The organism is Gordonia tangerina (assembly GCF_021556435.1).
GTDB lineage: Bacteria > Actinomycetota > Actinomycetes > Mycobacteriales > Mycobacteriaceae > Gordonia > Gordonia tangerina.
Window position 1 is genome coordinate 57,672 of the sequence record NZ_JAKGCU010000012.1, and the last position, 56,979, is coordinate 114,650.

57 protein-coding genes and 1 riboswitch (2 of these 58 running past the window's edge) are annotated in these 56,979 nt (G+C 67.0%); of the genes, 30 read left to right on the forward strand and 27 right to left on the reverse strand.

Going from position 1 to position 56,979, the window contains the following annotated elements:
* The 7 genes from ureG to L1892_RS14000 form a co-directional block, all read right to left on the reverse strand.
* On the reverse strand, window positions 1-665 hold the 5' portion of the coding sequence (gene ureG, locus L1892_RS13970) for an urease accessory protein UreG (RefSeq protein WP_235724212.1). The gene continues 22 nt to the left of window position 1, outside the view; only the first 665 of its 687 coding nucleotides appear in the window; it begins with the start codon at window positions 663-665; its stop codon lies off the left edge, out of view.
* Between the two features lie 43 nt (window positions 666-708).
* Window positions 709-1,392 carry an urease accessory protein UreF gene (locus tag L1892_RS13975; protein ID WP_235724213.1) on the reverse strand — a complete coding sequence of 228 codons (684 nt, stop codon included), beginning with the start codon at window positions 1,390-1,392 and terminating at the stop codon, window positions 709-711.
* 5 nt (window positions 1,393-1,397) lie between these two features.
* A complete protein-coding gene (locus tag L1892_RS13980; protein ID WP_235724214.1) occupies window positions 1,398-3,119 on the reverse strand; it encodes an urease subunit alpha in 1,722 nt (573 codons plus the stop codon).
* Complete coding sequence (locus tag L1892_RS13985; RefSeq protein ID WP_235724215.1) at window positions 3,119-3,448, reverse strand: urease subunit beta; 330 nt, start codon at window positions 3,446-3,448, stop codon at window positions 3,119-3,121. The genes L1892_RS13980 and L1892_RS13985 overlap by 1 nt, the downstream gene beginning before the upstream one ends.
* Before the next feature lie 15 nt (window positions 3,449-3,463).
* Window positions 3,464-3,766, reverse strand: coding sequence for an urease subunit gamma (locus L1892_RS13990; RefSeq protein ID WP_235724284.1), 303 nt, complete (start codon window positions 3,764-3,766; stop codon window positions 3,464-3,466).
* Window positions 3,767-3,956: 190 nt separating this feature from the next.
* Window positions 3,957-5,201, reverse strand: coding sequence for a DUF6986 family protein (locus L1892_RS13995; protein WP_235724216.1), 1,245 nt, complete (start codon window positions 5,199-5,201; stop codon window positions 3,957-3,959).
* Complete coding sequence (locus L1892_RS14000) at window positions 5,198-5,653, reverse strand: PaaI family thioesterase (RefSeq protein ID WP_235724217.1); 456 nt, start codon at window positions 5,651-5,653, stop codon at window positions 5,198-5,200. Before L1892_RS14000 ends, L1892_RS13995 begins: the two co-directional genes overlap by 4 nt.
* Before the next feature lie 287 nt (window positions 5,654-5,940).
* Here L1892_RS14000 and L1892_RS14005 point away from each other — a divergent pair, with 287 nt between their 5' ends.
* From L1892_RS14005 to L1892_RS14045, 9 genes are all read left to right on the forward strand, one after another.
* A complete protein-coding gene (locus tag L1892_RS14005; protein WP_235724218.1) occupies window positions 5,941-6,339 on the forward strand; it encodes a BlaI/MecI/CopY family transcriptional regulator in 399 nt (132 codons plus the stop codon).
* A 49-nt stretch (window positions 6,340-6,388) separates the two neighbouring features.
* Window positions 6,389-7,339 carry a M56 family metallopeptidase gene (locus L1892_RS14010; protein ID WP_235724219.1) on the forward strand — a complete coding sequence of 317 codons (951 nt, stop codon included), beginning with the start codon at window positions 6,389-6,391 and terminating at the stop codon, window positions 7,337-7,339.
* A 69-nt stretch (window positions 7,340-7,408) separates the two neighbouring features.
* On the forward strand, window positions 7,409-8,878 hold the full coding sequence (gene gnd, locus L1892_RS14015) for an NADP-dependent phosphogluconate dehydrogenase (protein ID WP_235724220.1): 1,470 nt from the start codon (window positions 7,409-7,411) through the stop codon (window positions 8,876-8,878).
* Window positions 8,879-8,897: 19 nt separating this feature from the next.
* A complete protein-coding gene (gene guaB1 / locus L1892_RS14020) occupies window positions 8,898-10,331 on the forward strand; it encodes a GMP reductase (RefSeq protein WP_235724221.1) in 1,434 nt (477 codons plus the stop codon).
* A 3-nt stretch (window positions 10,332-10,334) separates the two neighbouring features.
* Window positions 10,335-11,735 carry a hemolysin family protein gene (locus tag L1892_RS14025; RefSeq protein WP_235724222.1) on the forward strand — a complete coding sequence of 467 codons (1,401 nt, stop codon included), beginning with the start codon at window positions 10,335-10,337 and terminating at the stop codon, window positions 11,733-11,735.
* Window positions 11,728-12,804 (forward strand): hemolysin family protein, encoded by a 1,077-nt coding sequence (locus tag L1892_RS14030; protein WP_235724223.1) that lies wholly within the window; start codon window positions 11,728-11,730, stop codon window positions 12,802-12,804. The genes L1892_RS14025 and L1892_RS14030 overlap by 8 nt, the downstream gene beginning before the upstream one ends.
* A complete protein-coding gene (locus L1892_RS14035) occupies window positions 12,801-13,721 on the forward strand; it encodes a 3-methyladenine DNA glycosylase (protein WP_235724224.1) in 921 nt (306 codons plus the stop codon). The genes L1892_RS14030 and L1892_RS14035 overlap by 4 nt, the downstream gene beginning before the upstream one ends.
* Before the next feature lie 37 nt (window positions 13,722-13,758).
* Window positions 13,759-15,930, forward strand: a complete 2,172-nt coding sequence (locus L1892_RS14040; RefSeq protein ID WP_235724225.1) for a malate synthase G — start codon at window positions 13,759-13,761, stop codon at window positions 15,928-15,930.
* A gap of 152 nt (window positions 15,931-16,082) precedes the next feature.
* Entirely contained in the window at window positions 16,083-17,288 is a 1,206-nt protein-coding gene (locus L1892_RS14045) for a substrate-binding domain-containing protein (RefSeq protein ID WP_235724226.1), read from the forward strand.
* A 320-nt stretch (window positions 17,289-17,608) separates the two neighbouring features.
* On the opposite strand, the gene gcvP is transcribed toward L1892_RS14045, so the two are convergent.
* The gene (gcvP, locus tag L1892_RS14050) at window positions 17,609-20,470 is read right to left on the reverse strand and encodes an aminomethyl-transferring glycine dehydrogenase (protein WP_235724227.1); all 2,862 of its coding nucleotides are present in this window, start codon (window positions 20,468-20,470) and stop codon (window positions 17,609-17,611) included.
* Window positions 20,471-20,623: 153 nt separating this feature from the next.
* Window positions 20,624-20,724, reverse strand: a riboswitch (glycine riboswitch).
* 151 nt (window positions 20,725-20,875) lie between these two features.
* Between gcvP and L1892_RS14055 the strand changes: the two genes are divergently transcribed.
* Window positions 20,876-21,241, forward strand: a complete 366-nt coding sequence (locus L1892_RS14055) for a VOC family protein (protein WP_235724228.1) — start codon at window positions 20,876-20,878, stop codon at window positions 21,239-21,241.
* Between the two features lie 81 nt (window positions 21,242-21,322).
* Here L1892_RS14055 and L1892_RS14060 read toward each other — a convergent pair whose 3' ends face one another.
* The 4 genes from L1892_RS14060 to garA form a co-directional block, all read right to left on the reverse strand.
* On the reverse strand, window positions 21,323-21,988 hold the full coding sequence (locus tag L1892_RS14060) for a MerR family transcriptional regulator (protein WP_235724229.1): 666 nt from the start codon (window positions 21,986-21,988) through the stop codon (window positions 21,323-21,325).
* A 293-nt stretch (window positions 21,989-22,281) separates the two neighbouring features.
* Window positions 22,282-22,788, reverse strand: a complete 507-nt coding sequence (locus tag L1892_RS14065) for a bifunctional nuclease family protein (protein ID WP_235724230.1) — start codon at window positions 22,786-22,788, stop codon at window positions 22,282-22,284.
* Between the two features lie 150 nt (window positions 22,789-22,938).
* Entirely contained in the window at window positions 22,939-23,661 is a 723-nt protein-coding gene (gene ftsR / locus L1892_RS14070) for a transcriptional regulator FtsR (RefSeq protein WP_435948554.1), read from the reverse strand.
* Window positions 23,662-23,665: 4 nt separating this feature from the next.
* Window positions 23,666-24,121: a glycogen accumulation regulator GarA gene (gene garA, locus L1892_RS14075; protein WP_160904252.1), complete on the reverse strand. Its 456-nt coding sequence runs from the start codon at window positions 24,119-24,121 to the stop codon at window positions 23,666-23,668.
* A gap of 19 nt (window positions 24,122-24,140) precedes the next feature.
* Here garA and L1892_RS14080 point away from each other — a divergent pair, with 19 nt between their 5' ends.
* A complete protein-coding gene (locus L1892_RS14080; RefSeq protein ID WP_235724233.1) occupies window positions 24,141-24,293 on the forward strand; it encodes a hypothetical protein in 153 nt (50 codons plus the stop codon).
* Window positions 24,294-24,435: 142 nt separating this feature from the next.
* Here L1892_RS14080 and gcvH read toward each other — a convergent pair whose 3' ends face one another.
* The 3 genes from gcvH to secA2 form a co-directional block, all read right to left on the reverse strand.
* Window positions 24,436-24,840 carry a glycine cleavage system protein GcvH gene (gene gcvH / locus L1892_RS14085; RefSeq protein ID WP_235724234.1) on the reverse strand — a complete coding sequence of 135 codons (405 nt, stop codon included), beginning with the start codon at window positions 24,838-24,840 and terminating at the stop codon, window positions 24,436-24,438.
* 56 nt (window positions 24,841-24,896) lie between these two features.
* A complete protein-coding gene (locus L1892_RS14090) occupies window positions 24,897-25,463 on the reverse strand; it encodes a CDP-alcohol phosphatidyltransferase family protein (protein WP_235724285.1) in 567 nt (188 codons plus the stop codon).
* Window positions 25,464-25,534: 71 nt separating this feature from the next.
* Window positions 25,535-28,006: an accessory Sec system translocase SecA2 gene (secA2, locus tag L1892_RS14095; protein WP_235724235.1), complete on the reverse strand. Its 2,472-nt coding sequence runs from the start codon at window positions 28,004-28,006 to the stop codon at window positions 25,535-25,537.
* Window positions 28,007-28,260: 254 nt separating this feature from the next.
* On the opposite strand from secA2, the gene L1892_RS14100 reads away from it, so the two are divergent.
* The 5 genes from L1892_RS14100 (at window position 28,261) to L1892_RS14120 (ending at window position 32,480) form a co-directional block, all read left to right on the forward strand.
* Complete coding sequence (locus L1892_RS14100; RefSeq protein WP_235724236.1) at window positions 28,261-28,842, forward strand: META domain-containing protein; 582 nt, start codon at window positions 28,261-28,263, stop codon at window positions 28,840-28,842.
* 122 nt (window positions 28,843-28,964) lie between these two features.
* Window positions 28,965-29,957: a malate dehydrogenase gene (locus L1892_RS14105; protein ID WP_235724237.1), complete on the forward strand. Its 993-nt coding sequence runs from the start codon at window positions 28,965-28,967 to the stop codon at window positions 29,955-29,957.
* 69 nt (window positions 29,958-30,026) lie between these two features.
* Window positions 30,027-30,869 (forward strand): polyphosphate kinase 2, encoded by an 843-nt coding sequence (ppk2, locus tag L1892_RS14110; protein WP_235724238.1) that lies wholly within the window; start codon window positions 30,027-30,029, stop codon window positions 30,867-30,869.
* Between the two features lie 43 nt (window positions 30,870-30,912).
* Complete coding sequence (locus L1892_RS14115) at window positions 30,913-32,160, forward strand: polysaccharide pyruvyl transferase family protein (RefSeq protein ID WP_235724239.1); 1,248 nt, start codon at window positions 30,913-30,915, stop codon at window positions 32,158-32,160.
* A 23-nt stretch (window positions 32,161-32,183) separates the two neighbouring features.
* Complete coding sequence (locus tag L1892_RS14120; RefSeq protein WP_235724240.1) at window positions 32,184-32,480, forward strand: DUF503 domain-containing protein; 297 nt, start codon at window positions 32,184-32,186, stop codon at window positions 32,478-32,480.
* 31 nt (window positions 32,481-32,511) lie between these two features.
* Here the strand turns inward: L1892_RS14120 and L1892_RS14125 are convergent, their stop codons facing one another.
* Window positions 32,512-33,078 (reverse strand): mismatch-specific DNA-glycosylase, encoded by a 567-nt coding sequence (locus tag L1892_RS14125; RefSeq protein ID WP_235724241.1) that lies wholly within the window; start codon window positions 33,076-33,078, stop codon window positions 32,512-32,514.
* 125 nt (window positions 33,079-33,203) lie between these two features.
* Here L1892_RS14125 and L1892_RS14130 point away from each other — a divergent pair, with 125 nt between their 5' ends.
* The 4 genes from L1892_RS14130 (at window position 33,204) to L1892_RS14145 (ending at window position 38,407) form a co-directional block, all read left to right on the forward strand.
* Window positions 33,204-34,103 (forward strand): AfsR/SARP family transcriptional regulator, encoded by a 900-nt coding sequence (locus tag L1892_RS14130; RefSeq protein WP_235724242.1) that lies wholly within the window; start codon window positions 33,204-33,206, stop codon window positions 34,101-34,103.
* Window positions 34,034-36,409 carry an ATP-binding protein gene (locus L1892_RS14135; protein ID WP_235724243.1) on the forward strand — a complete coding sequence of 792 codons (2,376 nt, stop codon included), beginning with the start codon at window positions 34,034-34,036 and terminating at the stop codon, window positions 36,407-36,409. The genes L1892_RS14130 and L1892_RS14135 overlap by 70 nt, the downstream gene beginning before the upstream one ends.
* Window positions 36,410-36,566: 157 nt before the next feature.
* Complete coding sequence (locus L1892_RS14140) at window positions 36,567-37,988, forward strand: FAD-binding oxidoreductase (RefSeq protein ID WP_235724244.1); 1,422 nt, start codon at window positions 36,567-36,569, stop codon at window positions 37,986-37,988.
* A gap of 26 nt (window positions 37,989-38,014) precedes the next feature.
* On the forward strand, window positions 38,015-38,407 hold the full coding sequence (locus tag L1892_RS14145) for a PIN domain-containing protein (protein ID WP_235724245.1): 393 nt from the start codon (window positions 38,015-38,017) through the stop codon (window positions 38,405-38,407).
* A gap of 75 nt (window positions 38,408-38,482) precedes the next feature.
* Here L1892_RS14145 and L1892_RS24670 read toward each other — a convergent pair whose 3' ends face one another.
* A complete protein-coding gene (locus L1892_RS24670; protein WP_266061466.1) occupies window positions 38,483-38,605 on the reverse strand; it encodes a hypothetical protein in 123 nt (40 codons plus the stop codon).
* Between the two features lie 106 nt (window positions 38,606-38,711).
* On the opposite strand from L1892_RS24670, the gene L1892_RS14150 reads away from it, so the two are divergent.
* Window positions 38,712-39,557, forward strand: a complete 846-nt coding sequence (locus tag L1892_RS14150; protein WP_372475077.1) for an arylamine N-acetyltransferase family protein — start codon at window positions 38,712-38,714, stop codon at window positions 39,555-39,557.
* A 13-nt stretch (window positions 39,558-39,570) separates the two neighbouring features.
* On the opposite strand, the gene L1892_RS14155 is transcribed toward L1892_RS14150, so the two are convergent.
* Window positions 39,571-40,389 (reverse strand): shikimate 5-dehydrogenase, encoded by an 819-nt coding sequence (locus tag L1892_RS14155; protein ID WP_235724247.1) that lies wholly within the window; start codon window positions 40,387-40,389, stop codon window positions 39,571-39,573.
* 49 nt (window positions 40,390-40,438) lie between these two features.
* Between L1892_RS14155 and L1892_RS14160 the strand changes: the two genes are divergently transcribed.
* Window positions 40,439-40,840, forward strand: a complete 402-nt coding sequence (locus tag L1892_RS14160) for an SRPBCC family protein (protein WP_235724248.1) — start codon at window positions 40,439-40,441, stop codon at window positions 40,838-40,840.
* Between the two features lie 187 nt (window positions 40,841-41,027).
* Window positions 41,028-42,371, forward strand: coding sequence for a glycoside hydrolase family 183 protein (locus L1892_RS14165; RefSeq protein ID WP_235724249.1), 1,344 nt, complete (start codon window positions 41,028-41,030; stop codon window positions 42,369-42,371).
* 17 nt (window positions 42,372-42,388) lie between these two features.
* On the opposite strand, the gene L1892_RS14170 is transcribed toward L1892_RS14165, so the two are convergent.
* Window positions 42,389-44,800: a Tex family protein gene (locus tag L1892_RS14170; RefSeq protein ID WP_235724250.1), complete on the reverse strand. Its 2,412-nt coding sequence runs from the start codon at window positions 44,798-44,800 to the stop codon at window positions 42,389-42,391.
* Window positions 44,801-44,971: 171 nt separating this feature from the next.
* Between L1892_RS14170 and L1892_RS14175 the strand changes: the two genes are divergently transcribed.
* Together L1892_RS14175 and L1892_RS14180 are read left to right on the forward strand one after the other, a co-directional pair.
* On the forward strand, window positions 44,972-45,898 hold the full coding sequence (locus tag L1892_RS14175; protein ID WP_235724251.1) for a universal stress protein: 927 nt from the start codon (window positions 44,972-44,974) through the stop codon (window positions 45,896-45,898).
* Between the two features lie 140 nt (window positions 45,899-46,038).
* The gene (locus L1892_RS14180; protein ID WP_235724252.1) at window positions 46,039-46,242 is read left to right on the forward strand and encodes a YgaP family membrane protein; all 204 of its coding nucleotides are present in this window, start codon (window positions 46,039-46,041) and stop codon (window positions 46,240-46,242) included.
* Window positions 46,243-46,276: 34 nt separating this feature from the next.
* On the opposite strand, the gene L1892_RS14185 is transcribed toward L1892_RS14180, so the two are convergent.
* Both L1892_RS14185 and L1892_RS14190 read right to left on the reverse strand, forming a co-directional pair.
* The gene (locus L1892_RS14185) at window positions 46,277-46,660 is read right to left on the reverse strand and encodes a rhodanese-like domain-containing protein (protein ID WP_235724286.1); all 384 of its coding nucleotides are present in this window, start codon (window positions 46,658-46,660) and stop codon (window positions 46,277-46,279) included.
* Window positions 46,661-46,737: 77 nt separating this feature from the next.
* Complete coding sequence (locus L1892_RS14190) at window positions 46,738-47,256, reverse strand: glucose-6-phosphate dehydrogenase (RefSeq protein ID WP_235724253.1); 519 nt, start codon at window positions 47,254-47,256, stop codon at window positions 46,738-46,740.
* A gap of 354 nt (window positions 47,257-47,610) precedes the next feature.
* Between L1892_RS14190 and L1892_RS14195 the strand changes: the two genes are divergently transcribed.
* Together L1892_RS14195 and L1892_RS14200 are read left to right on the forward strand one after the other, a co-directional pair.
* The gene (locus tag L1892_RS14195) at window positions 47,611-48,177 is read left to right on the forward strand and encodes a recombinase family protein (protein ID WP_235724287.1); all 567 of its coding nucleotides are present in this window, start codon (window positions 47,611-47,613) and stop codon (window positions 48,175-48,177) included.
* Window positions 48,177-48,479, forward strand: a complete 303-nt coding sequence (locus tag L1892_RS14200; RefSeq protein WP_235724254.1) for a hypothetical protein — start codon at window positions 48,177-48,179, stop codon at window positions 48,477-48,479. The genes L1892_RS14195 and L1892_RS14200 overlap by 1 nt, the downstream gene beginning before the upstream one ends.
* 67 nt (window positions 48,480-48,546) lie before the next feature.
* On the opposite strand, the gene L1892_RS14205 is transcribed toward L1892_RS14200, so the two are convergent.
* Window positions 48,547-49,677, reverse strand: coding sequence for an epoxide hydrolase family protein (locus L1892_RS14205; protein WP_235724255.1), 1,131 nt, complete (start codon window positions 49,675-49,677; stop codon window positions 48,547-48,549).
* A 68-nt stretch (window positions 49,678-49,745) separates the two neighbouring features.
* On the opposite strand from L1892_RS14205, the gene L1892_RS14210 reads away from it, so the two are divergent.
* The 3 genes from L1892_RS14210 (at window position 49,746) to ppsA (ending at window position 54,048) form a co-directional block, all read left to right on the forward strand.
* On the forward strand, window positions 49,746-50,711 hold the full coding sequence (locus L1892_RS14210) for a helix-turn-helix transcriptional regulator (RefSeq protein WP_235724256.1): 966 nt from the start codon (window positions 49,746-49,748) through the stop codon (window positions 50,709-50,711).
* Between the two features lie 104 nt (window positions 50,712-50,815).
* Window positions 50,816-51,655: a pyruvate, water dikinase regulatory protein gene (locus L1892_RS14215; protein ID WP_235724257.1), complete on the forward strand. Its 840-nt coding sequence runs from the start codon at window positions 50,816-50,818 to the stop codon at window positions 51,653-51,655.
* Window positions 51,656-51,666: 11 nt separating this feature from the next.
* Entirely contained in the window at window positions 51,667-54,048 is a 2,382-nt protein-coding gene (ppsA, locus tag L1892_RS14220) for a phosphoenolpyruvate synthase (protein WP_235724258.1), read from the forward strand.
* A gap of 73 nt (window positions 54,049-54,121) precedes the next feature.
* Here the strand turns inward: ppsA and L1892_RS14225 are convergent, their stop codons facing one another.
* The 5 genes from L1892_RS14225 to L1892_RS14245 all read right to left on the reverse strand — a co-directional run.
* Window positions 54,122-54,544 (reverse strand): nitroreductase family deazaflavin-dependent oxidoreductase, encoded by a 423-nt coding sequence (locus L1892_RS14225; protein ID WP_235724259.1) that lies wholly within the window; start codon window positions 54,542-54,544, stop codon window positions 54,122-54,124.
* A gap of 54 nt (window positions 54,545-54,598) precedes the next feature.
* On the reverse strand, window positions 54,599-54,934 hold the full coding sequence (locus tag L1892_RS14230; protein ID WP_235724260.1) for a YnfA family protein: 336 nt from the start codon (window positions 54,932-54,934) through the stop codon (window positions 54,599-54,601).
* A 66-nt stretch (window positions 54,935-55,000) separates the two neighbouring features.
* Window positions 55,001-55,588 carry an RES domain-containing protein gene (locus L1892_RS14235; protein ID WP_235724261.1) on the reverse strand — a complete coding sequence of 196 codons (588 nt, stop codon included), beginning with the start codon at window positions 55,586-55,588 and terminating at the stop codon, window positions 55,001-55,003.
* Window positions 55,589-55,695: 107 nt separating this feature from the next.
* Window positions 55,696-56,325, reverse strand: coding sequence for a helix-turn-helix domain-containing protein (locus L1892_RS14240; RefSeq protein ID WP_235724262.1), 630 nt, complete (start codon window positions 56,323-56,325; stop codon window positions 55,696-55,698).
* A gap of 65 nt (window positions 56,326-56,390) precedes the next feature.
* On the reverse strand, window positions 56,391-56,979 hold the 3' portion of the coding sequence (locus tag L1892_RS14245) for a class I SAM-dependent methyltransferase (RefSeq protein WP_235724263.1). It continues 41 nt past the right edge of the window; only the last 589 of its 630 coding nucleotides appear in the window; the start codon falls outside the window, past its right edge — the gene reads right to left on this strand; it ends in the stop codon at window positions 56,391-56,393.

A 56,979-nucleotide genomic window follows, 5' to 3' on the forward strand; every position in this document is an offset into this window, starting at 1 on the left:
GCCAACTGACGACGGACCCAGGCCAACACATCGGTGGCCGCGGGATCATCGGTCAGCGAGATCATCGCCGTCGGACGCCCCTCCCGCACGCGTTCGGCGTCGGTGCGCATCACCTCGAGATCGGCATGCACCTGCTGCGCCAGATCGGTCTTGTTGATAACCAGCAGATCCGAATACGTCACGCCGGGGCCACCTTTGCGCGGAACCTTGTCGCCCCCGGCCACGTCGATCACGAAGATCTGGGCATCGATCAGGCCCGTGGAGAAGGTGGCGGTGAGGTTGTCACCGCCGGACTCGACCAGGATCAGGTCCAGCGGCGGATTACTCGCGACGAGATCGTCGATCGCGTCGAGATTGGCGGTGATGTCGTCGCGGATGGCGGTGTGTGGGCATCCGCCGGTCTGCACTGCGGTGATGCGCTCGTCGGGCAGAACCGCGTTGCGGCGCAGAAAGTCGGCGTCCTCGGTGGTGTAGATGTCGTTGGTCAGCACAGCCACCGAGAGTTCGTCGCGGAGTTGACGGCACAAGGCGGCGACGAGCGCGGTCTTGCCCGAGCCGACCGGGCCACCGATCCCGATGCGCAACGCCTCACCCGGTTCGCGGTGACGGCGCGGTCGGGAGTGGTCGTGGCCGTGTGGCTGTCCATCGATGAGATGCGGGGGCATGTCGTCCTCTCGTGGGTCGGCTGCGGATCGGTGTGGTGTCCGGTCAGGACACGAACAAGGGCATGTCGCGGCGCTCGTGACGTTCGGCGAACACGTCGAGCATCGGGTCGGAGAGATCGGCTAGTTCGACGGCGGCCGCGGCGGCTACCCGCTCGCATTCCGACCCGAGATCGGCAATCACCACCGCGACATCTGCCGGGTCGAGCGCGAGCAGCCGTTGGCCGGCCGTCGCCGCTCCGCTCATCGTCGTGTAGACGAGGATCAACGCGGTGTGGAAGCCGGACAATTCACTGATGCGGCCGACCGCTCCCGAGATGACCGGCAGGTGCGTGCGCGGCGTGTGGTCACTCCAGTCATGCTGCGGCCACAGGCGGCCGGCGAGTCGACGCATACCCCTGCCCTGGGCCAGCGAGGCACGGCGGCCGGCCGCCGACGGTGTGCGCGCATCGGTCTCCCGTTGCGCGGTCGGGACATCGATTGTTCCGTCGGCCACGGCGGCGGCGATCGACGCGGCCACGAGCCCACTGGTGGCGACTCGACGCCGAAGGAACTCCGCCAGGGTTGTCGCGTCGACGACGACCCGATCGGCGATGGCCTGTTCGACACCGCCGGAGTGCACGTGTCCACCGATCGGCAGTCGCGAGTCGGCGAGTGTGAGCATCATCGACAGCTGCGAGCGGGTCTCGGGGTTCGGCATCGGGCTGTTCGGCATGAGATTGTTCGGCATCGGACTCAGAACAGGAAGTACCGCTGCGCCATCGGCAGTTCGGTCACCGGTTCGCTGTCCCAGACCTCGCCGTCCACCCGCACCGTGAAGGTGTCGGGTTCGATGGCGATCTCCGGGGTCTCCGCGTTGTTGATCATGTCGGCCTTGCCGATTCGGCGGGTGTCGCTCACCGCCACCAACCGACGGTCGAGCCCGAGGGCTTCCTCGATCCCGGCGTCGAGCCCGCCCTGCGCGACGAAACTCACCGACGTCGCCGCCGCTGCCCGCGGTGCTGCGCCGAACATCGGACGCGGCAACACCGGTTGCGGTGTGGGAATACTCGCGTTGGCGTCTCCCATCGCCGCCCAGGCGATGGCGCCGCCCTTGATCACCAGATCCGGCCGTACGCCGAAGAACGCCGGATCCCAGAGCACGAGGTCGGCGAGTTTCCCGGTTTCGACGGAACCGATCTCGCGGTCGAAGCCGTGTGCGACCGCCGGGCAGATCGTGTACTTGGCGATGTAGCGCCGTGCCCGGTTGTTGTCGGCCGCACCGTCACCGGACAATGCGCCGCGTTTGGTCTTCATGACGTGAGCGGTTTGCCAGGTCCGCAGCACCACCTCGCCGATCCGTCCCATGGCCTGCGAATCCGAGCCGATCATCGAGATGGCGCCGAGGTCGTGCAGGAGATCCTCCGCGGCGATGGTCGACGGTCGAATCCGGCTCTCCGCGAACGCTAGATCCTCGGGCACAGTCGGATTGAGGTGATGACAGACCATCAACATGTCGAGGTGTTCGTCGAGTGTGTTGACCGTGTGCGGACGCGTCGGGTTCGTCGAACTCGGCAGCACGTTGGGGTGCGATGCCACCGTCATGATGTCGGGCGCGTGCCCGCCGCCGGCACCCTCGGTGTGATACGCATGAATGGATCGACCGGCGATGGCGCCGATGGTCTGCTCAACGAAGCCGGCTTCGTTGAGTGTGTCGGAGTGCAGCGCCACCTGCACCCCGGTCTCGTCGGCGACACGCAGGCACGCGTCGATCGCCGCCGGCGTACTCCCCCAGTCCTCGTGAAGCTTGAAACCGGATGCACCCGCACGGATCTGCTCGTGCATGGATTCTGCGGACACCGTGTTGCCCTTACCCAGCAACGCGATGTTCATCGGCCAATGGTCGGTGGCACCCAGGATCGACGCCAGGTGCCACGCGCCCGGCGTGACGGTGGTGGCCTTGCTGCCCTCGGCGGGCCCGGTGCCGCCGCCGATCAGAGTGGTGATCCCGTTGCCCAGCGCCTCGTCCATGATCTGCGGACAGATGAAGTGAACGTGGCAGTCGATCCCGCCTGGGGTGAGGATCTTGCCGTTGCCCGCGATGATCTCGGTGGACGGCCCGATCACCAGGTCCGGGTGCACACCGTGCATGGTGTCCGGATTTCCGGCCTTGCCCAGCGCGGTGATTCGTCCGTCTCGGATTCCGACGTCCGCCTTGATGATTCCCCAATAGTCGAGGACCACCACGCCGGTGATCACCGTGTCCGGCGCGCCGTCGGCGCGGGTGGCGCGGCTCTGGCCCATCGACTCCCGGATGACCTTGCCACCCCCGAACACCGCTTCATCACCGGCCAGACCCGGTCCGCCGCACCGGTCTTCGGTGACCTCGAGCAGCAGGTCGGTGTCGGCGAGGCGAATCCGGTCACCGACGGTGGGGCCGAAGAGCTGCGCGTAACGATCTCGTCCGAGCGTCGCCATCAGTCAAGCCTTCCCGGTGCGTCGAGCGAGATGCCGTAGACCTCGCGGGTGCCGCCGAGGGCGACGAGTGTCACCGTCATCTCGATCCCCGGCTCGAATCGGACCGCGGTGCCCGCCGGGATGTCGAGGCGATGGCCATGCGCGGCCGACCGATCGAAATCCAACGCGGCGTTGGCCTGTGGGAAGTGGACATGACTGCCCACCTGGACCGGACGATCACCGGTGTTGATCACGCTCAGCGTGATGGCGTCGGCACCCTCGTTCAGCTCGATGGTGCCTTCGGCGGGCAGGATCTCGCCGGGAACCACCGACGACTGCGTTCGCGACATATCGGCCTCTCGCGGTCAATCGATCGGATTGTGCACGGTGACAAGCTTCGTGCCGTCCGGGAAGGTGGCCTCCACCTGCACGTCGTGCAGCATCTCGGGTACACCGGCCATGACGTCGGCGCGGGCCAGGACCTCGCGGCCCGATGACATCAGCTCGGCGACCGTCCGGCCGTCCCGGGCGCCCTCGAGGACATGATCGGTGATCACCGCGACTGCCTCGGGGTGGTTGAGCAGCAACCCACGCGCCTGTCGGCGCCGAGCCAGCTCCGCGGCATAGGAAATGAGCAAACGTTCCTGCTCATGCGGCGACAGACGCACCAGTTCCTCTCCTAGCGACACGGATCCGATCATTGCGACCACACCCATCCGGCGACGGCGCACGCCCAACACCCGGCGTTGCGTAGGGATCATCCTGCCATGACCAGAACCATCCCGGCGCGGTGAGCGCGCTCGACGCGGTCGATCCCGCCGGCGGGACGCGGGCGCGTATCGCCGACCGGACAGCCGGTCAGGCCGGCAGTCCCCCGCCACCGGCGCGCAGCGCGGCCAGCCGTTCGGTGGTGCACAGTGGCGCGATCTGCTCGACCTCATCGATGGTGAACGCCTTGGCCGCGAGCCCGCGCTGCAGGACCGATGCCAGCGACATCGCGGTGGCCGGTTCGTCGACGACGTCGGAGGCGGTGCGATCGAAATAGGCCTGTAGCCGACGGGCCGCGGTGGGCATCGCCGACCGGAAGAACCCGATCACCGCCGTCCAGCGAGTGACCAGGTGTCCCGGATGCATGTCCCATCCTTGATAGAAGCCGCGTTCCAACGACCGCAGCACCAGACCGTGATGGCGCCGGACCGCGGCCGCCACCGTGTCCGGTGTGCCCACCGGGACGACCTGGGTGGAACCATCGCTGATCCACACCCCGGTCTGCGCGGCGGCCGCCTGCATGACGGCCTTCGCATGGTCGGCGACGGGGTGGGCCAACGACTGCTGCGCCGAGACGATTCCTGCGGCCGCACTGTAATCGTAAGTGCCGTAGTGCAACGCGGACAGCCTCGGCATACCGCGGTGGATCGCTTCGGCAACGGTTGCGCGTCCGTCGGCACCCACCACGGCCTGCGGGATCTCCACCTGGAGCTCGTAACGCAATGAGTACTCCGCCAGTCCGTGCACACGTTCCAACGCCACGCAGAGCGCGTTCACCGCATCCACCTGGCGCGCGTCACGCAATTTGGGCACGGTGAACACGAAGCCGTCCGGAACACCGCCGGCGCCGTCGAGAACGAGTTCGAGGGTGCGCAGCCCCCGTGCCCGCTCGTGCGCGCCGAGACCCTTGGCCCGCACTCCGGCACTGCGGGGCGCTCCCGGACCGGAACGCGTCCAATCGGCGAGTATCTCGCCGGCCCGACGTGCATCCGCGTCCTCGGCCGCGTCCGCGCGCCAGCCGTACCCGTCCTCGAGATCGATCCGTAGGTCCTCGACCGGCTCGCTGCGCAGTCGCTGCCGGGCGAGGTCGACCACAGTGGCATCACCGGCGAGCTCCACCAGCAGTTCACCGACCTCGTCGGCCACCATCGTCGCGCGCTCACCCCATGCCCGCGGGGTGTCGATGTCGACATCGGCGGCGCTGACATACACGGTGTGCGCGGGCTGCGGTTGCGGCCGGTCGCCCGGATACCCGGCGGCCAGATCGGCGTCCACCGCGGCCAGGAGGTCGTCGATGTGTGCCCGCGCCTCATCGGGCAAGCCACGCCCGGTCATGCGCCGGTGGTGACGCCCGGAACGGTCACTCCCTCGGGCAGCTCGATGTTCTGCAGCCGGACCTGCGAGGTGGCCACCAAACGGCCGTCACCGTCGGTCATGGTGACCCGCCACAGTTGCTGCCGCCGGCCCCGGTGAACCGGCGTGGCCTCCACGGATACCGCGCCCGTGCTGATGGATCTGAGGAAGTCGGTGTTGTTGTTGACCCCCACCGCAGTGCCTCCGATGCCGCTGGACTGCAGCCAGGTGAACCCGCCGATGGAGGCCGTGCCCTCGGCGAGCGCGCAGTAGACACCGCCGTGCACGATGCCGAAGGGCTGATGGTGCTGCTCCGACATCTCCACCGTGCCGGCCACCAGATCCGCGGTCACGTCTGTCAGGCGCAATCCCAATGCGGCATCGAACCCGCGCCCGAAGGTGTCTTTGATCGACTGCTCGTTGTCCACACTCATTCCATGAGACTGGCACGAGCCGCTGCGATGGGTGCGGCGAGGCCACCGACTTCGTCGTTCGCCATATGGGTCCGGGAACCGGTAGGCCCCACGATGCGTTGCATCGTGGGGCCTACCGCGGCGTGGACCGGGGGTCTCTGCAGCCCTCAGGACTCTCGCTCGGTCCGACGTGACTCAAACGTAGGGTAGCCTTACCAATGTTGTCAAGGGTGCAGCGCAAACTGATGGGTGACGTGTTCGCGACCGGCCGATGACCGGTCTGCACGAGCAAGAGAAGCGGAAGTAAAATGCGAAGAATGAACGGGCTGGGCGACCTCGAACGAGCAGTCATGGACACCCTGTGGGAGAGCTCGGCGCCCCAGACGGTCCGACAGGTGCACGAGACGCTGTCGCGAGATCGCTCGCTGGCGTACACGACGGTGATGACCGTGCTGCAGCGACTCGCGAAGAAGAACCTGGTCACACAGATCCGGGACGATCGCGCACACAAGTATGTCCCCACCCATCCGCGGGAGGACCTTGTCGCCAGCCTGATGGTCGACGCCCTCAGCGAGGCGGATGCGCCCGGTTCGCGACACGCCGCACTGGTGTCCTTCGTCGGTCGGGTCGGCGCCGACGAGGCAGCAGCCCTACGGTTGGCGCTCGATGAACTCGAATCCGCCCGCGGTACGGGCGAAACGAGTTAGATTCGCCGCAGTACAGCCCACCGCCCATAGCCCACGCGAGGACGTATCGATGACCGCGCTCTTCTTCGGCATCCTGACCTTGGTGTTGGTCGGCCCCGCTGCCGAAGCCATGTCGCGGGCCTCCTGGCCGGTCAAGGCCCCCCGCGCGGCGATGACCCTGTGGCAGGCGATCGCGCTGGCCGGAGTGCTCTCGGCATTCAGCTGCGGGCTGGCCATCGCGGCGAATCTGTTGGCGCCGGGCCCAGACGGTGCGCCGACCACCAACCCGCTGCATGAGATCGAACGACTCGGCCTCCCCCTGTGGCTCACCCTCGTCGGCGTGTTCGCCCTGACCCTGATGATCGGTGCCCGCCTGATGTACACGGTGATCCGTGTCGGAGTCCGCACCCGGGCGCGACGCCACACCCACCGTCAGCTCATCGACATCCTGGACCGCTGCGACCGCAGCGACACCTCACATCCGCTGTTCGGGCGCGACGTGCGCATGATCGACGTCGAACAACCCCTCGCCTACTGCCTGCCCGGCCTGCGTCAGCGGGTCGTCGTCAGTGAGGGCGTCGTCGCCCGACTGTCGCGTGAAGAGCTGATCGCCGTCCTGGCACACGAACGTGCGCACCTGCGCGCGCGCCACGACCTGGTCCTTGAGGCCTTCATCGCGTTGCACGAAGCCTTCCCCCGAGTGGTGCGCAGCAAGTCGGCGCTCGGCGCCGTCGAGTTGCTCGTGGAATCCCTGGCCGATGACCAGGCGGTACGCGCGACGGCTCCGACGACGCTCGGACGTGCCCTGGTCGCGTGCGCGGATGCGGTCGCACCACGGGGCGCAATGGCCGTAGGCGGCCCGACGACGCTGGCACGCATCCACCGTCTGCGCGACGAGCGTCCCACACGACTGCTCGCGACGGCCGCCTACGCCGCGGCCGCGGCAATTCTGGTCGTGCCGACTTTGGCCGTGGCGATCCCCTGGCTGACCGAGCTCAGTCGGTTGATCTCGGCAGCGTGAACCACCTCACAGCCACGGGCATGACCCTCCCACTCGTGACCGACCGGTCCACGCAATAGGCTTGCAGCCATGACGACTTCTGCCGCCACCGGTTCCGACTCCCCTGACTCGACAAAGGCCCAGATCGGCGTCACCGGTCTCGCCGTCATGGGCTCGAACATCGCCCGCAACTTCGCACGCAACGGCTACACGGTCGCGCTGCACAACCGCAGCATCGCCAAGACCGACGCGCTGTTGTCCGAACACGGGTCGGACGGTTCGTTCATCCGCACCGGGACCATGGAAGAGTTCGTCGCGGCCCTGGAGCGTCCGCGTCGGGTGCTCATCATGGTCAAGGCCGGCGATCCCACCGACGCGGTGATCGAGGAGCTCGCCGGCCTCATGGAGGAGGGCGACATCATCATCGATGGTGGCAACTCGCTCTACACCGACACCATCCGTCGAGAGTCGGCGATGTCGGCCCGCGGACTCAACTTCGTCGGCGCGGGGATCTCCGGCGGCGAGGAGGGCGCACTCAACGGTCCGTCGATCATGCCCGGCGGACCGAAGGAGTCATACGAGTCCCTCGGGCCACTGCTCGAACAGATCTCGGCACACGTCGACGGTGAGCCGTGCTGCACACACATCGGTCCGGACGGTTCCGGGCACTTCGTGAAAATGGTGCACAACGGTATCGAGTACGCCGACATGCAGCTCATCGGCGAGGCCTACGACCTCATGCGCAAGGCCCTCGACATGCCGGTCGCCGACATCGCCGACGTCTTCCGGGAGTGGAACTCCGGCGACCTCGACAGCTACCTGGTGGAGATCACCGCCGAGGTGCTCTCCCAGGTCGACGCGGAGACCGGCAAACCACTCGTTGATGTGATCACCGACGCCGCGGGCCAGAAGGGCACGGGCCGGTGGACGGTGAAGTCGGCACTGGATCTGGGCATCCCGACCACCGGTATCGCCGAGGCCGTCTTCGCGCGGGCGCTGTCGAGTGCAACCGATCAGCGCAAGCAGGCCCAGGAACTCGAATCGGGCACCCTGTCGGCCGCACCCGCCGACGCGAAGACCTTCGTCGACGACATCAACAAGGCTCTCTATGCCTCCAAGGTCGTCGCCTACGCCCAGGGATTCGATCAGATCGCCGCCGGCAGCGCCGAATACGGCTGGGACGTGACACCCGGAGACCTCGCCACCATCTGGCGCGGCGGGTGCATCATCCGGGCGAAGTTCCTCAACCGCATCCGCGATGCGTATGCCGAGAATCCGGAACTGCCCAGCCTGCTGCTCGCGCCGTACTTCCGCAGCGCCGTCGAAGACGCGGTGGACAGCTGGCGTCGGGTGGTGGCCACCGCCACCACCATGGGCATCCCGGTGCCGGCGTTCGCGTCGTCGCTCTCTTACTACGACGCCCTGCGCAGCGAACGGTTGCCGGCCGCCCTCACCCAGGGGCTGCGTGACTTCTTCGGTGCGCACACCTACCAGCGCATCGACAAGCCGGGTACGTTCCACACGTTGTGGAGCGGAGACCGGACCGAAGTCACGGCCTGAGAGGAGCTCCGGGGACATCGTGCGATTCCTGGAAGGTCACGCACCGACCCACGATCTGACCTACGACGACCTGTTCATCGTTCCGAACAGATCGGACGTCACATCGCGGTTCGATGTGGACATCTCGACGTCGGACGGCAGCGGCACCACCATCCCGATCGTCGCCGCGAACATGACCGCGGTCGCCGGTAAACGCATGGCCGAGACACTCGCGCGCCGTGGCGGACTGGTGGTGTTGCCGCAGGATCTGCCGATCGCTGCGGTCTCGGCGTCGATCGATCACGTGAAGTCACGTCATCTCGTCGCCGACACGCCGGTCACCCTGACCGCCGAGAGCTCGGTCTCCGACGCCCTGGCGCTGATCCCGAAGCGTGCGCACGGTGCGGCCGTCGTGGTGGACGACGGTCGGCCGATCGGCGTGGTCACCGAGAAACGATGCCGAGACGTCGACCGGTTCTCGCGGGTGCGCGAAGTGCTCGATCCCGACATCATCACGCTGCCGGTGGATACCGCGCCCCGCGATGTCTTCGACGCGCTCGGCGATCGTCACCTCGGGCTCGCCGTGCTCGTCGACGACGACGGGCGTCTGGCCGGGGTCCTCACCCGACTGGGTGCGCTACGACACGCGATCTACCGACCCAACGTCGACGGCGCGGGACGGCTGCGTATCGCGGCTGCCGTCGGCATCAACGGCGACGTGGTGGGCAAGGCCAAGGCGCTCGCCGCGGCGGGCGCGGACCTGCTGGTGATCGACACCGCGCACGGCCATCAGGAGAAGATGCTCAGCGCGTTGGAGGCCGTCGCCTCCGCCGACCCCGGCGTCCCCATCGCCGCAGGCAACGTGGTGTCGGCACAGGGAACCACCGACCTGCTGGATGCCGGCGCGACCATCGTGAAGGTCGGTGTGGGTCCCGGAGCCATGTGCACCACCCGCATGATGACCGGCGTCGGGCGCCCACAGTTCTCTGCGGTCGCCGAATGCGCCGAGGTGGCGCGAGCGCGGGGTGCGCACGTGTGGGCCGACGGCGGAGTGCGCCACCCGCGGGATGTGGCCCTCGCGATCGCGGCCGGCGCGTCGAACGTCATGATCGGCTCGTGGTTCGCCGGCACCTATGAGTCGCCCGGCGATCTGCAGACCGACGCCGGGGGCATGTACAAGGTCAGCTTCGGCATGGCGTCCAAACGTGCCGTCGCGGCCCGGTCGGCCAGTGATGGCGCCTACGACCGCGCGCGCAAGTCGTTGTTCGAGGAAGGCATCTCGAGTTCACGAATCCGGCTCGACCCCGACCGACCGTCGGTCGAGGACCTGATCGATCACATCTGCTCGGGTGTGCGCAGCACCGCCACCTACGCCGGGGCCCGCACGCTGGCCGAGTTGCACGACAAGGTCGTCCTGGGGGTGCAGTCGGCCGCCGGATTCGCCGAAGGGCGCCCGCTGCCGGGCGGGTGGTGACGGTTGGAGATCCTCCTCCTCGTCGCCAGTCTCGTCGGTTTCCTCGCGCTCACCCTGGGGACCGCGCTCTTCGTTGCCGCGGAGTTCTCGCTGACCGCACTGGAGCGGTCGACCATCTCTGACGACGTCGACACTCGCGGCGACCGCCGTTCCCGGCTGGTCCAGCGCGCGCACTCCACGCTCTCGTTCCAGCTCTCCGGCGCCCAACTCGGAATCACGATCACCACACTGATCACCGGCTACATCGCCGAACCGGTCCTGGCCCGGATCCTCTCCCCCGCCCTGACCGGGCTGGGGCTCGGCGAATCCATGGTCGACGGGGTGTCCCTCGTCCTGGCACTCGTCATCGCGACGTCGTTGTCGATGGTCCTCGGCGAGTTGATCCCCAAGAACCTGGCGATCGCGAAGCCGCTGGCGGTCGCCCGTGCCACCGCGGGCCCGATGACGATCTTCTCGGCCGCGTTCCGGTGGGCGATCAACGGCCTCAACGGGTCCGCGAACTGGGTGGTGCGCCGGCTGGGCATCGAACCCGCCGAGGAGCTCGCGTCGGCTCGGTCGCCTCAGGAGCTGGTGTCGTTGGTGCGCAACTCCGCCCGCGAGGGTTCCATCGACGCCGGCACCGCCGCCCTGGTCGACCGCTCCCTGCGATTCGGTGAACTGACCGCCGAGGACCTGATGACACCGCGCGTCACCATCGAATGCCTCGACCGTGACGACAACATTCGCGATCTGGTGTTGGCGTCGTCGCGAACCGGGCATTCTCGCTTCCCCGTGGTGATCGACGGGGACCTCGACGACCTGGTGGGCGTCGTCCACATCAAGCAGGCGTTCACCGTGAGTCCCGAGCGCGCCGCGCACACCACCGTCGCCTCGATCGCGCGGACGGTGCCGCGGGTGCCGGTGAGCCTCGACGGGGACGCACTGATGGAGCGGATCCGCGCCGACGGTATGGAGGTCTGCGTGGTGATCGACGAGTACGGCGGCACCGCAGGCATCGTCACCACCGAGGATCTGATCGAGGAGATCCTCGGCGACGTCACCGATGAGCACGACCGCGAACGCGCCGACGTCGCCGAGGACGGCGCGGGCTACCTGTGCTCGGGGCTGCTCCGGATCGACGAGGTCGCCGATGCCACCGGCTACCGTGCTCCGGAGGGGTCCTACGACACGCTCGGCGGTCTGGTCATGTTCTGCTTGGGCCGCATACCGATGGTCGGCGACACGGTCGAACTGCCCGACCGTACCCCCGCCATCGACGCCGACGACGACGAACACGAACCGGCCGAGAGCGACGACGTCTCCTGGCGGGCGACGGTGACCCAGATGGACGGCCGACGAATCGACGTCGTCTCGCTACAGCCGGTCGGCGACGCGACCCGCGCAGGGGCGCCGACCCATGGGTGATCTCTGGGCGGTGCTGCTCACCGTGGTGCTCCTCGGCGGCAACGCATTCTTCGTCGGTGCCGAGTTCTCGCTGATCTCGGCACGTCGCGATCGACTCGAGGCCCTCGAAGAGGCCGGGAAGAAGCGTGCGCGGACCGTGATCGGCGCCGGCGAGCGACTGTCGCTGATGCTGGCCGGCGCGCAGCTGGGCATCACCATCTGCTCCATCCTGCTCGGCCGGGTGGGCGAGCCGGCGGTCGCCCATCTCATCGAGCGACCCCTTCATCTCGTACACGTACCCGATGCCCTGCTGCATCCGATCTCGTTCACCGTCGCGCTGTCGCTGGTGGTGGTGCTGCACATCCTCATCGGCGAGATGGTGCCCAAGAACATCGCGCTCGCCGGCCCGGAGACCTCGGCGATGTTGCTGGTACCGGCCCACCTCATGTTCATCCGGATCGCGCGTCCGCTCATCACGTTCTACAACTGGCTCGCCAACATCTCGCTGCGCTTGATGCGGGTGGAACCCAAGGACGAACTGGCCTCCAGCGTCTCCCCGGGGGAACTGGCCCAGATGATCGTCGAGTCCAAGCGGGAAGGACTGATCGACGCCGAAGAACATGAACGGCTGACCCGTGCGCTGCAGTCGGTCAGCCGGACCGTCGGTGAAGTGATGATTCCACTGGACACGCTGCGCAGCGTGTCGATGGAGGTGGACGAGAAAACCGGCGGCACCGGGCCCACACTCGGGTCGGTGGAGCGCGCGGTCAGTGACACCGGGTTCTCCCGGTTCCCGGTCCGCGGGCCCGACGGCACACTCACCGGCTACCTGCACCTCAAGGACGTCCTCGACGAGATTCTCGACGAGCGGATCGGACCGGACACGATCATCGGCATCTCCAAGATCCGCGCGCTACCGGTCATCGCGTCATCCACCCTGCTCGAGGAGGCCACCTCCGCACTGCGCCGCACCAGCTCGCACCTGGGCGCGGTGGTCGACGAGAGCGGCCGCACCATCGGAGTCGTCGCGCTCGCCGACCTGGTCGAGGAATTCGTCGGCAACGTCCGCGACGAGACCCATCGGGTATGACGACGGGGTCGGCCGCCGAGACCCGTGTCGACGGGGTGCTTACTCGTCGTCAGTGGATCGGGCTGCGTGAGAGTCATCGCGATCGAGTCGAGGCGTTGATCGGTGACTATCTGCGCGAGCGCCGGAGCGGGTCGAAGCACCCGGTGATCGACTTCCTGTTCACGTACTACTCGTCACGGCCGGCGCATGTGCAGCGCTGGCATCCCGGCTACGGCGTCGTGCTCGGTGACGCCGACGAATACCTGCCCCTGCGTGGCTATCGGCGCGTGGCCGGCGGGGTGTCGGTGGACCCCGATCACCTGCGCGCGCGGACGGGCACTCTGGCCGCCACCGAAGCGCTGCTACGTGCCACGGCCTCGCGTCCTGCGCGGCTGGGTTGCTTCGGCCTGCACGAATGGGCGATGGTCTACCGCACCGACGATCTCCGCCACGACCTTCCGCTACGCCTCGGGGCCGCCGGAACCGATGCGGTGGTCGACGAGATGCCACTGCGCTGCACTCATTTCGACGCGTTCCGGTTCTTCACACCGCTCGCGCGGCCATACAACGAAGCCAAACTGACCCGCGACCATCAGCTCGCCGATGAGCAGCCGGGCTGTCTGCACGCGACGATGGACCTGTACCGGGCGTGCTTCACGCTGGCACCGTTGATCGACTCCGACCTGACCCTGGACTGCTTCGCTCTCGCGCTGCGCGCCCGCGAACTCGACATGCGGGCGAGTCCCTACGATCTGAGCGAGCTGGGCTATGACCCGGTGCCGATAGAGACCCCCGCCGGTCGAGCGCAGTATGTGCGCGAACAATCCGAGATCGCGACCGCCGGCGAGATCCTTCGGGCCGCGGTGGCCGAACGGTGTCGTCACCTGCTCGGACAGACCGGACGGGATCCCCGCGAAGCGCCGATTACCGGCGAGTAGCATGGTGGGGTCGATTCACCGTAGGAGAAAGGCTGTCATGTCTGACCGGACCAACGTCAATGGACTGCAGGTCGCCACTGTCCTGTATGACTTCATCAACAACGAGGCGTTGCCCGGTACCGGTGTAGACCAGAACAGCTTCTGGGCGGGCGCCGCATCGGTCATCGGCGACCTTGCCCCGCGCAACCGGGAACTGCTCGCCGTACGCGACGATCTGCAGGCCAAGATCGACCAATGGCACAAGGACAACGACGGTGCCGGGGACTTCGCCACCTACAAGAAGTTTCTCACCGACATCGGGTACCTGGTCGAGCCGCCGGCCGATTTCCAGATCGCCACCGAGAACGTCGACCGCGAGATCGCCGAGACGGCAGGACCGCAGCTCGTGGTGCCGGTGCTCAACGCCCGGTTCGCCCTCAACGCATCCAACGCACGGTGGGGGTCGCTCTACGACGCGCTCTACGGCACCGACGTGATCCCCGAGACCGACGGCGCCGAAAAGGGTTCGTCCTACAACCAGGTGCGCGGTGACAAGGTGATCGCCTACGCGAAAGCCTTCCTCGACCAGGCGGTGCCGCTCGAGCAGTGCAGCTACACCGACGTGGCGGCGTTCGCGGTCGTCGACGGAGCACTGCAGGTCACGTTGGCCGATCAGAAGACCGCCACCCTCGCCGACCCCTCGGCGTTCGCCGGTTATCGCGGCGAACCGTCGTCACCGTCGTCGATCCTGTTGCGCCACAACGGCCTCTACCTCGACATCGAGATCGATCCGGAATCGCCCATCGGAAAGACCGACCCGGCAGGCATCAAGGATGTGGTGATGGAGTCGGCGATCACCACGATCATGGACTTCGAGGACTCGGTGGCCGCCGTCGACGCCGACGACAAGGTGCTCGGCTACCGCAACTGGCTGGGACTGAACAAGGGTGATCTCGCCGAAGAGGTGAGCAAGGGCGGCAAGAGCTTCACCCGCACGCTGCACGCCAACCGTGAGTACACCGCACCCGATGGTTCCGGCTTCGATCTGCACGGCCGTTCACTGCTGTTCGTGCGCAACGTCGGTCACCTGATGACCAACCCGGCAGTGCTCGACGCCGACGGCAACGAAGTCCCCGAGGGCATCCTCGATGCACTGGTGACCTCGCTGGCCGGTATCCACGGGCTGTCCACCGAGGCCGGTGTGCAGAACTCACGAACCGGTTCGATCTACATCGTCAAGCCGAAGATGCACGGACCCGACGAAGTGGCGTTCACCGTCGAGCTGTTCGGTCGCGTCGAGCAGGTGCTCGGACTGCCGGAGAACACCCTCAAGGTCGGCATCATGGACGAGGAACGTCGCACGACCGTCAACCTGAAGGCCTGCATCAAGGCCGCCGAGAATCGCGTGGTCTTCATCAACACCGGCTTCCTCGATCGGACCGGCGACGAGATCCACACCTCCATGGAGGCCGGCGCGATGATCCGCAAGGGTGAGATGAAGCAGCAGAAGTGGATCGCGGCCTACGAGGACTTCAACGTCGACACCGGCCTGGCCGCCGGACTGCAGCACAAGGCGCAGATCGGCAAGGGCATGTGGGCCATGACCGACCTGATGGCCGACATGGTCGAGCAGAAGATCGGCCAGCCGAAGGCCGGTGCCACGACCGCCTGGGTCCCGTCACCGACAGCTGCGACGCTGCACGCGATGCACTATCACCTCGTGGACGTCTTCGAACGTCAGGACGAGATCGCCAAGCGCGACCCCGCTGACGTCGACGACATCCTGACCATTCCGCTCGCACCGAAGACCGACTGGTCGGCCGAGGAGAAGCAGCAGGAACTCGACAACAACTGCCAGTCGATCCTGGGTTATGTGGTGCGCTGGATCGACCACGGTGTGGGTTGCTCCAAGGTGCCCGACATCCACGACGTCGCACTGATGGAAGACCGCGCCACCCTGCGCATCTCCAGCCAGTTGCTGGCGAACTGGATTCATCACGGCATCGTGACCGCCGACGACGTGGTCGCTTCGCTGGAGCGGATGGCCCCGGTGGTCGACCGACAGAACGCCGACGACCCCGCTTACCGTCCGATGGCTGCGGATTTCGACTCCAACATCGCGTTCCAGGCCGCGAAGGCACTGATCCTGGAGGGGACCACCCAGCCCAGCGGATACACCGAGCCGATCCTGCACGCCAAGCGCCGCGAGTACAAAGCAGCCAACGGCTGACCGATGCCCGGACAGCCGTCCGCGGACGGATGGTCGGCAGGCCACCATGCTGTCAGCCGGGACGATGTCCGCTATCGTCGTCATCTGTCACCCCGATCACAGTCGGATCGGGGTGACAGACGGCGAATGCCCGAAGAGCGGAAGGCGGGGGGTTGGCTCACCATCGCAGCACCGACCGTGGCGCATCGATGCGTGGTCGGGGGGTCAGTCGAGGTCTGGTCGGCGCACTGCTGACCGTCGTCCTCGTAGCGGCCGTGGTCGTGGTGTGGTTCCAACTCGGCGACCGTATCGACCGGCAAGGTGAGCAAGCCGCCGGCAACTGTGTCGAAGGTCGTACCACCGTTCCGATCATCGCCGACCCCGATGTCGCCGATGCGTTGAGCACCATCGCTGCCGAGTACTCGAAAACCGGGCCGGTGGTGCGTGATCACTGCGTGGTCGTAGAGGTCCGGCCCGGCGACGCGAAGGTCACCCTGGACGGTCTGGCCGGCGCCTGGGATCCCGCCGCGCTCGGCGCCCGGCCTGCGGCGTGGGTGCCGCAGTCATCGATCTGGGCGGCGGATTTGGTCAGCGCGCGCCCCGACATCGTCGACGGCACTCCGTCCTCACTGGTCAGTTCGCCGGTGGTGTTGGCCACCGCCCCGGAGTTGGCCGAGGCGTTCGACGGCGAACTCGACTGGCAACAGTTGCCGACGCTGCAACAGCGCGATGCCTCGTTGGGCGCCTTCGGGTTGGGCAGCTGGGGTTCGATTCGCCTGGCGATGCCGATTGGTGCGCAGTCCGACGCGACGGCGCTGGCTGCGCAGGCGGTGGCGATGCAGGTCACCCGGACCATGGGTCCGCTCACCGAACAGGACGCGGACTCGCCGCGGGTGGCCTCGAGTATCGAAGCGATGTCGTCGGGTGCACCGCAGTCGCCCGACGGGACGCCGGTCGGCGCAGCTCGGCTGATGGCCGATGCGTCCGACCCGGCCGACGCCACCATTCATGCCGTGGCCATCACGGAACAGTCGCTGTATCAATTGACCCGCGACGACACCACCCCACGTCTCGCCGAGGTGATCCCTGGAGGTCCGACCCCGATCGCCGACTATCCGATCGTCCGACTCACCGGTGACGGCGTCGCAGCCGAACAGACCGATGCGGTGGCCGAGTTCTTTGCCTTCGCCAGCCAGCCCGAACATCTCGCGACGCTGACGGCACTGGGGTTCCGCGGTGACGCGCCGATGCCCGAGAAGACCGCCACCGTCACATTCCCGCTCACCGAGAACCCGATGCCGATTCCCGAGACGGCGGCAACGGTCGCCATCAATCGGCTCGTCTACGGGCCCGACAGCGGGCCGGTGACGGCGGGGTGAGGACTTCGGACTGAGGTGCCGTGGTCTCGATACACCCCTCGCCTAGCGGCTCGGGGCTACTCGACCACCGACATTCGACCCGGCCACCTTCACCACCGACAAACGACCCGGCGTACCCCGTCGATGAGTAGCCGCGAACGTAGTGAGTGGCCCCACCCGCTGATCGAGTAGCCGCGAACGTAGTGAGTGGCCCCACCCACTGATCGAGTAGCCGCGAACGTAGTGAGTGGCCCCACCCACTGATCGAGTAGCCGCGAACGTAGTGAGTGGCCCCACCCGCTGATCGAGTAGCCGCGAACGAAGTGAGTGGCGTATCGAGATCAGCTGCTGAAGGCCTCGATGGGCGGGCAGCTGCACACGAGGTTGCGGTCGCCGAAGGCCTGATCGATCCGTCGGACCGCGGGCCAGATCTTGGCGCGAGCACCCGCCGACGGGAGGCCGAGCGGATACACCGCCACCTCTCGGGAGTAGGGGTGATCCCAGTCGCCGACCAACGCCTCGGCGGTGTGCGGTGCCCCGCGCAGCGGGTTGTCGTCGGCTGGCCACTCCCCAGCTGCGACGCGGTCGATCTCGGCGCGGATGGCGATCATTGCGTCACAGAACGCGTCGAGTTCGTCGAGATTCTCACTCTCGGTCGGCTCCACCATCAGTGTTCCCGCCACCGGAAAGCTCATGGTGGGAGCGTGGAAACCGTAGTCGGCCAGTCGTTTGGCCACATCGTCGACGGTGACGCCGGTCTCCTTCGTCAACGGCCGAAGGTCGAGGATGCACTCGTGGGCGACCAGACCATTCTCGCCGGCATACAGCACCGGGTAATGATCCCCGAGACGCCGCGCGATGTAGTTGGCCGAGGCGATCGCGGTGAGGGTGGCTCGACGCAGCCCGTCGGCGCCCATCATCGCAATGTAGGCGTAGGTGATCGGCAGGATCGAGGCCGATCCGTACGGCGCCGCCGAGATCGTCGAGTCCCCGGGGAGGTCGTCGGCGAGGGGATGACCGGGCAGATACGGCGCGAGGTGAGACCGCACCGCGACCGGCCCCACACCCGGGCCGCCACCCCCGTGCGGGATGCAGAAGGTCTTGTGCAGGTTCAGGTGACTCACGTCGCCGCCGAATCGTCCTGGACGGGCCACACCCACCAGGGCGTTCAGATTCGCACCGTCCACATACACCTGGCCGCCCGCATCGTGCACGGCCGCACAGATCTCCTCGATGTCGTGCTCGAAGACGCCATGGGTCGATGGGTAGGTGATCATGATGGCGGCCAGCGCATCTCGGTGTTTGTCGATTTTGGCGCGCAGATCGTCGACGTCGACGTCGCCGTTCTCTCGGCAACCGACCACCACCACGCGCAGCCCGGCCATAACCGCCGATGCGGCGTTGGTGCCGTGCGCGCTCGATGGGATCAGGCACACGTCGCGGCCGGTATCACCGCGCCCGAGATGGTATCGGCGGATCGCCAGCAACCCGGCGAACTCGCCCTGCGAGCCCGCGTTGGGCTGCACGCTCACCCGGTCATAGCCGGTGACGGCGACCAGCCAGTCCTCCAGGGTGGAGATCACCTCGCGGATGCCGACCGTGTCGGCCGCCGGGGCAAACGGGTGCAGGCGCGCGAAGCCGGGCCAGGTGATCGGTTCCATCTCCGCGGTGGCATTGAGCTTCATGGTGCACGAACCCAGTGGGATCATGCTGCGATCGAGCGCGATGTCCTTGTCGGAGAGCGCACGCAGATAGCGCAGCATCGCCGTTTCGGTGCGGTACCTGTTGAACGCCGGATGCGTCAGGAATTCGGTGTCACGGGTCTCGATCGGTTGTGAAAATGCATGTCGGCGAACACCTTCGGCACTGAACGCACGCAGCACCACAGCGAGATCGGCTGCGGTGGTGGTCTCGTCGCACGCGATACCCACGGTGTCGCCGTCGATCCGCCGCAGGTTCACGTTCTCGCGCTTGGCATGTGCGATCACGCTGTCGGCCTGCCCGGGTGCACGAACCACGATCGTGTCGAAGAACGACGAGTGGGCGATGGAAAACCCCGCAACGGTGAGACTGTCGGCCAGGAACACCGCATGTTCGTGGACGCGACGAGCGATCGCCCGCAATCCGTCGCCCCCGTGATAGGACGCGTACATCGCGGCCACCACCGCCAGGAGCACCTGCGCGGTGCAGATGTTGCTGGTCGCCTTCTCACGCCGGATGTGTTGTTCCCGGGTCTGCAGCGACAGGCGGTAAGCGAGATTGCCGTCGGCATCCTTCGAAACACCCACCAGACGGCCGGGCAGTTGACGCGCATGCGTCGAACGCACACACAGGTAGCCGGCGTGCGGTCCACCGAATCCCATCGGCACGCCGAAGCGCTGGGTGGTGCCGAAGCAGACATCCGCGCCCAACTCACCCGGTGGCGTGATCAGGGTCGCTGCCAGCAGGTCGGCCCCCACTGCGACCAGAGCCCCGCGCGCATGCGCGGCGTCGATGACAGGGCCGACATCCAGGATGCGGCCCGACGCCCCGGGTGCCTGCATGATCACACCGAAGAAGTCTCCCTCGGGCAGACCGCAGTCCGGCATCGCGGGATGCAGCGAGGCCTCGACGACCTCGATCCCGAGCGGTTGAGCGCGGGTGTCGATCACGGCGCGCGTCTGTGGGAAGAGGTCGGCATCGACCACCAACCGTGGTGATCGGGACTTGCCTGCGCGTCTCAGCAACGTCATCGCCTCGGCCGCAGCGGTCGCCTCGTCGAGCATCGATGCGTTGGCGACCTCCATCCCGGTCAGATCCGCGACCATGGTCTGAAAGTTGAGCAACGCTTCGAGCCGACCCTGGCTGATCTCGGGCTGATAGGGCGTATAGGCGGTGTACCACGCAGGGTTCTCCAGCACGTTGCGCAGGATCACCGGCGGGGTATGGGTGTCGTGGTAGCCCAGCCCGATCATGGAGCGGGCGACGGTGTTGCGGCCCGCGAGGTGGGCGAGTTGTTCGTGCACGTCGTGCTCGCTGACCGCGGGCGGCAACGACTGCAGACCGTTGGAGTCCGGCTCATCGGCGATGACCGCCGGGACCACCCGGGCGGCGAGTTCATCGAGAGACGAGATGCCGATCGCGGCGAGGATACGTTCGGTCTCGGTGGCATTCGGGCCGACGTGGCGATCGACGAAGGCGGCAGAGACGGGCGTGGCGGGCATGACAGGTCAACCTCTCGGCGGTCTGCGGCCCTCCCCCTCTGTCATGCCTGTCGATCCGCGAACGGACAGCTGGGCGCCTGAGAGATTCGGCCGGTAGTCGACCTTTCACCGTGGGCGGAACCGGGTTGCCCCGACTCACTTTCCAGAGACGCCGTCAACATCACGGTCCTGGGTGCCTGAGAGTTTGACGAGGAGGTGTTGCTCCTTCGGCGGCCTCCGCCCATGTGGCGGTGACTCTCTCCCGAGACGCAGCGGCGCGACCTCAGTATACGTGGGCATGACCACGGCGCAGGTCGCCCGTCTCCGGCGACGACGCGATCCGGCCCGACAAAACCTGACAGTCGATGTCGTGATTCGCTGATCTACTGGCGTGGCGTCATCACCCACGACCCGAGGAGCGCCCTGATGCCCGCACCGAACCTGTTTCTGATCTACGTCCGCGACGCTGAGGCCGCAACCACGTTCTACTGCGAATTGTTCGATGTACAGCCGAAATTCGTGAGTCCTCGCTATGTCGCCTTCGAGGTCGCACCCGGGGTTCTGTTCGCCCTGTGGACCGGTCGTAGTGACCACGCGGTTCCTGCCACCCCGCGCACGTGCGAGGTCGGGCTGATGATTCCCGGCGCGGCGTCCGCGATCGACGCGATCCATGCGCGGTGGGCGGCGGCAGGTGTCCGAGTGGTGCAGGAGCCTTATGACGACGTCTTCGGCCGAACATTCGTGGCCGCCGATCCGGACGGCAACCTCATCCGGGTTTCGCCGATGGATTGACGCTGCGCCACACTGCGCCGATCGGTCCGGCAGGAGTGCATGGGCCGCTGATGCCTCGGCACCCTGACCGGCCCGAGGGCTCTAGCCGGTCCGACGGGTCCGATTCTTGCGCCGCGCGGCCAGTTCGTCTTCTGGCGCGGTCTCGGTGACACCGCCATCGGCCCGCTCGCCGGGGAAGTCGGCGATGGTTCCGGTCAGTTCACGCATGGCACCGCTGACAGCGATCCCGAAGACGCCCTGGCCACCTTGCAGTAAGTCGACGACCTCTTCCGCCGAGGTGCACTCATAGACCGTGGTGCCGTCGGAGAACAGGGTGATGCGGGCCAGATCCTCCACCCCACGCTGACGTAGGTGGTCGACCGCGACCCGGATGTTCTGGAGCGAGATCCCGGTGTCGAGCAATCGCTTCACGATCTTGAGGACCAAGATGTCCTTGAACGAGTACAGACGCTGGCTGCCCGACCCTGCCGCGCCGCGAATGGACGGCACCACCAGCGACGTGCGGGCCCAGTAGTCGAGCTGCCGATAGGTGATTCCGGCGATCTGGCACGCACTGGGCACGCGATAGCCCACCAGCTCGTCCGGCACGGTGTCGTTGGGAAAGATGCCGGGCGCGATGTCATCGAGACTGCCCTGCGTGGCGGCACCCGAGTTCGACGCCCCGGTGCGGTCGCTGTCGACCTCGCCGTCGGCCGCGGTCACCTCGGTCGGTGACGGCATTTCGTCGTCGAACGGCTGATCGCCCACTGCAGACTCCCTCGCAACGCCAGGATCGACTCGACAGACACGTCAGCTCGAGGTTTCCCTCGAGACTGCTACAACAGTACGCGCCTGACAGACGATCATCCTTCGTCCCCGCTCAATTCGGGCGACGTGTCGACGGTATGCGGCCCGCGAGGGCGGAATCAACGCGACTCGCCCTGTAACCTCAACCTCTACTTGAGATCGAGCAAACAGTGACCCGGCGGTGTCCGTTCCGTGATCTGGGTCGTTCGCCCCTGTTCTCGGCAACCGATCCAGCGTTGGGCGCCATCAACGCGCTACGCCCCGCCGCTCGCCTTGAAGTCGTCCGGCGAGACGTTGTCGAGGAATTCCTTGAACTTCTCGACCTCGTCCTCTTTGGCCTCCGCGGGAGCGTCCTCGTCGCCGTTCTCGTCGGGGATGAGCAGTCCCGCCTCGGTCAGTACGTCTTCGTCGGCGACGATCGGCACTCCCGCCCTCATGGCGACCGCGATCGAATCCGACGGGCGCGCGGAGACCCGCAATTCGTCGGCAAAGACCATCTCCGCGTAGAAGGTGCCCTCTTGCATGTCGACGATGCGGACCTCGCGCAGCGTCTTGCCGAAGTCGTTGATCAAGTTGACGATCAGATCATGGGTGAGCGGACGTGGCGGCTCGATACCCTTCTGCTGCAAGGCGATCGATGCGGCCTCGCTCTGTCCGATCCAGATCGGCAGATACCGTTCACCATCCACCTCACGCAGGAGCAGCACCGGCTGGCTCTGCGGCGGCTCGACCCGAATGCCCACGACTCGCATTTCGCCCATCTCGCACCCGCTTCCTCATGATCGCCGGATGATCGGTCGGTGGCTCCTCGAAGGCAGTCCCTCGCGCCTGCCGATCACTGAACACGACGCTACACCGCATGACCCGACCGTGGCGGCCACCCGAGCCCAGATCGGTCCGGGATCGACAGATCAGTCCAGGACGTCGCGGACCGCGGCCTTGACCAGCTGGGTGTGCAACGTCACCGACAGAGCAGCGATCTCACGGACCAACTCCTCGGCGCGATCCCGCGCCCCGGTTCCCTTGCCCTTGGCGATCGGGTTCGCGATCTGCGCCACCAAGCCGGCCTCGCGGTCCGCGGAGACCTTGAACGCCCGCAGATGCCGCGTCTCCAGACCGTAATTGGCCAGCGCCGCCGCAGCCTCGACCAGTCGCACGGCGTCTTCGTCGAAGAATCCGGCCGGACCGGCCGACAGCAGGCCGTTGCGTTGTAGCTCGGTCACGAATGCCGCATCCACACCAGTGCGCTCGATGAGGGCCTCGCGTGACACCCGATCGCCCCGGGAACCGAAGTCGGTGGCCGGCGCCACCGCTCCGCGAGCCGAGGAGATCAGCCGGGTGGCGCCACCCGGACCGCCGTCGCCGCTGTCGATCGCGTCGAGTTGCTCCTTGATGACCTTCAGCGGCAGGTACCGATCCCGTTGTGCGGTCAGCACGAATCGCAATCGCTCGACATCTGCCGAACTGAACCGGCGATAACCCGACGGCGCCCGCTCGGGAGTGATCAGACCCTCGGATTCCAGGAAGCGGATCTTGGAGATCGTCACGTCCGGGAAATCCTCACGCAACAAGGCGAGGACCGAGCCGATCGACATCGATCCTTCGCCGCGCTGACCTGCCGACGACGCCGTCACGGCGTCAGGCGCCGGCGTGGCCGTCGCGCGGACCGCTCAGGAACACGAGACGGAACTTGCCGATCTGCACCTCGTCGCCATTGCTCAGCTGCGCGGTGTCCACCGGCTCACGGTTGACATAGGTGCCGTTGAGGCTGCCCACGTCGACTACCTGGAACTCGTTGTCACCGAGGCGGAATTCGGCGTGGCGACGGCTCACCGTCACATCGTCGAGAAAGATGTCGCTGTCAGGATGCCGACCCGCCGACGTCGTCGGCTGATCGAGCAGAAATCGCGAGCCGGCGTTGGGGCCGCGCTTGACGACAAGCAGCGCCGTGCCGGGAGAGAGCCTCTCGACCCCGGTATCGGCAGGTTCACTCGAGGTGGTCGCCCCGGCGTCGAGTTCGGAGATGAACTCCTCCCGGAAAACCGATGTGGTCTCCACCGGCGCCTCGAGGTCCTTGTCGTTTTCGCTCACCACTTCTCCTTCGTCTGTTTCGGTGCCCGCGGATCTCGGCGTCACCGGCATGTCACGGCTCGCGGCGACACGCGAGTCGCATGTCCCGCACGCCGACGATGCCGGTCCGTCATCGTCCACCTCGGGCTCCGGTCCGGCCGACGACGTTCGGGTCGGCGGGCCGGATCTGCTGTGAGTAACCGTACCGTGTCGCGGCCTCCACACGGGCGATCGAGTCGATCACGACACCGACGATCATAGTCGTATGCGTCGAGCCGACCGACCGCCGACACCGGCCGCGTCACCGGCTTGTGATTCACCACCACATGTGCGGCGAATCAGCCCTCGATGACCGCGCGATAGCCGTCGGCGTCGAGAGTGTCGGCCAGCGCCGCGTCCAGAGCGGACTCGTCGGCGACGCTGATGACGACCAGCCATCCCGAACCATACGGGTCCGAGTTGACCAATTCGGGAGCCGTCTCGAGCTCGCCGTTGACCTCGGACACCGTACCCTCCAGAGGCCCGTAGATGTCCGAGACACTCTTGGTCGACTCGACCTCGGCGAAGGACTCGCCGGACTCCACGGCGTCGTCGACGGCCGGCAGCTGCACGAACACCACGTCACCGAGCGCGTCCTGTGCGAAATCGGTGATGCCCACCCGAACACTGGTCGGCCCGGTCCTCTCCACCCATTCGTGTTCGGCCGTATAACGCAGGCCGGCGGGCACATTGGTTTCGGTCACGGTGCACCTTTCTGGTCTGTCGCACCAACGCGGCGGCGACTCTTCGGAAATTCAGGTTACGTTGCGGCGGCGTTCTGCGGAGGCATCCGTCGGAGCACGAGCACTGTCTGATACCCGTACAGCACAAACGACCACAGATACAGCCCGACGCCCCAGATCATGAACGCCCACCCGATGGGATAGCAGATGGTGCCGATGATCGAATCCAATTGTCCGGCAAGCAGCCACGGAAACGCGCTCATCAAGGCGAAAGTGGCCGCCTTGCCGATGTAGAGCACCGGCAATGCCACCAGGCCACGTGAACGCAACAGCGGTGCCGTGGCGAACAATGCGAGATCGCGCGCGATGATCACCGCGATCAGCCACCACGGCACGAACTCTCGGATTCCGAACGCGATGGGGATGATGACGATGTAGAGACGGTCGGCGGCGGGATCGAGCAATGCGCCGATCCGTGAGGACTGGTCGAGCCAACGCGCGATCTTGCCATCCGCCCAGTCGGAGAAACCGGAGAACAACAGGATCGCGAACGCCCAGCCATCGGCTTCTTCGACCAGCAACAGCCAGATGAACACCGGTATCAGCGCGAGCCGTAAGACGCTCAGTGCGTTCGGAACGGTCAACCATCGATCGTCGGCGACGGTGGTGGCCTCGGCCTGCGCTCGGGGATCACCGCGGCCGTCCGTGTCTCCGGTCACCGGAAGATGCCGATGATGCCCTGCAGGGTCTTCGCGCCGCCCGACGCGAAGAGGTTGTCGTGCACCATGTACGTCCACGTGGTGGTGGAGCGATGCAGATCGGCGGTCCCCAGATCGACACCGTCGTTGGTGATCGTCGCGGAGGTGAAGGTGACGCACGCCTTGTCCACGGCCTCGGTGGGCAGACCGGCGAACTCGTCGAGGATCAGTTTGTGGAACTCGTCGAGCGGGCTCTCCTTGCCGAGCGAACGCAGGTGAATACTCGCCCGGACGTCGGACACGAACGCCAGATGATCGGCCCATGCCCGGTCGAGGTGATACAGCATGATCTCGCGTGCCGCCTGCACGAGGACCTCGCGGTCCACCGGCTCGACCGGCGGCATCGGGGCCGCCTCGGCTGTCGTCCCCTCCGCGGTCGCCGAGCAATCGGGGTTCGACCCTTCAGCGCTCGACCCCTCAGCGCTCGACTCTTGAGGGCTCGACTCTTGAGGGCTCGACCCCTCGGAACTCGACTCTTGAGCGCTCCGCTCGGCGGTCTTTGCACCCGTCAGTTGCGCATACCTGTCCGGTTCACGTGCGCTGAGTTCGTCCAGCGCGGTGTCGGTGGTCAGGATCTCCATCCGCCGCGCAACAACGATGTCGCGCTGCTGATTGACGAGTTTGTTGTAGCGCCAGGTGTTGGCGTGCAACTCGAGCATCACACCTTCAGCGACCCGTTGCGCCTGTTCGATGAGGTCTATTCCCTTGGCTCCCATCGAGCCGTCCTCGGACTGGGAGACGGGGTCTCGTTTGAAAGCCAGATTCCTTGTCACGACCGGATCCTCGAGACTGGAGAAGAACACCGAGCGGCCCGGATCACCCTGACGGCCGGCGCGTCCCCGCAGTTGGTTGTCCAGACGCTGAGTGTCATGCCGTCCGGTCCCGATGACACAGAGCCCACCCAACTCCACCACTTCCTCTCGCGCGGCAGCGTCGTCTGCGGAACCGCCGAGCCGGATGTCGGTGCCACGGCCGGCCATCTGAGTGGAGACGGTCACCGCGTTCCGCGCGCCCGCCTCGGCGATGATCTTCGCCTCCTCGGCGTCGTTCTTCGCGTTGAGCACCACCGTCGACACACCTGCCTTGTCGAGGAAGTACGCCAGCTCTTCGGACTCGGCGACGTCGTGCGTGCCGATCAGGATCGGCTGTCCGGTCTCGTGCACCTCTTTGACGTAGCCGACGATCGCCTCGACCTTGTTCGCCTTGGTGTCGTACACGCGGTCGGGTTCATCGACCCGGATGTTCGAGGTGTTCGGCGGGATCTGCGACACGAGCAGGTCGTAGAACTGCCGGAACTGCTCGCCCGCGGCCAATGCGGTGCCGGTCATGCCGCACACCGAGGGGTACCGTCCGATCAGGGCCTGCACCGTGATCGTGTCGATGACCTCGCCGGAATCGGTCTGGCTGAGCCCCTCTTTGATCTCCACCGCGGCCTGAACGCCGTCGGGCCAGCGTTGCAGCTGCGCGACACGGCCACGCGAGGCGTTGATCAGGTGTACGCCACCGTCGCGGACGATGTAATGAACGTCCCGCTCGAGCAGATAGTGGGCGTGCATGGCGATGTTGATGTGCACCAGGGTGGTGCCGACGTGGTCCTCGTCGTAGAGGTTGATACCACCGAGCTCTTCCTCGACGAAGGACGCGCCCTCCTCGGTGAGGGTCACGTTTCGCCCCTCGGTGTCGACCTCGTAGTGCTTGTTCTTCATGCGTGCGACCACATCGTGGATGGCCTGATCGGGTACCTCGGTTTCGGTGGACCCGGCCAGCACCAGCGGGATGAGCGCCTCGTCGACCAGCACCGAGTCCGCCTCGTCGATGATCGCCACGTCGGGTTTCGGCGACACCAGGTCATCCGGCGACAGTGCGAGTTGGTCGCGGAGCACGTCGAATCCGATCTCGTTGACCGAACCGTAGGTGATGTCGGCGGCGTAGGCGGCCTTGCGTTCCTCGTGATCGGAGTTCTCCGAGACCGCCCGGGCCACCAGACCGAACGCCGCGAACAAGGGCGCCATCCACTCCGCGTCACGGGTCGCGAGGTAGTCGTTGACCGAGATCACATGCACTCGATGGCCCTGCAGGACATGCCCGATGGCAGCGATCGCACCGGCCAGTGTCTTGCCTTCACCGGTGGCCATCTCGACCACGTCGCCCTCGAGCAACCGCAGCGCGCCCTGTAACTGAACGTCGAACGGTCGCATGTCCAGCGAGCGATCTGCGGCCTCCCGGACGAGCGCGAGAAACCTCGCACGGTCGGCGGGCTTCGAGCCGATGTCGAGCTGTTGGGCCTGCGCCGCGAACTCATCGTCGGCGAGATCGGCGGCCCAGGAGGTGTGGGTGTCCGCGTCCTTGATCAGTGCGACGGACTTCGACTGATTTCGCGATGACTGGGAGCCCAGAAGGCGCCACATGCTGTTGGTCAGCTTTCCCACCGAACACTTCTCCTGACTCGTGCCTGTCGGGCATGGGTAGCGGTCGGAGCGCCGGGTCTCGATGGCGGCACGCCCGCGGACGCGCGAATCCACCGCGGGGCGGCCCCGAGGTCGCCGTCCACGGTACGCGCCGCGTTCGCCGCTTCGGTGCTCGACACCGGGGCCTTGCAGTGCCCGACACCCACCGGTCGTCTCGCCGACATCACCGGCCGTCACCACCCGCGAACGGCGTCGCGGTTGGGTACCGTGGAACCATGCCACTCATCGGGGTGAAGGCACCATCGGCGACGCGCGGCCCCATCGGTTCGGACGCGGTCGAGTGCACCGAACCGCACCGCGAGCCCCGGGGTCGGCATCGGCGCCGATCTGCGCCGATGCTCCTCCTGTGTAGCGCGATCCTGGCGCAGCCACTCGTCGCCGGGCCGGTCGCAGCGGCACCCGCGCCGGTGCCTCCTGCGCCCATCCGACCGGCGCCGGTGCCGCCGTTGCCGCTCGACGACCCGTATGCCCTGCTCGCCGGCCGCACATATACATCTGTCACCGTGATCGGCGGCACCATCCCGGGTGGTGGCCCCGTGGTCATCGGTTTCGACAACGCGCACCGTGTCGGTATGGACGCCGGATGCAACTCGCACGCCGGCAGCGTGGCCGTCACCGGTGACCGACTCCGGATCGGCCGGCTCGCATCCACGATGATGGCCTGTCCCCCACCCCGTGCCGACGCCGACGAGTGGCTGGCCCGTTTCACGTCGGTCCCACTGGTCTGGCGCGTAATCGGCCCGATCCTCACGCTGTCGAGCCCGGTGCACACGGTGATCCTGCTCGAGGATCGGTAAGTAGCGTCGGGCCACCCGCCGTTGCGTCGGCCATCGACGAATGGCACCCCGCTTGTCCCTCATCAGCCACTGCCCTGATTTTGAGCAACCTTCCTTTGTGAGAACTCTGACGATAGGACACGATGTCATCGACCACCCCCGCCGTAGTAACCGTGACCGGTGCCGCAGGGCAGATCGGATACGCCGCCCTGTTCCGGATCGCCGCCGGCGCGATGTTGGGCCATGATCGTCCGGTTCGACTGCGGTTGCTGGAGTTGCCGCATGCGGTCTCGGCCGCGGAGGGCACCGCGATGGAACTCGACGACGGCGCTTTCGAGCAACTCGTCTCGGTGGACATCTATGACGACCCGCGGGCCGCCTTCGATGGCGCCGAGTTCGCGCTCCTGATCGGTGCCAAGCCCCGGACCAAGGGGATGGAGCGGGCCGACCTGCTGCAGGCCAACGCCGCCATCTTCGCCGAACAGGGCCGGGTGCTCAACGACGTTGCCGCGCCAGATCTCCGCGTCATCGTGGTCGGCAACCCGGCCAACACCAACGCCGCCATCGCCGCGGCGCACGCCCCCGACATCCCACCGGAGCGGTTCACCGCACTCACCCGCCTCGACCACAATCGCGCGATCGCGCAGTTGGCGCGCCGTGCCGGCTGCGCGGCGCGCGACATCAGCCGGGTCTCGGTGTGGGGCAATCACTCCCCCACCCAGTATCCGGACATCTTCCATGCCCGGGTCGCCGGGCGCAGCGGAGCTGATTTCGCGGCCGACCGCGCGTGGCTTATCGACGATTTCATCCCCACCGTGGCCACCCGTGGCACGGCCATCATCGAGGCGCGCGGGGCATCGTCGGCGGCGTCGGCAGCCAGTGCGACCATCGACCACATCCACGACTGGGTGCTGGGCATCGAGGGCGACGACTGGACCTCGGCTGCACTCCCCTCCCCAGGGGTGTATGGAGTTCCGGAAGGTGTGGTGTGCTCATTCCCGGTTCGCCCGGTCGGCGGGCGATGGGAAATCGTCTCGGGGCTCGAGATCAACGAATTCTCACGAGCCCGCATCGACGCATCGGTGGCCGAACTCACCGCCGAGATCTCAGCGGTGGGAGATCTGTTGCCGGCCTGACCGACACCGCACCTGCGGCGCTGGCGCGGTGTCATCGCCCGCGACCGGTGTCCGTGGCATCCTCTGTGAATGGCGAAGAAGGCGAAGGACGACAAGGCCGCGAAAAGGCCGAAGCTCTCCACCAAGGCGTACGAGGCCGAACTGTTCCGGCTGCAGACCGAATTGGTGAAACTGCAGGAGTGGGTACGGGCAACCGGTAGCCGCGTCGTGGTGATCTTCGAGGGACGCGACGCCGCCGGCAAGGGCGGCACCATCAAACGCATCAGCGAATACCTGAGCCCCCGTGTCACGCGAGTTGCCGCTCTGCCCGCGCCGACGGATCGCGAACGCGGTCAGTGGTATTACCAGCGCTACGTTGCCCATCTGCCCGCGCCCGGCGAGATCGTGTTGTTCGACCGATCCTGGTACAACCGGGCCGGTGTGGAGAAAGTGATGGGCTTCTGCACACCGGAGGAGCACACGCGCTTCCTCCGTCAGACACCGATCTTCGAACAGATGCTCATCGACGACGGAATCCTGTTGCGCAAGTACTGGTTCTCGGTGTCCGACGATGAGCAGCTCAAGCGGTTCAAGTCCCGACTCGACGATCCGGTCCGGCAATGGAAGCTCAGCCCGATGGACCTCGAGGCGGTCTACCGATGGGAGGACTACTCCCGGGCCAAGGACGAGATGATGGTCCACACCGACACCGCGACGAGCCCGTGGTTCGTCGTCGAATCCGATGTGAAGAAGCATGCCCGCCTCAACATGATCTCCCATCTGCTCTCGACCATCGACTACGAGGACGTGCCCCGGCCGAAGGTGGAGCTGCCCAAGAAGCCGGTCGACACCGGCAACTACCGGCGTCCGCCACGATCGCTGTCGAAGTACGTCCCCGACCATGTGGCCGACATGCTCGGCAGCGATGGCTGACGACCTGCCCCGGTGATCGGAGCGGGTGGGTAACATCCCGTGGGTGCCTGTGCCCGGTGTGCCTGCTGCCATCCGCGATCGCCTCGGTGTCCGCCGCGGACACGACGAGATCATCTATCTCGTCTCTCCGGCCGGCTGGCCGAACTACGGCGACGAACTGATCGCCCGAGGCTGGCTGCGCCACTTGGCCCGCACCCGCCCTCGGGCGAGGGTGGTACTGGATTGTCACAGCCCCGGTCAGGCCGGACTGTTGCTGCGCGACATCCATCCTCGGGCCGTCTTCGTCGACACCCTATGGCAGCTCACGCAGTATGCGTCGAATCGCACGCGCACCGATGGGCCGGATCCCGACACGCCATGGGTCTGGGTAGCCGACGCGGCGACCCGGTTCGGACCGGCGCCCCGCCTCGCCGAGGGCGTCGACGTTTTCCGCCGGGCCTCATCGGTCCACCTCCTCGGCGGTGGATACGTCAATGCCGTATGGCCCCATCATGTCTCGCTGGTGGCAGCGATCGCCGAGTTGGCGCGGACCGCTGGCGTCGCGGCCTACGCCAGCGGGCAGGGACTGCTGCCGCGGGCGCCCGAACCGGCGTGGTCTGTGCTCGAGAAGGCGGTGGCTGAGTTCGACGTCTTCGATGTCCGGGATGTCGCGTCTGCCGACGCACTCGCACCGACGCCCGCGCTGCGACAGACCGGCGACGATGCCTGGCTCACGATCGATGATGCCGACACGCTGCAGAAACCGGAGTCCATGACGCCCGACGGCGGTGTGACGCTGTGCATCCAGGGTGATCTGACCGACGACTTCGCCTGGCACGGTCACCGTGGTGCGCCTGCGCTCGCGGGGTTCGTGCACGCCACGCTCGACGCCTGGGACGTCCCCGGCGACGCGGTCACCGTGGTCGAAGGAATTCCGGGCCGCGACCGGGACATCGTGGTGCGCCTCGGCGATCGCCTGCACGGCGCCCGCACCGTCCCCTTCCTGGATGTTTGGCATCGGGGTATGCCGGCCGGCCTGGGCAACACGTGGATCAGCACTCGCTTCCACCCCCACCTGGTCGCGGCCGCGGCCGGTGACTCCGGGGTCGCCGTGATACCTCGGCCCGACTATTACGCCGCCAAGCACGGGTCGCTCACCGCGGCCGGCTCACGGTGGACCGTCGTCGCCGATCCGGAGGTCATCCCGGATCGTCCGATCGCCGGCGGGTTCGCCCAGGATGCACGTGCTCGACGCGTGTCCGAGAAACACGCCCTTGCCGAACGCCTGTACCCGCGGCGGCGTGTCTTCTGACCCGGAACTACACTGGCCGCACCATGTGGATCGGTTTCGCCGAGTTCGACTATCTCCTGGGAGATGTGCACTCGCTCAAACACAAGCGGTCGTTGGTCCGCCCCGTAGTCGCAGAGCTTCGTCGCCGGTTCAGTGTCTCCGCCGCCGAGGTCGGCCATCTCGACGCCCACCGTCGGACGCTGATCGGCGTGGGCATGGTCGCCGCCGACCGCGCTCATGTCATCGAGGTGCTCGACAACGTCGAGCGGTTCGCGGGTGGCCGTCCCGAGATGGAACTGCTCTCGGTCCGTCAACGGCTCATCTCCGCATCGGACATCTGAGCTCCGGTCGGCCGAGTCGGCGTCTGGGGTTTCAGTCGACCAGCCCCGCAGCGCGCGCAGGCGCGGCGTAGGCTGCCGCCAGCGAATCGACGGTCTCGTGCGCGTTGAGTCCACTCGGGTTGGGCACCACCCACAGTTGTGCCCCATCCCAGCGCTCCTCTTGCCGGCCCACCACCGCCCGTGGCACGCCGAAAGCCGAACGGTATGCGGTGATACCCGCCACTGCGACGACGACCGGCTGGATCTTTGCGACCCGCTCCCGCAGCCGACGCCCACCGGATGTCAGTTCGTCGGCCGACAATTCGGCCGCCGTCGCCGTGGCGCGAGCCACCACATTCGTGATCCCGACACCGCGGCGGCACAGGAGATCACGATCGTCGGTGGACATGCCGGCCGACGCGTCGATCAACCGGTCGACGATCCCGGCGCGGTACAGCGCGGGATAGAACCGGTTGCCCGGACGCGCGAAATGTGCGCCCACGGCCGCTGTCCACAATCCCGGGTTGATCCCGACGAACAGGAGGCGACAGTCCGGCCCCACCAGGTCGGCGACCTCCTTGTCGCGACAGCGCATCAGCTCTTCGGTGGTGAAACCCATCAGGGCCTCGTCTCGCCGACCGAACAGCGCACGAACTGAGAAGCGGAAACGGACACGGCGCCAGCGTAGTCGGGCAGTTCACCGATACAAGGCGTGGCCACACATTCCCGTCTACACTCGCGCTGATGGCTCGGCTCGCGTACACGGTCCTGGGCGGCCTCGGCGCGCAGATCGATTCCGAGCCCGCCGAACTCGGCACGCGCAAACAACGCGCCATCCTCGCCCAGCTACTGCTTGCCGAGGGCAATGCGGTGAGCGTCGATCGACTGATCGACGGGATCTGGGGTGCGACGCCACCGGATCGGGCCGAGGTGTCCGTCCAGGCTTATGTCTCTGGTCTGCGCAAGGCCCTCGAACCCGGCCGACGGCCGCGCTCACCGTCGACGGTGCTCGTCACCCGTGGCACGGGTTACGTCCTCATCGCCGGCGACGCGGACGTCGACGTCCGCGCGCTCAACGCTGCGATCGCGGCAGCACACGAGCAGCAGCGCCGAGGCGACCTCGAGAGCGCGGCAAGCGATCTGAGGGCTGCCCTGGCCGGGTATCGCCCGCTGCTCCCGGAGTTCGAAGGTCTGACCTTCCGCGATGAGGCCGCGGCGCACCTCGAGCGCACCGTCGGTGAGGCCCGTGAGTTCTCCTATGAGTTGCGGTTGACGCTCGGCGAGCACCGGGCAATTGTGCCCGAACTGGAGCAGGCCGTGCGCCGTGCACCGCTCGACGAGGGCCTGTGGGTATTGCTGGCCACCGCGCGGTACCGCCTCGGGCGTCAGTCCGAAGCGCTGGCCGCCATCGCCGATGCCCGGCGCCATCTCGCCGACGAAATCGGCGTGGACCCGGGCCCACGATTGCGCGAGCTCGAACGCGACATTCTCGACCACGCACCACACCTCGAGTCCGCCCATCTCGGCGCTCGACCGCCACCCCCGGCATCCGCAGCACCGCCCGCAACTCGGGTGTGCGCGCTCCGCATGGCCGCACGATCACCACCACACCAGCAACACCGGCATCGGCGCCCGCGGCATTGATCGGCCGCGCCGACGAACTCGCGGCTGCCCATCGCACCGTGCTCTCCTCCCTGCAGGGGCCCGGTGGCATCGTCGTTGTGGAAGGTGATGCCGGAGCCGGCAAGAGCGCGCTGATCGCCGAGGCGACCCGGCGCGCCGCCGGTGCCGCCGACGTCACGGTGTTGTGGGGGCGGTGCACCGAAGATGCCGCAGCACCGTCGATGTGGCCGTGGGTGCAGATCCTCGGGGCCGTCCTACCCGAGATGACCGACGATGACCGCTCGGCGCTGCTCGACAACGATCTCGGCCGGATGGTCACCCACGGCACCACGGTCATCCCACCGCCACGCGAGATGCCCGATGCCGCCGCTCGATTCCGGTTCTACGACCAGGCTGCGGACATGCTCACGCGAGTCGCGCTCGATCACCTGCTGATCATCGTCCTCGACGATCTGCACTGGGCCGACAGCGCGTCGCTGGAACTGTTCGCGCACATGGCCGCCCGCGGCACTCCCGGGGTCACCTTTTTCGCGTCGGTGCGGACGCGGGTCCATCGCAGCGCGGTCGTCGATGCGCTCGCGGCGGTGGCACGGTTGCCCGAGCACCGGCGCATCGAGGTGGGCCCCTTATCCGACGACGACATCGCGGCGTTGGTACAGCGGGAAACCCAGGAACGGCCAACGGCGGGCACCGTGGCCACGATTGCGCGACGGACGCGCGGAAACGCATTCTTCGTCCGTGAGTTGGCTCGAATCCTGGCCGACAGAGGCTCGATGGCCGACGGCGCGGTGCCGGCCGGCGTGCGCGACGTGGTCCGCGAACGGCTCGGCCCGCTCCCGGCGGAGACAATACGCGTACTCGAGGTCGCCGCGTTGATCGGACGTCAGGTGGACCTGTCGTTGCTGGCAGGGGCTGCGGAGACAACGCCCGACCGGATGCTCGAATCTCTCGAACCCGCCTATGCCGCCGGGTTGATCGGCGCGACGGCCGACGATCCCTTCACTTTTCGGTTCGACCACGATCTCATCCGGGAGGCCATCGCCGGCGGGCTGTCAACTGGGCGGACATACCGTATTCATCTCGCCATCGCCGATCAGCTCGAGCACGCCACCTGCGCGACCACGGCCACCCAGCGCGCCATCCACCTCTGGGCGGCCGGCCCCCTGGCCGACCGGACCCGAACCGCCCGTGCGCTCCTGGAAGCCGGGCACATCGCCCTGCGCAGCTACAACTTCGATGCGGCGGACCGGAGGCTCACCGACGCCGCACAATTGGCCCGGTCGATCGGCGACGAACCGATGGAACTCGAAGCAATCAGCACGATGCTCGCCGGCGATGTCGCCCGACACGGCTACTTCGCAGCCGATCGCGAACTCCTACGCCGCGCCCGCGAACTCGGTGAGCGCGCCCACGACGACGCGCTGCTCGCCCGCCTGAACTATGCGCGGTTCGCCGCGCATTCCCAACTCGCCGAGATCCGGCCGGCCCGCCGCTACGCCGATGCCTTGGCAGAACGAGCGCGACACAGTGAGCGGCCCGTGGTGCACCATCTCGCCTCCCAAGCTGCCGCCATCGACCTGTTCGACCGCGGGCACATCGGCGACGCCCACCGACTGCTGGAAAGCCAGATCACATTCGACCGCGCGGTGGACGGGATACAGGCCGATCAACTGATGATCGGCAGCGGTTTCGCAGGGCTCACCGCGACCATGCATGTGGGACCCCGTCACGGCCGTGCACTGTTCGAGCAGATCGACAACGGCCCCGAGGACCCGATGTCGTACCTGGGTACCGCGATCTTCGCCGTCACCGCCGGTGCGCTCGTCGGCGATGCCGACTGGGTCGGCGAGGTGGGCGAACGGCTCGTGGGCTCCTCCGGCCACAGTGCGCTGGAATACCTGCGAATGCCCGCAGAGCGGATCTACTGGTGGTCGCGCGCGGTCAGCGACGCCGACGAGGGCGCGCTCGAACACATCGTGCGGTTGCACGATCCGCGAGCCGAACAGCGCACCGGCGCCGGCCTGTGGTGGGCACTGTATGCAGAGGCACTGGTCTCGGTCGGCCGATTCGAGGATGTGCCGGTGCTGCTCGAGCACGCACAGACCTTTGCCGAACGCACCGGCCAGCGATATCCGGATGCCCACCGGCTGTTGGTCTGCGCCGAGTTCCAGCACGCCACGGACCAGCCGTCCGCGATGGTTCGCGACACGTTGGCCGAGGCCCGCCGGGTGGCGACTCGCCAGCAGAGCACCGCGTTGTGCGAGCGGATCGACGCGTTCGCCATGGACCTCGGCTACTCGCCGTACCCGGGCGACCCCGTGGGTTGATCGGCTGTCGTCCACCACGCTCCCGCAAACTGACCCGCGTGACTTGCGGTCGTCACCCCAAGCCGGCTCCAAGTGTCCCTCAAGGGGCGACGGCGAGAGTTGTGGTCATCCGGAATAACCAGTTCGCCGCACATCCGGCACACAGTGAGGAACCCCGATGACGATTCAGTCCACCCGACCGACCAACCGCGCCGTCCGACCCCGAACCGACGGGCCGACCGAGCTTGCCGACCGCATCGCCGGCGACGTGTACTTTCCCGGCGAGCCCGGCTATGACGAGGCGCGCGCCGGTTTCAATCTGCTGACCGATCACCGGCCGGCGGTGATCGCGGTACCCACCAACCGGCACGACGTCGTCGAGGCCGTCCGGTTCGCCGCGGACGAGGGATTGCGGGTGGCGATCCAGGCAACCGGCCATGGGCCGGGCACACCGGCCCACGACGCACTGCTGATCAACACCTCGACGATGACCGACGTAACCGTCGATCCGGTGGCGCGTACGGCGACGGTTAGCGCCGGCGCCAAGTGGGCCCCTGTTCTCGAACTCGCGCAGCAGCACGGGCTGGCGCCGCTGCTCGGTTCCACCACCGACGTCGGTGTGGTGGGCTACACCCTCGGCGGTGGATTCGGATGGCTCGGCCGCAAATACGGATTGTGCTCTGACGCGGTGCGCTCGTTTGACCTGGTCACCCCGGATGGCAACCCGCTGCGGGTCAGTGCAACGAGTCATCCGGACATCTTCTGGGCGCTACGCGGCGGTGGCATCGGCAACCTCGGCGTCGTCACCGACATCGTCATCGACCTGTTCCCGGTGAGCACCGTCTATGCGGGCAACCTGTTCTATCCGGCCGAGGACGCCGCGGAGATCATGCGGCGTTTTGCCGAGTGGGCACCACATCAACCGGACGACCTGACCTCGGCTATCAGCCTGATGAACTTCCCGCCGCTCGACATCGTGCCCGAACCCCTGCGCGGCAAGAGCTTCACCCTCGTTCGCGGCTGTTGGTCCGGTGATCTGACCGTCGGAGCCGAGATCATCGACGAGTGGCGTCGGTGGAAGACCCCCGAGATCGACATGTGGGCGGAGATGCCGTTCACCGCGGCCGACGCCATCAGCATGGATCCGACCGATCCCATGCCGGCCATGGTCACCACCGAGTGGATGAACGACTTGCCTGATGCAGCCATCGACATCCTGGTGGATCGGGTACTCCCCGCTCCGGGCACCCTGCCGCTGATCCTGTTCGCCGAGATACGCCATGCCGGCGCGGCGGTTGCCCGCGGCGCATCCGCGGCGCCCAATGACCGCGGCCGCGAGGGCACCTTCCTGCTCGAGCTGGGGTCGGTGGTCCCCGACCCGCACGTGGGTCTCGCGGTGGAGTCCGCCCAGCGCCTGACCCGCCAGGCACTGGCTCCGTATGTGACCGGTGCCGCCTACCTGAACTTCCTCGAAGGGGACGAGAAGGCCGCACGGTCGGCGAGTGCATTCAGCCAGACCAACCTCCGCCGACTGAACGCAATCAAGTCCGCTCTCGACCCGGAGAACCGGTTCTGCCACGGGGTCGCTTTCGGACACTGATGTCCCGCGACACTAGATTTACTGGCATGACCGACCAACAGCTGCCGCTGATCGTCGTCGATGCCGCCAATGTCGTCGGTTCGCGACCCGACGGTTGGTGGCGCGACCGACACGGGGCGACCGAGCGGTTGCGTGATCGACTCGTCGGCCTCGCCGACACCGGTGTGGCGGGGATGCCCGGACCGGTCGAGGTGCTGATGGTGGTGGAGGGTAAGGCCCGAACCGTCACGTCGGTGCCCACGGTGGCCACCGTCGCAGCGTCCGGTCCCGGCGACGATCGGATCGTCGACCTGGTCGCCACTGCGGTGAATCGGCCGATACTCGTGGTGACGGCCGACCGCGAACTCCGCCGCCGGGTGGGAACACTCGGCGCGAACGTGGCCGGGCCGAGCGTCCTGCATGCGCACGATCAGGCCTAATCAGCGCACACAGCTCCGGACGAGACATCCTCCGCGCGCGGCTGGGTGTCCGGGGCCGGTCAGCGTTCGGGGCGGTCAGCGTTCGGGCGGTGTCGGCCGCTGGGCTGGTCTGGTGAATCGTCGGCGCAGCTCGTCGAGGCCGGTGACCCGGACCTTGCCGGTCACCCGCACCTTCCCGGTCACCCGGATCTTGCCCATCTCGCCACCGTCCTGTCGGTCACCGTGAGGCGCGGCATCCGCCTGCCTACGCGAGGATACCCGGCCACGGGGCACGGATGCGGAATCCGCTGGGCGGGATGCGACCATGGATGCCATGGACACCAGCACGGTCGATGTCGACGGTTACCTCGATCGAATCGGTCACCCTTGCGTGCCCGGGCCCACGGCCGACGTTCTGGCGAGCTTGGTCGCCGCGCACGTTCGGCACATCCCGTTCGAGAACCTCGATCCGCTCACCGGGATCCCGGTGGCCAATCTCGACCCGGAGAGCCTGCAGGACAAGCTCGTTCGGCGGCGACGCGGCGGGTTCTGCTATGAGCACAACGGGCTGTTCCGTGCTGTGCTGTGCGCGCTCGGTTTCCGCGTCGATCAGCTCGCGGGCCGGGTGGTGTGGATGAAGGGACCGGGACCGCTGCCCGCGGAGACGCATCAGCTGCTGGCCGTGACGGTTCCTGATGACGGTAGCCGCCACCTCGTCGACGTGGGTTTCGGCGGGCAGACCCCCACCACGCCACTGCGTTTCACCATCGGCGACGAGCAGCCCACCGATCTCGAGCCCTTCCGCGTGCGAGTGTGGCCCGAGGCTGACCTGCACGTGCTGGAGTCGCGAGTGGCGGGCCGGTGGCAGCCGCTGTACCTGTTCGACGAACGCCCGCGCGCCGCGGTCGACGGTGTGGTCGGCAGCTGGTTTGCCTCGACCCATCCCGACTCCCATTTCCGCGCCACGGTGTCGGCCTGTCTCGTCGTCGACGATGCTCGCTGGAACCTGCGCAACCGTCTGCTGTCGATTCACCGGGCGGACGGGACGAGCACCAAACGAGAGTTGGCGTCGGAACGCGAGATACTCGACGTCCTCGCACACGACTTCGGTATCGACGTGGACACGGTGGATCGCCTCGAGGCGCGTGTACGCGAGGTGATCAGCGACTGAGGCGGCGTCCGAATCAGGTTGCGGCGCGCGAGAATTCGGAAGCTCGTCGCACCTGGTCCGCGGTGATCTCGACTCCCGTGTATCTCTCGAATTGGCGTGCCGCCTGCAGCGCGATCACCTCGGCTCCGGTGATCACCCTCTTGCCCGCAGCGCGTCCGGCGCGGATCAGCGGGGTCTCGGCGGGGAACGCGACCACGTCGAACACGACGTCGGCTGCGTCGATCTGGGCGGAAGCAAAAGACAGGGTGTCCTCGTCGCTGCCGCGCATGCCGAGCGGGGTCACGTTGACCAGGATCGCCGCGCCTGATCCGATGTCCTCGGACGCGAATCGATAGCCGTACCGGTCAGCCAGTGCGGCACCGGTGTCCGGATTGCGTGCGATCACCGTGACGTTGTCGAACCCGGCACCGCGAAAGGCCGCCACCACTGCCTTGGCCATGCCGCCCGACCCGCGGATCGCCACCGAGGCCGACGTCGGCAGTGCATGACGGTCGATCAGTGCGGCGACGGCCTCGTAATCGGTGTTGGACGCGACGAGGCGTCCCGAATCATTGACGATCGTGTTGACCGACTCGATGGCCGACGCCGACTCCTCCATCTCGTCGACGAGCGGGATGACTGCCTCCTTGAACGGCATCGACACCGAGCATCCGCGGATCCCGAGGGCCCGGACCCCACAGATCGCACCGTCGATGTCGTCGGTGGTGAACGCCTTGTAGATGAAGTTGAGGCCGAGTTCGTCGTAGAGGAAGTTGTGGAATCTGGTTCCGATGTTCGACGGACGTCCGGCCAGCGAGATGCACAGCGTCATGTCCTTGTTCAGGATCGGCATATCGTCACCCTAACGTGTCGTCCCCACGCGTCGGGGTAGCCTCGGAGTGATGAACGACACCGGCAGTCGACACATCTCGGTCGTCGTCTCGAGCTCTCCCGACGAGGTCTACGCCTATGCCGCCGACCCGGCGAATCTTCCGCAGTGGGCCGGTGGCCTCGCCTCCGACGTCCGCCGCGACGGCGACACCCTGGTGGTCCGATCGCCAATGGGCGAGGTACGCGTCGACTTCACGCCGATCAACTCATTCGGCGTCCTCGACCACGAGGTGACACTGCCGGACGGCGCCGTCGTGCACAACCCGTTGCGCGTTCTTCCCCACCCCGAAGGCGCCGAGGTAGTGTTCACGGTTCGTCGACGTGACCTCTCCGACGCCGAGTTCGAGACCGATTGCGCGGCCGTTCTGCGTGACCTCATCGCGCTGCGCGACGCGGTCGCCCTTCGCAGCTGACGGTATTCACCCGGGGAACTGTCAATCACATGGGAAATGGCCTGTGTGGTTGCCAGTTCTCGGTGTAGTTGTTGCGAGACCAGATCGTGACCGTGGGACGTCTTCGATTTCGTCATCCCCTGGGTCACAATTACCCCACCAGTAACACTGATCACATCAGTAACAGACCCATGGACGGGGAGGTCTCGTGCGGCGTCGACTCACGCGCACTGCGCGGCTCGCGATGGTCGGGGCCCTCGCCGTCTCCGCATGCGTACTGGCCACCGGCCATGGGGCCGGCGTCGCCGGCGCCGCGCCCTGCGGCAACGGCGGATTCGGCTCGAGCGTCCCCGATACCGGGTCACTGGGATCGAGCGGTTCCCTCGGTTCCAGCGGTTCCCTGGGCAGCTCGGATATTCCGAACATCGGCCCGCAAGGGCCCCTGCCGCCGTACTTCGGCGTCAGCACCAGATCGATCGCCTGGGTCACCGGCCCCCTGAGCCCCAACCGCACTTTCAGCCGATTCGCGATCAGTGGCACCGATCTCGGTGTCAGTTGGGACAACGGCACCGGGCAGACCCTGATGGCCTTCGGCGACACCTTCGGCAACTGCAATGCGCTGGGTCAGCAGTGGCGCCACAATGTGCTGCTGCGGTCGGATGACCACCGTCTGTCTGACGGGATCCGAGTGCCCGACGGAGTGGCCGGTGACCCGACGTCGGGCACGGTCATCGCCGCCGGCGAACCGAATTACGCCCAGGAACTCATTCCGTCCCTGGGCATCTCCGCAATCGAGGTGACCACGATCCCGACCGCGGCGATCTCGCTGCCCTGGGGTTCGGGACATCGACAGTTCATCAATTACATGTCAGTTCGTTCGTGGGGATCGGCCGGAAACTGGGTGACCAACTTCTCCGCGATCGCACATTCCGACGACAACGGTCAGACCTGGCACACCGACCAGGACACCATCCGGATCAACTCGCCGATCTCGCTGGCGCTACCGGCCGCACTGCCGACCGTGGAGTACAACAACGGCAAGTTCCAGCAGAACGCGTATGTACGCGGTCGGCCGGACGTGGCCGGCGAGAAGGACTACATCTACCAGTTCGGAACTCCCAACGGCCGTTTCGGTGCCGCCTTCCTCGCCCGGTTCAAGCCGGCCGACATCCTCGATCTCGACCGCTACGAGTACTGGGGTGGCGAGGCAGCCGGTTGGGTTGCACTCGCCGACATGCCCGACGTGCAGTCGCAGGTTGTGCCGCAGCCGGTGACCGAATTGTCGGTGGCGTGGAGCCCATATCTCGACAGGTACGTGATGCTCGACGGCGACAACGGCATCCGGATGCGCACGGCCGAACACCCGCAGGGACCGTGGAGCGCACCGCGCTACCTGGTCGCCCCGAACACCATCGTCGTCTACGGCCCGATGATGTTGCCCGACTCTCCTGCGCTCCAGGGCGATTCCCCGGAGCTGTACTTCAACGCGTCACGCTGGAGTGACTACAACGTGATGCTGCTGCGCACCGACTTGCGCCGCGTGCCCGGATAGTGGACACGATTTACGACTCAGCGCCCGAAACCGGCGTCGCGCAACGCCTGCGCCATCGAGCCGTTGGGCTGGGCACGGCTGCCGCGGCCCGAGTCCCGACCGCGCTTACCGGACCGATCGCGCTGGGACCCGTTGCGCTGGGACCCGTTGCGCTGGGATTCGTTGCCCTGGCCCCGCTGAGGCCGTCGTCCACCGGCCTTCTTCGGGGCTGTTTTCCCCGATCCGGCGCCGACCTCGTCATCGAGCCGCAAGGTGAGACCGATTCGTTTGCGGTCCACATCGACGTCGAGGACCTTGACCCTCACCACCTGTCCGGACCGCACCACCTCGTGCGGATCGGAGACGAATCTGTCCGACATCGCCGACACGTGCACAAGCCCATCCTGATGAACGCCGACATCGACGAAGGCGCCGAAGGCGGCGACGTTGGTGACCACGCCCTCGAGGATCATGCCCGGCGTGAGGTCGGCCACCTTCTCCACGCCGGCGGCGAACGTCGCCGTCTCGAACGCCGGTCGCGGGTCGCGACCCGGCTTCTCGAGTTCGGCGAGGATGTCGGTCACGGTCGGGATGCCGAAGCGTTCGTCGGCGAAGTCGGTCGGGCGCAGGCCGCGCAGCGTCCGAGCATTCCCGATCAGCTCGGTGATGCCCACCCCGGCGCGATCGAGGATACGACGCACCACCGGGTACGCCTCGGGGTGCACGCCGGAGGAATCCAACGGGTCCTCACCGTCCCGGATGCGGAGGAACCCCGCACACTGCTCGAACGCCTTAGGGCCCAGGCGAGGCACATCGAGTAGTCCCTGGCGGCTGTGGAACGGCCCGGTGTTGTCACGATGCGCCACGATGGCGGCGGCGAGCGCCGGGGTGACCCCCGACACCCGGGACAGCAGCGGCACCGACGCGGTGTTGAGGTCAACGCCGACCGCGTTGACGGCGTCCTCGACCACCGCATCGAGACTCCGCGCCAGCGTGCCCGGTGCCACGTCGTGCTGGTACTGACCGACGCCGATCGATTTGGGGTCGATCTTGACCAGCTCGGCCAGCGGATCCTGGAGCCGACGCGCGATCGAGACCGCGCCGCGCAACGAGACATCCAGGTCGGGCAGCTCTCGAGAGGCGTACTCCGATGCCGAGTACACCGAGGCGCCCGCCTCGCTCACCACCGCCTTCGCCGGTGCACGAGTACCCGATGAGCGGATCTCGGCAATCAATTCCGCTGCCAGCGCATCGGTTTCGCGCGATGCGGTGCCGTTGCCGATGGCCACCAGATCGACGTCATGGCGGCTGATGAGCGCGGCCAGCGTCGCCTTGGCCTGGTCCCACTGCTTCTGCGGCTGATGAGGATAAACAGCGCACGTGTCGAGCACCTTGCCGGTCCCGTCGACCACGGCCACCTTGACGCCGGTCCGGAAGCCGGGATCCAGGCCCAACGTCGGTCGTGTTCCCGCCGGTGCCGCCAACAGCAGATCCTTCAGATTCGTCGCGAACACGGTGACCGCGTCGGCCTCGGCGCGTTGACGCAGGGCCACCCGCGCTTCGATCGAAGCCGACATCATCAGCTTCGTCCGCCACGCCCAGCGCGCCGTCGTCACCAGCCAGGGCGTCGCCGCGCCCGGGTGGGCGGCATCGATCCCCAGGGTCGCGGCCACCATCGCCTCGTACGCGTCGTCCTCGCCCCCGTCGAGGGTCAACGACAGCGCTTCTTCCTTCTCTCCGCGCAGTACCGCAAGCACCCGGTGGGACGGCATCGAGTCCAATGGCTCCGTGAAGTCGAAGTAATCGCGGAACTTCTGGGCGGCCGGCGACGACGCCGCGCTCTCCGAACGTGCCGCGGTCCGCATCGCGCCGTCGGCCCAGAACTTCTCGCGGATGGCCCCAACGAGTTCGGCGTCCTCGGCAGCGCGTTCGATGAGGATGTGCCGGGCGCCGTCGAGGGCGGCGGCGGCGTCGGCGACCTGGTCGTTGCCGAACTCGGCGGCCACCTCTTCGGGAACCAGCCCCGGATCGGCGAGCAGGCGATCGGCCAGCGGCTCGAGGCCTGCCTCTCGGGCGATCTGCGCCTTCGTGCGACGCTTCGGCTTGTAGGGCAGGTAGATGTCCTCGACGCGCGCCTTGGTCTCCGCGCCGAGCAGCGCGGCGCGCAGTTCGTCGGTCAGCTTGCCCTGTTCGTCGATCGACGCGAGCACGGCATCACGCCGCTCGTCGAGCTCGCGCAGATAGCGGAGCCGCTCGTCCAGCGTGCGCAGTTGCGCGTCGTCGAGGCTGCCGGTGACCTCTTTGCGGTAGCGCGCGATGAACGGCACGGTGGAGCCCTCGTCGAGTAGCCGCACCGCGGCGGCCACCTGGCCTTCGGCGACAGCCAGTTCCTCGGCGAGGCGTGCGTTCACGGACTTCACAGCTGGGCTCGCATTCACCCGGAGGACCATACCGAAGCCACCCGACAGGGCAACGGTCGCCGCGCCGCCACCCGGGCACAAGTGCCCTCCGGCCCGGGCCCGAAGCCTCCGGTGTCGGACATGCCGATCTCCTAATCTGATACTTGTCGTGGCTGCATCTGCGACCGCGACTCTTTGCCCGCGCACGGAGAGAAGGTCGTCATGCCAGATGCCCGAACAAGCCCCGTCGTCGTCGGACTCGACGGGTCGCCGTCATCGATCGCGGCCGTCGAGTGGGCGGCGCGCGATGCCCAGATGCGTGGCCGGCCCTTGGCATTGGTCCACGTCATTGCCCCGATCGTGATGCCGGCCGAACCCTGGCCGGAGGGTTTCGCGAATCTCGACGTCGTGCGCTGGCAAGAGGACAACGCCCGCAAGGTGATCGACGATGCGCGCGAGATCGCCCACAAGGCTGCCGCGCCAGGTGAGCTGCAGATCACCACTGAAGTGATGCACGGTCCGGCCGTGCCGATGCTGACCGAGTTGTCCGAGAACGCGGCGCTGGTGGTCGTCGGATGTCGCGGCCAATCACGGGTGGCCGGTGCCGTGCTGGGCTCGGTGAGTTCAGGACTCGCCCACCACGCGCGTTGCCCGGTCGCCGTGATCCACGACGAGGAACCGCCCGAAGGGGTCTCGGATCAGTCCCCGGTCGTGGTGGGAGTCGACGGATCACCGACTTCCGAGCTGGCGACCGGCCTCGCGTTCGAAGAGGCGGCCTGCCGCGGGGTCGAGTTGGTGGCCGTACACACCTGGAGCGACATGAGCCGGCTCAACATCCCGACCCTGAACTGGGCGCCGATCGAGTGGCGAAATCTGTCCGACAAGGCGGCCGAAGTCCTCGAAGAGCATCTGGCCGTCTGGAGACGGAAGTACCCGGAGGTCACCGTACGCCCGGTCTCCATACCCATCGTCGCCAAGTCACCCGCCGTGGGCCTCCTCGATCACGCCCGGTCGGCGCAACTGGTGGTCGTGGGCAGCCACGGCCACGGTGGCTTCTCCGGAATGCTCCTCGGATCGGTGAGCGCCGCGGTGGTCAACGCAGCTCGGATTCCGGTGATCATCGCCCGCTCCAGGGAGAGCGAGGCCTGAATGGCCGCTGTCCGAGTGCCGCCCGCGCACATCTGAACATCTCCGCCATTGTGTGATATCCGTCGCTGTCACGGGCTTTTATATACCCCCCTGGGTATTATTGAGGGCGACCCTGATGCATACACATGGAGGTTTGGACCGTGAACATCGACCGTGGCGTCTTCGCCATCGCGGGCACGATGACCCTGCTCGGCGCGATCTTGAGCGCCGCGTTCTCGCCGTGGTGGCTGCTGCTCGTCGGCTTCGTCGGGCTGAATCTGCTGCAGTCGAGCGTCACGGGTTTCTGCCCGGCGGCGATGATCCTCAAGCGGTTCGGGGTCACCAGCGGCTGCGCGTTCCGCTGACCATCGGTTGACCGCCACCCGCTCGCGTCGACGATCAACCGGGCGGGGTAGGCGAGCTGGATTCGATGGGTAGACCGGTACTCACCTGCGCGTCGTCGAGACCGCCGGCGTCGGTGACGTCGGCGAAGCCAGTCGATCTCATGATCTCCACGGCCTGGGCCGATCGATTTCCCGTACGGCAATAGACCACGTAGGGCACGTCGACCGGCAGTGCCGCGATCACCTCGACGAAGTCGCCGGATGCGAGATTGATGTTGCGGGCGCCGCGCAGATGACCGGACTCGAACTCCGCCGGGGTACGCACGTCGATGACCACCGCGTCGTCCGGCATCGTCGATGACGAAGTGCCCGATCCGGCGCCGCCACCCGACGCGCCACAACCGGCCAGAGCCGTCGCCGCGGCGACAAGTGCGAGCATCACGCGCGCGAGAATCCATCTCCGCCTTCCGCGCACATCCCTCCCGTTCCCGCTGCCGTTCGAGCCGGACATCACGACTACGCGTCAGCCGACGGGACTGCGCCCTCGTGCTCGGCCAGGTCCAGGTGCAGTGCGTGGTGGGCATCGAGCATATGCCGGAGACCCGTGTCCAGTGGCCACGGAAACGACAGTTCATGGCCGAACCGGTCGTCGACGGCCGCCATGGAGCCACGCTGCAGCGATGTGGCGTCGACGCGCTCGACCATGGACTCGAACAGTTCGACCGGGGTGGCCAGGTAATAGAGCGGTTGGTGCCCGCCCGAAGAACTCATACCCGCTGCATACACCAGTCCGTGCGAGGTGATCACCAGCCGGTCCGACGCGATCACCACCTCGCCGGCGACCTCGGCTCGTCCCCATTCGACGGCGGCCGCCCGGGACTCCTCCACCCGACGCCTGGTGTCGTCGGTGAGCAGCTGTTCCACATGGCGGCGGTCCGTCGTCGTGTCGGAGCTGTACTCGGGTCCGAAATGCCCCCGCAGGATCTCATCGATGAAATCGAACAGCGGGTCGTCTGCCGCCTGCTCCTCACCCATAGCACCGCGCCTTTCGTTCGATTCGCCCTGGCTGCAGCGTGCCCTCGACGTTACGCCGACAGATGCCCGATCTCGGGAGAATGCCGAACTCGTATGTCCGGCACCCGGCCCGCCCGCGGACCGCGGCCGAAACCTTCGATCGCGATGCGCTCGTCTCATATCAGTCTCATAATGACCCACCGTTCATTCGACGTTCTGAGACTCGCGAACGGCATGGTGTGATGTCCTACTAGCGATTCCAGCGAAGAACAACAGACATCTCAAAAACGCCGCGGCGCGTCGCGAGACGGTTTTGAGATATTTTGAGATAGAGTTCGGGCCATGAAGCCGGACGAGGTGAGCGGATACCCAGGCATGCTGCTCGGGTACGCGCGTGCGGGCACCGCAGCCCACACACTGGAATCGCAGATCGACGCGCTGACCGACGCGGGAGTCGAACCGGCGCGGATCTACAGCGACGTGTTCGCTGCGATCACCCGCATGCAGCGGCGACCCGGCTTCACGGCGTTGCTCGATTACGCACGCCCCGGCGATATCACCGTGGTCGTCGGTATCGATCGACTCGGCCGATCCGCACCCGAGGTGATGGCGACCGCGCGCGATCTCACCGAGCGACAGATCGGTCTGCGGTCGCTGCGTGAGGGTCTCGACACCGACGACCCGGCCGGCGCGATGATCGTCGGAGTGCTCGCCTCGCTCGCTGAACTCGACGAGGAACTCCGGCCGGACCGCGCGCCAACCGTTTCGTCCCGACGCAACCGTGGCCCGTCCGTCGGACGACCCCGGGCCCTCGGTGACGACCAGATCGCAGTCGCGGAGCGGATGCGCGCCGAAGGGCAGCCCATGCCGACGATCGCGGCGGCGCTCGGCGTCAGTCGTGCCACGCTGTACCGCACACTGGCCGAACGGCGGTCGGCCTGATGACCCGCGGCGACGAGGATTTGCTCGACCTGGACATCGTCACCCCCCACGGCGTCGTCACCCGCCTGCCCACGTCGTTCCCGATCGTCGACCACGAACTCGACGGGCACCTCGACCCGGACCTCTTTCAGAAGGGCTTCGAGGACGCCAACGAGCGGCTCTGCGGTTTTCCGCCGCCGTGGGCGCGGCACCATGCGTCCTCGACGATGGCGGTCGAACCGGATCCTGACGACGAGGAACCGAGCTATACGCGCGGATATCGCGCGGCCCTGTACGGGTACCTGCGGCACGCGGTCGACTGAGGTGTCCGATCGATACTCCAACAAGGAGATCGCGCGAGAGCTCACGGTCGCTCAACGGCACCGTCACTCATCGCAGACGCGCGAAGAACTCCCGGATGTCACCGGCGACCAGGTCCGGCCGCTCGAGTGAGGCGAAGTGCCCACCTTCGTCGAACCGACTCCAGTGCACGATGTTCGAGTTGTCGCGTTCGGCGAAGACGCGGATCGTCTGGAAGTCGCTGGCGAACACCGCAACACCGGTGGGTGCGGCGTTCACCCGCGGCTCGGCCGACGCCCGCGCGTTCTCGAGGTAGCTGCGGCTCATCCCGGACGCTGCATTGGCGAACCAGTTGACGCTGACTTCGAGCAGGATCGTCTGCAGCGGGACCAGTGAGGTTCCGTTGCCGAACGAGTTGAACAGCTCGCTGTAGGCGAGCAACCCGACCGGCGAGTCGCTGAGACCCACCGCGACGGTCTGGGGCCGGGAGGCGTTCATCGTGTTGTAGCCTCCGACGGACTGGAACCACTGCATGTGTTCGAGGCCGGCGTAGTCGGCCGGCTCGAGCTTCTCAAATTCTTCCGGATCGCCCGAGGGAAACGAGAACAGTTGCAGAACATGTAGTCCCAGAAAGCCTTCGGGGTTGAGAAGCCCGAGTTCTCGCGCGATGAGCGCGCCGTTGTCGGAGCCGTGGATTCCGTAGTTCTCATAGCCCAGGCCACGCATCAGGGTGTCGTACGCGGCGGCCACCCGGGCTGTGGTCCACCCGGCGGCGACCGGCTGCGAGTACCCGAATCCCGGGGCGTCGGGAATCACGATGTCGAACGCATCCTCGGGACGACCGCCATGGGCGACCGGGTCGACGAGAAGGTCGATCATGTCGAGATAGTCGACGCTCGAGCCGGGATAGGTGTGCGCCAGCACGAGTGGGGTGGCGTCCGGCTCGGCGGAACGGACATGGATGAAATGAATGATCTGTCCGTCGATCTCGGTGGTGAAGTGCGGGACCGCGTTGATCCGGGATTCTGCTGCGGCCCAGTCGAAGCTGCGCCATGCATCGACGGCCTCGCGCAGGTAGTCATTCGGGGTTCCCGCGTCCCAGTCGTCGGTCGGCGACGGTTGGGGCAGGCGGGTACGGGCAAGGCGATCGTCGAGGTCGGCGATTTCGGCATCCGAGACGGAGACGGTGAACGGTTGGACGGTGAGCGTTGTTGTGGTCATGTCACGACGGTATTCCTCAATTAGGTAGGATATGTTCCTAATAGCGACCCGAGTCACGAGGATTTCTGATGGCCGATCCCACCGCGCGCCTGCTCGGACTCCTCTCCCTGCTCCAAACGCACCGGGAATGTTCGGGTACCGAACTCGCCGACCGTCTCGGCGTCTCGACCCGCACCATCCGGCATGACATCGATCGGCTGCGTGAGCTGGGGTATCCCGTCGACGCGACCCGGGGCGCCGCCGGCGGGTATCGGCTCGGTTCCGGAGGCAGGTTGCCACCGCTGCTGCTCGACGACGAGGAGGCCGTCGCGGTCACTGTCGGACTGCGCGCAGCCGTGGGGATCGCAGGTGTCGAAGAGGCCGGGACCCGCGCTCTGGCGAAGCTGGAGCAGGTTCTCCCCGCGCGGCTGCGGCCCACCATCGACGCGATCCGTACAAGCGTGGAGCACGGACCGGAGAACACCGGCACCGATGCCCCCGACCCGCACGTCCAGACGTCGGTCCTGCAGGCCATCGCCGCGGCCATCCGCGACGTCGAATGGCTGCGTTTCGACTACGACGATCAACCCCGGCTGGTGGAGCCGTACCGCCTGCTGTGCTGGCAACGCCGGTGGTATCTGATCGCCCGGGATCCCCGCACGGACACCTGGACGACGTATCGAATCGACCGGATGGGCCTGCGGATGCCAACGCGACGCCGCTTCGACCCTCAGCCGCTGCCCGGCGGGGACTACACGGCTTTCGCGATGCGCACGATCGCCGAGAGCGGCTGGAACGTGCATGCGCGTCTTCGTGTCGACGCCCCCGCCGAGGACGTTCTGGCGCGGATCAACCCGGCCGTCGGAGCCGTCGAACCCATCGACGAGCACCGTTGTGTTCTGGTCACCGGAGCCGACAGCCTCGACACCGTTGCCGCGTATATCGGCATGCTGATGATGGATTTCACGGTGGAGTCCCCCGCCGAACTCATCCCCCGTCTCCAGCTGATCTCGCAGCGATATGTGAGAGCAGTCGCCGGGTCCGAACAGCCGTGAACGGGCACACCAACAGCTGGTAAAGCGACCTGCCCGACAGCCGACGAAACGCCTGCGCCACGATAGAGGGCACAACGTGACGTCGGCCGATGGGAAATGACCGAGTGAGTGAGACGTATACCGGTGACCTGATCCCGGTTTTCTTCCTCTCGGACAGCACCGGGATCAGCGCAGAGACCATGGGCAATGCTCTGCTGTTGCACTTTCCCGATCATCGCTTCGACCGGACGCTGATCCCGTTCATCACCACCGCCGACGACGCCCGCGAGGTCGTGCGAAGGATCGATGCGGCCGTGGACCGCGGGATGACACCACTCGTTTTCGTCACGGCTGCACTCGACGACGTCCGCGTCGAACTGCAACAGACCCGGGCACCCCTGATCGATTTCTTCGACATGCACATGCAGCAAGTTGAGGCGATCCTGGGAACCCGGGGCGCCCGGACACCTGCCCGTCTGCATGGTGTCGGGGACGTCAAGCGCTACAACGCTCGCATGCAGGCGGTCGAGTACGCCATCGAGCACGACGACGGCCAGAGTGTGCGCACGCTGGACAAGGCGGACGTCATCTTGGTGGCGCCATCCCGGTGCGGCAAGACCCCGACGACCATGTACCTCGCGCTGCAGCACGGCCTGCGCGTCGCGAACTATCCGCTCGTCGACGAGGATCTCGTCAGCACCGACCTACCACGTCCGATCCGGCACCTGCAGGACCGGTGCTTCGGGATCATCACGACCGCGGCCCGCCTCAGCGCGGTCCGGACGGAGCGTCGCCCGGATTCGACATACGCGTCGCTGCGGCAGTGTACGTACGAACTCAAACGCGCGGAGGAGCTCTACCGCACGCACGACCTACCCGTCATCGACTCCTCGGCGAAATCCGTTGAGGAGATGTCCACCCTCATCCTGCAGGTGCTCGCCCGCAGGCCCCACCCTGACAACTGAGGAGTCAGTTCATGAACAGCAATGTCCGGTGGTTCGCCGACCTCGGCCTCGCCGACCTCGAGCAGGTCGGCGGGAAGAACGCGTCTCTCGGCGAGATGGTCCGCAACCTGACCGACGTCGGGGTCCGGGTCCCCAACGGGTTCGCGACCACCGCCGACGCATATCGCCGGTTCGTGAATCAACCCGATGCCGCGGGCACCAGCCTGGCGGACCGCATCAGCGCGCGTCTGGCCGGCCTCGACACCGACGACGTGCAGGCACTTGCCGCGACCGGCAAGGAGATCCGGGCGGCGGTGATGGATCAGCCGTTCCCCGCCGACCTCGAGGACGACATCCGGACCGCGTTCGCCGAGTTGTCGGGTGGATCGGACGAGGCGTCGTTCGCAGTGCGATCGAGCGCGACCGCCGAGGACCTGCCGGACGCATCGTTCGCCGGACAGCAGGAAACGTTCCTCAACGTGCGCGGGATCGACGGAATCCTGCAGGCGATGCGCGAAGTGTTCGCATCGCTGTACAACGACCGCGCCATCGCCTACCGGGTGCACCACGAGTTCGAGCACGACGCGGTCGCCCTGTCGGCGGGCGTGCAGCAGATGGTGCGCTCCGACATCGGCACGTCGGGAGTCATGTTCACCATCGACACCGAGTCGGGTTTCGCCGACGCCGTGTTCGTGACGTCCTCCTACGGCCTGGGTGAAGCGGTCGTCCAGGGCGCGGTGAACCCCGACGAGTTCTATGTCTACAAGCCGGCGTTGCGCGCCGGCCGTCCGGCCGTACTCAAGCGCGGTATCGGGTCGAAGGCCACCAAGATGATCTACACCGACGATCGTTCGGTGGGCCGGACGACCGAGTTCGTCGATGTGGACGCCGCCGATCGCCGCGTCCTCAGCCTCACCGACGCGGAGGTCGAGGCGCTCGCCCGCCAGGCGTTGCTGATCGAGGAGCACTACGGGCGCCCGATGGACATCGAGTGGGGCAAGGACGGCGTGGATGGCGAGCTCTACATCCTGCAGGCGCGCCCGGAGACGGTGCAGTCGCGGGCGGCGGTGACCGGCCAGCAACGGTTCCGGCTGAACGAGACCGGCGATGTCCTCGTCGAAGGTCGGGCGATCGGCGCACGCATCGGCGCGGGAGCCGTCCGGGTGCTGGAGTCGGTGGAACAGATGCACGAGTTCCAGGCCGGCGAGGTGCTGGTCGCGGACATGACCGACCCCGACTGGGAGCCGATCATGAAGCGCGCCAGCGCCATTGTGACCAACCGCGGCGGACGGACCTGTCACGCCGCGATCATCGCCCGTGAGCTCGGTATCCCGGCAGTCGTCGGATCCGGCGGGGCCACGCGGTCACTCGAGGCCGGCCGCGAGGTGACCGTCTCGTGTGCCGAGGGCGACACCGGATACGTCTACGACGGATTGCTCGACTTCGACGTCACCGAGTCGTCCATCGAGGCGATGCCCGAGATCAGCACGAAGATCATGATGAACGTCGGCACACCGGAGCAGGCGTTCGCGTTCTCCCGCCTCCCGAACAACGGTGTCGGGCTGGCCCGCCTGGAGTTCGTGATCAACCGCCAGATCGGAATCCATCCCAAGGCCCTGCTCGATTTCGAGACCCTCGAGGGACCACTCAAAGAGCAGATCGGCGAGGCGATCGCGGCCTATCAGAGCCCCCGGGCGTACTTCGTCGACCGAGTGGCCGAAGGGGTGGCGACGATCGCCGCCGCGTTCGCGCCGCACCCGGTGATCGTGCGCATGTCGGACTTCAAGTCCAACGAGTACGCGAAGCTGGTCGGCGGCGAACTCTACGAGCCCGACGAGGAGAACCCGATGATCGGCTACCGCGGCGCGTCGCGGTACCTGTCGAAGGACTTCGCGGACTGTTTCGCCATGGAGTGTGCGGCCCTGAAGTACGTCCGCGACGAGATGGGCCTGACCAACGTCAAGATCATGATCCCGTTCGTCCGCACGCTCGCCGAAGCCGAAGGGGTGATCTCGCTGCTCGCCTCGCACGGCCTGCGCCGCGGCGAGAACGGACTCGAAGTGATCATGATGTGCGAGGTGCCGTCCAACGCGGTGATCGCCGACGCCTTCCTCGACCATTTCGACGGGTTCTCCATCGGCTCCAACGACATGACGCAGCTGACGCTCGGCCTGGACCGTGATTCCGCGCTCGTCGCCGACTCGTTCGACGAACGTGACCCGGCCGTGAAACACATGCTCGCCGCGGCGATCTCGGCATGCAAGGCGCGCGGCAAGTACGTGGGTATCTGCGGGCAGGGTCCGAGCGATCACGTCGACCTCGCTGAATGGTTACTGGAGCAAGGTATCGAGTCGATGTCGCTGAATCCGGACACCGTGGTCGACACCTGGACGCGGCTGGCGAAGCTCGGCTGACAAGCAACTGCTCCCAACGCCTTTCGCGGGGTCAAAGGCGTTGGGAGCAGCAAGTCGACTCCGGGGTGTCAGCTCACTCCAGCACGAACACCGGGATCCGTCGGTCGGTCTTGGTCTGGTACTCCGCGTACGGCGGATAAGCGGCCACCGCCAGATCCCACCAGTGCTCACGCTCCGCGCCGTCGAGTTCACGCGCGGTGAGTTCTCGCACGGCGGTCCCGTCCTGCACCGTGATCTGCGGATGGGCCTTGACGTTGAAGTACCAGGACGGGTGCCCGGGCGCCCCGCCCTTGGACGCGATCATCGCGTACTTGCCGTCTTCCTCGACCCGCATCAACGGGACGTAACGCTTCTTGCCCGATTTCGCCCCGGTGGTGGTGAACAAGACGATCGGGCGGTCCATCACCTGGACGCCGTCCGTGGTGCCCTGTTCCAGGATCTTCTCGGTCTGGTCGCGTACCCACCCCTCGGGGCTGAGTTCTGGTTGATCGCTCATGCCAATCGACAACGTCGGCGTCGCCTTCGTCATTCCACCGGGTGCCGCAGCACGTCAGGACGCCCGGGGCGCGTACATGATCACTGCGACGCCCACGAGGCAGATGGCCGCCCCGGCGATGTCCCAGCGGTCGGGGCGATAGCCGTCGAGCGCCATTCCCCAGGCAAGGGAGCCGGCGACGAAGACCCCACCGTAGGCGGCCAGGATCCGCCCGAAGTTCGCGTCGGGTTGCAGGGTGGCGACAAAGCCGTAGGCGCCCAGGGCAATGACGCCCAGCCCGGCCCACAACAGGCCGCGGTGCTCGCGCACCGCCTGCCAGACGAGCCACGCGCCACCGATCTCGAGCAGAGCGGCGAGGACGAAGAGCAGGATCGACTTGGTGACCGTCATGGCTGTGTTCTATCAGCTGCGCGCCGGGAGGCGAGGTGTGGCGGTCTGACCGGTGTCGGCCGAGCATCACCGACAGCGCGGACACCGCTCGACGAGGTCGACCTGCATCCCGAGCGACACAGCGGCCTCGACGACCCGCGGCCACATACTCGCGGAGTTCAGGGCGAAGTCCTGAGCCCGACCGTCAGCGGCCGAGACGACCTCGACGTGATCGTCGGTGTTCCACAACGCCAGAGCGCGACCGTTGGAGTGGGCGGCGTGGTAGTAGACACCACGCACCTCCCGACGCGCCACGGGCTGGTCCTCGAAGATCGCTCGAGCCCATTCCTGTGTCCGTACGCGCGGATAGTCACCGGTCGCCAGCGACGGAAGAGCGCCGATCCGCATGGCCGCCCCCTCGCCTCGAAGATCGAGCACTGTGATCGACGACGTCGGCTTCACCAGCGCCACCCGGTGATTTGGGCAGACGGCCGCGGCCCGCAGATCACCGAAGACCTCGCCGAATGCCGTGGCCAGAGTGCCGGCCACGTAGAGGATCGATCGATCGTCCGGGCAGTTGCGCGCGGCACCCGACGTGGTCGGGATGTGGTGGTCGAGTCGGTAAAGCGGACCGAACGTCCTGTGCGCGGCACCGTCCGACGTGTGTCCGGACACGTGGTAGATCCGACACCAATACCACGGGTGGGCCGGGGTCGGGTCACGCCATCGCCAAGTCCAGGCCCGTCCCCCGCTGACCGGGCGAACGGGTGCCGCAAGGGCGGCTACCACGCCGCCGAGGTGCTGGTGGCCGCGACCGCGATCACGTCGTCGATCCGGTTGGCGGCCAACGCCTGGGTGGGCGTCGCGCCGTCGAGGTCGACGTTGGGGGTGGCTGCCCACTCGGTCAGCGACACCACACCGCCGGGAAACGAGTCCCGTAGCCGTGCCAGCCCGGGGACGAAGCCGTGGGCGCAGCCGGCGTTGAACTGCCACAGCGGAAGCCGCCACTCCCGGCCCTTCTTCAACCCGAGCAGGTCGCCGGACTTGATGCGGTCGAGTACCGCCTGCTCGGACACCTCGAGCAGGTCAGCTGCCTCGGCACGGGTCAGCGAGTACTCGAGCACCGCCGACCGGGCGGCGAACTGTCGGCGCAGATTCTCCAGCGCCGCCTGCTTGCGTTGCGTCGCCGACGGACCCCGTCCCCACAGGGAACTGTCGAGTTGGTCGTCGCCGGTGACGCTGCGCAGGAAACTGTCGCGGGCGGGTTTGGGAACACTGCTCAGTGTGTCACTCAGAGCCTCCGTGAAAGCGGTCGACGTTGCTCGACCGCGGTGCCCAACTGACGCATTCTCGGCCCGAGACGCCCGCCGGCTCGTGGTGCGGTCGTCACCGGGCGTGGTCGTGGCAGGCATGCCCTCCATTGTATGGACCTACAAGGGCAAAACAAGTAAAACAAGTTGCGAAAGTTTGGGCGCGATCACGGTGCGGAACGCCGCAGCACCGCAACCAGGAAATCGGATTGCGCTGTGAACGGCCGGACATCCCATGCCGACAGCAACACCTCACTCACCAGACCTCCGGCGGCGGCGTCGGCGAGGAACTCGTCGAACGCGTAACCTCGGCCCGCTCCGAAACCGACCACGACGCGCCCGTCGGGCGCGAGATGCTCGGCGAACCGGGCGAGGACCGTGCGTCGGTCGTCGGGGGCGAGGAAGGTGACGACGTTTCCCGCACTGACGATCATGTCGAACGCGGTGTCGATCCCGGCTGCGGGCAGACCGAGTTCGGCGAGGTCACCGATGAGCCAGGTCGGGCCCGGGTAGTCGGTGCGGGCAGCGTTGATGAGCACCGGATCCACGTCGACACCCACCACGGAATGCCCTGCGGCGTGGAGGTATCCACCGAGCCGTCCGGCGCCGCACCCGGCGTCCAGAACATGCGCGCCGCGCCGTACCATGGCGTCGATCAGACGTGCTTCACCGTTGATGTCCTGGCCACGTGCCGCGAGCTCACGGAATCGCTCGCGGTAGCGGTGGGAGTGGCCGGGATCTGCGGCGACGATCTCG

What these genes read in the sequence shown, in the direction of transcription:
- L1892_RS13975 (WP_235724213.1), bottom strand. Translation starts at nt 1,392, where the DNA reads ATGCCGAACAATCTCATGCCGAACAGCCCGATGCCGAACCCCGAGACC.
- L1892_RS13980 (WP_235724214.1), bottom strand. Translation starts at nt 3,119, where the DNA reads ATGGCGACGCTCGGACGAGATCGTTACGCGCAGCTCTTCGGCCCCACC.
- L1892_RS13985 (WP_235724215.1), bottom strand. Translation starts at nt 3,448, where the DNA reads ATGTCGCGAACGCAGTCGTCGGTGGTTCCCGGCGAGATCCTGCCCGCC.
- L1892_RS13995 (WP_235724216.1), bottom strand. Translation starts at nt 5,201, where the DNA reads ATGACCGGGCGTGGCTTGCCCGATGAGGCGCGGGCACACATCGACGAC.
- L1892_RS14000 (WP_235724217.1), bottom strand. Translation starts at nt 5,653, where the DNA reads ATGAGTGTGGACAACGAGCAGTCGATCAAAGACACCTTCGGGCGCGGG.
- L1892_RS14005 (WP_235724218.1), top strand. Translation starts at nt 5,941, where the DNA reads ATGCGAAGAATGAACGGGCTGGGCGACCTCGAACGAGCAGTCATGGAC.
- L1892_RS14010 (WP_235724219.1), top strand. Translation starts at nt 6,389, where the DNA reads ATGACCGCGCTCTTCTTCGGCATCCTGACCTTGGTGTTGGTCGGCCCC.
- gnd (WP_235724220.1), top strand. Translation starts at nt 7,409, where the DNA reads ATGACGACTTCTGCCGCCACCGGTTCCGACTCCCCTGACTCGACAAAG.
- L1892_RS14030 (WP_235724223.1), top strand. Translation starts at nt 11,728, where the DNA reads ATGGGTGATCTCTGGGCGGTGCTGCTCACCGTGGTGCTCCTCGGCGGC.
- L1892_RS14035 (WP_235724224.1), top strand. Translation starts at nt 12,801, where the DNA reads ATGACGACGGGGTCGGCCGCCGAGACCCGTGTCGACGGGGTGCTTACT.
- L1892_RS14040 (WP_235724225.1), top strand. Translation starts at nt 13,759, where the DNA reads ATGTCTGACCGGACCAACGTCAATGGACTGCAGGTCGCCACTGTCCTG.
- gcvP (WP_235724227.1), bottom strand. Translation starts at nt 20,470, where the DNA reads ATGCCCGCCACGCCCGTCTCTGCCGCCTTCGTCGATCGCCACGTCGGC.
- L1892_RS14055 (WP_235724228.1), top strand. Translation starts at nt 20,876, where the DNA reads ATGCCCGCACCGAACCTGTTTCTGATCTACGTCCGCGACGCTGAGGCC.
- L1892_RS14065 (WP_235724230.1), bottom strand. Translation starts at nt 22,788, where the DNA reads ATGGGCGAAATGCGAGTCGTGGGCATTCGGGTCGAGCCGCCGCAGAGC.
- L1892_RS14100 (WP_235724236.1), top strand. Translation starts at nt 28,261, where the DNA reads ATGCCACTCATCGGGGTGAAGGCACCATCGGCGACGCGCGGCCCCATC.
- L1892_RS14105 (WP_235724237.1), top strand. Translation starts at nt 28,965, where the DNA reads ATGTCATCGACCACCCCCGCCGTAGTAACCGTGACCGGTGCCGCAGGG.
- ppk2 (WP_235724238.1), top strand. Translation starts at nt 30,027, where the DNA reads ATGGCGAAGAAGGCGAAGGACGACAAGGCCGCGAAAAGGCCGAAGCTC.
- L1892_RS14120 (WP_235724240.1), top strand. Translation starts at nt 32,184, where the DNA reads ATGTGGATCGGTTTCGCCGAGTTCGACTATCTCCTGGGAGATGTGCAC.
- L1892_RS14125 (WP_235724241.1), bottom strand. Translation starts at nt 33,078, where the DNA reads ATGGGTTTCACCACCGAAGAGCTGATGCGCTGTCGCGACAAGGAGGTC.
- L1892_RS14130 (WP_235724242.1), top strand. Translation starts at nt 33,204, where the DNA reads ATGGCTCGGCTCGCGTACACGGTCCTGGGCGGCCTCGGCGCGCAGATC.
- L1892_RS14140 (WP_235724244.1), top strand. Translation starts at nt 36,567, where the DNA reads ATGACGATTCAGTCCACCCGACCGACCAACCGCGCCGTCCGACCCCGA.
- L1892_RS14145 (WP_235724245.1), top strand. Translation starts at nt 38,015, where the DNA reads ATGACCGACCAACAGCTGCCGCTGATCGTCGTCGATGCCGCCAATGTC.
- L1892_RS24670 (WP_266061466.1), bottom strand. Translation starts at nt 38,605, where the DNA reads ATGGGCAAGATCCGGGTGACCGGGAAGGTGCGGGTGACCGGCAAGGTC.
- L1892_RS14150 (WP_372475077.1), top strand. Translation starts at nt 38,712, where the DNA reads ATGGATGCCATGGACACCAGCACGGTCGATGTCGACGGTTACCTCGAT.
- L1892_RS14155 (WP_235724247.1), bottom strand. Translation starts at nt 40,389, where the DNA reads ATGCCGATCCTGAACAAGGACATGACGCTGTGCATCTCGCTGGCCGGA.
- L1892_RS14160 (WP_235724248.1), top strand. Translation starts at nt 40,439, where the DNA reads ATGAACGACACCGGCAGTCGACACATCTCGGTCGTCGTCTCGAGCTCT.
- L1892_RS14170 (WP_235724250.1), bottom strand. Translation starts at nt 44,800, where the DNA reads ATGGTCCTCCGGGTGAATGCGAGCCCAGCTGTGAAGTCCGTGAACGCA.
- L1892_RS14175 (WP_235724251.1), top strand. Translation starts at nt 44,972, where the DNA reads ATGCCAGATGCCCGAACAAGCCCCGTCGTCGTCGGACTCGACGGGTCG.
- L1892_RS14185 (WP_235724286.1), bottom strand. Translation starts at nt 46,660, where the DNA reads ATGCTCGCACTTGTCGCCGCGGCGACGGCTCTGGCCGGTTGTGGCGCG.
- L1892_RS14190 (WP_235724253.1), bottom strand. Translation starts at nt 47,256, where the DNA reads ATGGGTGAGGAGCAGGCGGCAGACGACCCGCTGTTCGATTTCATCGAT.
- L1892_RS14195 (WP_235724287.1), top strand. Translation starts at nt 47,611, where the DNA reads ATGCTGCTCGGGTACGCGCGTGCGGGCACCGCAGCCCACACACTGGAA.
- L1892_RS14200 (WP_235724254.1), top strand. Translation starts at nt 48,177, where the DNA reads ATGACCCGCGGCGACGAGGATTTGCTCGACCTGGACATCGTCACCCCC.
- L1892_RS14205 (WP_235724255.1), bottom strand. Translation starts at nt 49,677, where the DNA reads ATGACCACAACAACGCTCACCGTCCAACCGTTCACCGTCTCCGTCTCG.
- L1892_RS14210 (WP_235724256.1), top strand. Translation starts at nt 49,746, where the DNA reads ATGGCCGATCCCACCGCGCGCCTGCTCGGACTCCTCTCCCTGCTCCAA.
- ppsA (WP_235724258.1), top strand. Translation starts at nt 51,667, where the DNA reads ATGAACAGCAATGTCCGGTGGTTCGCCGACCTCGGCCTCGCCGACCTC.
- L1892_RS14225 (WP_235724259.1), bottom strand. Translation starts at nt 54,544, where the DNA reads ATGAGCGATCAACCAGAACTCAGCCCCGAGGGGTGGGTACGCGACCAG.
- L1892_RS14230 (WP_235724260.1), bottom strand. Translation starts at nt 54,934, where the DNA reads ATGACGGTCACCAAGTCGATCCTGCTCTTCGTCCTCGCCGCTCTGCTC.
- L1892_RS14240 (WP_235724262.1), bottom strand. Translation starts at nt 56,325, where the DNA reads ATGCCTGCCACGACCACGCCCGGTGACGACCGCACCACGAGCCGGCGG.